A 55,327-nucleotide genomic window follows, 5' to 3' on the forward strand; every position below is an offset into this window, starting at 1 on the left:
GAACATCCGCGCGATCCGCAAGGACGTGCTCGCCAAGTGCTACGGCGGCGACATCACCCGCAAGCGCAAGCTGCTCGAGAAGCAGAAGGAGGGCAAGAAGCGGATGAAGATGGTCGGCCGCGTCGAGGTCCCCCAGGAGGCGTTCGTCGCCGCCCTCTCCAACGACGGCGCCGGATCGTCCGAGAAGGGCAAGAAGTAGCCACCCCGGTGCGGCTCCCCGACGGCTGGCTCGACCCGCACCGGCACTCCGAGGGCTGGCTGGCCTGGGCCGCCGCCCTCCCGCGCCTCGCCGCGACCCTGCTCGACGAGTGGGACCTCGTCGAGGACGGCGAGCAGCGGCACGGCAACGCGGCCGTCGTGCTGATGGTCCGGACCGCCGACGGCACCTCGGCGGCGCTCAAGGTCGGGTGGCCCCACGAGGAGGCCCAGCACGAGCACCTCGCCCTGCAGCACTGGCACGGTCAGGGCGCCGTACGCCTGCTGCGGGCCGACCCCGGCCGTTCGGCCCTGCTCCTCGAGCGCCTGCACCCCACCGATCTCAGCGACGCGTGGGACCTCCAGGCGTGCGAGGTCGTCGCCGGCCTCTACCAGCACCTCCACGTGCCGGCGGTGCCTCAGCTGCGCCGCCTGTCGTCGTACGTCGGACGCGCCACCGAGCGGCTGGCCGAGCTGCCCCGCAGCGCGCCGGTGCCGCGTCGCCTCGTCGAGCAGGCGGTCGCGCTGGGCCGCGCGTTCGCCACCGACGACGCCACCGACGGCACGATGATCCACGGCGACCTGCACTACGAGAACGTGCTGGCGGCCGACCGCGAGCCGTGGCTGGCGATCGACCCCAAGCCGATGAGCGGCGACCCGCACCACGAGGTCGCGCCACTGCTGTGGAACCGGTGGGCCGAGCTCGCGGGCGACGTGCGCGACGGCGTCAGGCGACGCTTCCACACCGTCGTCGACACGGCCGGCCTCGACGAGGACCGGGCCCGCGACTGGGTCGTGGTCCGGATGCTCCACCAGGCGCTCGACGAGCTCGAGGAGACCGAGCCCGACGGCGACTGGATCACCCGCTGCGTGACCGTCGCGAAAGCGGTTCAGGACTGACCGCCCCCGGTGAGAGGATGCGGGCGTGTCGGTGATCCGCTCGGTCAACGTCGGCCGCCCGCGGCCGGCGGCGTGGACGACCATCGGCCGCACCTCGATCGACAAGACGTCGGTGACCGACGCGGTCGCCGTCGGGCCGCTCGGGCTCGAGGGCGACGAGGTCTCCAACCGGCGCCACCACGGCGGGCCCGACAAGGCCGTCTACGCCTTCGCGCGTGAGGACCTCGACCGCTGGGCCGAGACGTTCGGCCTCCCGGTGCCCGACGGGATGTTCGGCGAGAACCTCACCACCGAGGGTCTCGACGTCAACGGCGCCGAGATCGGCGAGCGCTGGCGGATCGGCGACCCCGTGGCCGACCCCGCGATCGTCGAGGTGACGATGTTCCGCACGCCGTGCCAGACGTTCAAGGCGTGGCTGGGCCGTAACGGCTACGACGACCGCGCCTGGGTCCGACGGTTCGCGCAGGACCTCCGCCCGGGCGCCTACCTGCGGGTCGTCGTACCGGGGACGGTGAGGGCGGGGGACCCGGTCGAGGTCGTCCACCGGCCGGGCTCGGGGGTCACCGTGTCGTCGTGGTTCGCCGACGCGGTCGCACCACCTGCCCGCGACTGATGGATCCCCTGTCCGGCGAGGGCCGTCGTGATCTAGGTTACTGACCAGAAACACCACCCGTCTCGGCCGTCACCCAAGGGATCGTCAATGCCTGTCAACCACGATGCGTCGTTCGTCGACAACCTCGCGCAGAACGTCGCGCTCCAGTTCCTCGACCGCGTGCAGGTCTCGCCGGACGCCGAGGCGTTCCGCTTCCCGAGGGGGGAGTCGTGGGAGTCGGTGACCTGGCAGCAGGCCGGCGACCTCGTGTCCCGGCTCGCCGCGGGCCTGCTCGCGCTCGGTCTCGAGTCCGAGCAGCGGGTCGGCATCGCGTCCGGCACCCGCTACGAGTGGATCCTCGCCGACCTCGCCGTGATGTGCGCCGGAGGCGCCACGACCACGGTCTACCCCAGCACCAACGCCGACGACACGGCCTACATCCTGGCCGACTCCGACTCGCGGTTCGTCTTCGCCGAGGACGACAGCCAGCTGGCCAAGCTGCACGAGCAGGAGGCCAAGCTCCCCGACCTGGTCAAGGTGATCACGTTCGACGGCGAGGCCGACGGCGACCGGGTCATCACCCTCGACGGGCTGGCCGAGCTGGGCGACGGCTACCTCGCCGACAACCCGGGCGTCATCGACACCATTGCGGCCAAGATCCCGGCCGACCAGCTCGCGACCCTCATCTACACCTCCGGCACCACCGGCCGCCCCAAGGGCGTGCGGCTGACCCACCGGGCGTGGGTCTACGAGGGCGCGGCCATCAAGGCGCAGAACATCCTCGACGAGACCGACCTGCAGTTCCTGTGGCTGCCCATGGCCCACTCGTTCGGCAAGGTGCTGCTCTCGACCCAGCTCGCGTGCGGCTTCGCCACCGCCATCGACGGCCGGGTCGACAAGATCGTCGACAACCTCGGCATCGTGAAGCCGACCTTCATGGGCGCCGCCCCCCGCATCTTCGAGAAGGCCCACGCCCGCATCGTCACGATGACCGCGAGCGAGGGTGGGCTCAAGGAGAAGATCTTCAAGCAGGCGTTCGCCGTCGGCACCAAGGTCGACGAGCTCACCAAGGACGGCAAGTCCGTACCGCTGCCGCTCAAGGTGCAGCACGCGCTGTTCGACCGGCTGGTGTTCAGCAAGGTCCGCGACCGGTTCGGCGGCCGCGTGCGGTTCTTCATCTCCGGCTCCGCGGCGCTCAACCCCGAGATCGCCCAATGGTTCCACGCCGCGGGCATCCTCATCCTCGAGGGCTACGGGATGACCGAGAACGCCGCCGGCGCCACGGTCAACCACCCCGACGCCTACAAGATGGGCACCGTCGGCCAGGCGATGCCGGGCAGCGAGGTCAAGATCGGCGAGGGCGACGAGGTGCTGCTGCGCGGGCCGCACATCATGGCCGGCTACCACAACAACCCCGACGAGACCGCCAAGGCGCTCGACGGCGACGGCTGGCTCCACACCGGCGACAAGGGCTCCCTCGACTCCGAGGGCTTCCTCACCATCACCGGCCGCATCAAGGACCTGTTCAAGACCTCTGGCGGCAAGTACATCGCCCCGTCGGCGATCGAGGCCAAGTTCAAGGCCACCTGTCCCTACGCCAGCCAGTTCATGGTCTTCGGCAACGACCGCAACTTCGTCGTCGCGCTGGTGACCCTCGACCCCGACGCCATGGCGGGCTGGGCCGACGAGAACGGCATGAGCGGCAAGTCCTACGACGAGGTCGTCAGCTCCGAGCCCGTGAAGGCGATGGTCGCCGACTACGTCGAGCAGCTCAACGCCAAGCTCAACCGCTGGGAGACCATCAAGAAGTGGGAGATCCTCGGCTCCGACCTGACGATCGAGTCCGGTGAGCTGACCCCCTCGCTCAAGGTCAAGCGCAACGTGGTCGAGAAGAACAACAAGGAGCTCATCAACAGCTTCTACGGCGCCTGAGAGCCGTCGCACAGGCGACGCACAGGCAGGCCGCGCATCCTCGGCGCATGACGACGCACCACGGACCTGACCGGCCTGACCGACCTGACCGACGCGACCGGCCCGACCGGCCTGACCGGCCTGACCGGCCTGACCGGCCTGACGAGATCGAGGAGCACGACCTCGGCCTGACCCACGACCTCGGCACGATCGCCGAGCAGCGCCGCTCACTCGGTCGACGCGGCCTCCTCGGCCTCTTCGGCGGTCTCGGTGCCGTCGCGGTCGTCGGGTGCGCGACCGACGGCGACGGGTCGAGCGCTGCGGCGAGCGACACCGCGACCTCGTCGACCGCGCCGAGCACACCGAGCGCGTCGGCCTCGACCGGTGGACCCGGTGGACCCGGCGGGACCCCGCCCGACGGCGCTCCGCCCGGCGGCGGGGGTGGGGCGATGGGCGGCGACTCGAGCGTCGAGGTCGCCGACGGCGAGATCCCCGAGGAGACCGCCGGTCCCTACCCGGGTGACGGGTCCAACGGCCCCAACGTGCTGGGCGAGTCCGGGGTGGTGCGCAGCGACCTCACCGCGAGCTTCGGCGGACCGACCGGCGTCGCGTCCGGCGTACCGGTGACGGTGCGCCTCAAGGTCTACGACCTCGACGGCGAGGACGCCACCGTGCTCGAGGGTGCGGCCATCTATCTCTGGCACTGCGACGCCGAGGGCCGCTACTCGATGTACGACGACGGGGTCGCCGACGAGAACTACCTGCGCGGTGTCCAGGAGGCCGACGCGAAGGGGATGGTCGAGTTCACCACGATCTTCCCGGCCTGCTACGCCGGGCGCTGGCCGCACATGCACTTCGAGGTCTACCCCAGCCTGGCGGAGGCGACGTCGTCGGAGAACAAGCTGCGCACGTCGCAGCTCGCCATCCCGGACGCCACCTGCCAGGAGGTCTACGGCGTCGTCGACGGCTACGAGTCGAGCGTCTCGACCTTCGCCGGCGTCAGCCTCGACACCGACGGGATCTTCTCCGACGGCTACTCGCTGCAGCTCGCCAAGGTCGCCGGCTCGGCGACCGACGGCTACACGTTCAACCTGAGCGTGCCCGTCTGAGGCCTCAGTCGCGCCAGCGCAGGAACGGCCCGAAGCCGAGGGTGCGCCCGTGGACCCCGACCTCGCGGTGGGTGCGCGTCGACGTCAGCATCGAGCGGGTGCTCATCTCGGAGGTGTCGGTGAGCAGGCAGGACAGGGGGACCCACTGGGTCAGCACCCGGCCGTCGACCCGCGAGGCCTGCCGGTGGCACCCGCGCAGCGGCCCGCCGCCGGACGTGTCGAGGAACCGGGTGCGGCCCGTCGCGACGTTGGTGACCAGGACGCGTTCCTCGTCGAACCCGACCGCGACCACCTGGCGGTAGCGCTGCGGGGCGGCCGGCAGCACGCGCTTGAGCGTCGTGCGGACCCGCGCCGACGGCACGCCCGCGTGCCGGACGACGTCGAAGCGCATCGTCACCACCTTGACCGACCGCGCCTGCTTGACGGTGATGCCGCTGCCGGCGCGATCGCCCACGGCCACCGTGCCGCTGCCGCGCATCGCGTCGGTGTAGGGCACGTCCGACGCACCGGGCGCGGCCGCGGCGGTGGCGGCGGTGGCGGTGGTGGCGCCGGTGGTGAGCAGGGCGCCGACGGCGAGCGCCGCGGCGAGGTGACGGGTGGGTGACATGGGTCCTCCGAGATCGGGTGTGTCGTGCCGGTCTTCCCCTGTGATGCCGTCGGCACGCCTCCGGTTGCGACGAGGGGCGGACGACCCGCCGCCGGGCCGGGTCGCCACACTGGGGGGATGCCGTCCGCCCTGCCCGTCGGCGACCCGGCGCCCGGCGACGGGTCGCTGCCCGCCGCCTCGCTCGCGCAGCTCGGCGAGCGGTCGTTCTCGTTCTACGTGCACGTGCCCTACTGCTCGGTGCGCTGCGGCTACTGCGACTTCAACACCTACACCGCCGACGAGCTCGGCCCCGGCGCCTCGCGGGCGACCTACGCAGCGCAGGCGGTCGAGGAGGTCCGGCTCGCCCGTCGGGTGCTGGGCGACCGCGACCTCCCGGTCGAGACCGTGTTCCTCGGCGGCGGCACGCCGACGCTGCTGCCGCCCGCCGACCTGGCGGCGGTGCTGACGGCGATCGACGGCGAGTTCGGGCTCGCGCCGGGCGCGGAGGTCACCACCGAGTCCAACCCCGACTCCGTCACCCGCGCCGACCTCGAGGTGCTGCGCGCGGCCGGCTACACCCGTGTCTCCTTCGGCGTGCAGTCGTCGGTGAGCCACGTGCTGCGGGTGCTCGACCGCACCCACGACCCCGAGCGGGTGCCGCGGGTGGTCGAGGACGCCCGCGCCGCCGGGTTCGAGCAGGTGAGCCTCGACCTCATCTACGGCACGCCGGGGGAGTCGCTGGCCGACTGGGACGCCTCGCTCAGCGCGGCCCTCGCCTGCGCGCCCGACCACGTGTCGGCGTACGCGCTCATCGTCGAGGACGGCACCGCCCTCGCCCGGCAGGTACGCCGCGGGATCATGCCGATGCCCGACGACGACGACCTCGCCGACAAGTACGTCGTCGCCGACGAGCGGCTGACCGCGGCGGGTCTCGGGTGGTACGAGGTGTCCAACTGGGGCGCCCCGTGCCGCCACAACCAGGCCTACTGGCGCGGCGCTGACTGGTGGGGCGTCGGCCCGGGCGCGCACTCCCACGTCGGCGGCACCCGCTGGTGGAACGTCAAGCACCCCACGGCGTACGCCGGCCGCATCGCCGCGGGCCAGAGCCCGGCCCACGCCCGCGAGGTCCTCGACGACGAGACCCGTCGTGTCGAGCGCGTGCTGCTCGAGGTGCGGCTGCGCGACGGCCTGGCGCTCGACGTCCTCGACGACGACGGGCGCGCGGCCGTGGCCGGCGTGGTCGCCGACGGCCGGGCCGTCGTCGAGGGCGACCGGCTGGTGCTGACCCCGCGCGGTCGGCTGCTGGCCGACGCGGTGGTCAGGTCACTCCTGACCTGAGGTCACGAAGTCGATGAGCTCCTCGACGCGACCCAGCAGCGCCGGGTCGCAGTCGGCGAAGGAGTCGACGCGGGAGAGGATCTGCTTCCACGCGCGGGCGATGTCGGCCTGCTCGGCGTGCGGCCAGCCGAGCGCGGCGCAGACGCCCTTCTTCCACTCGATCTCGCGGGGGACGTCGGGCCAGCGGTCGAGGCCGATCCGGTCGGGCTTGACCGCGGCCCAGATGTCGATGAACGGGTGGCCCACGACGAGCACGTGCGGGCCCTCGACCTGGGCGGCGATCCGCTGCTCCTTGGAGCCCTTGACCAGGTGGTCGACCAGGACCCCGACCCGGCGGTCGGGGCCCGGCCCGAACCGCGCGAGCACCTCCTCGAGGTGGTCGACGCCGTCGAGGAGCTCGACGACGACGCCCTCGAGCCGCAGGTCGTCGCCCCACACCTTCTCGACGAGCTCGGCGTCGTGGCGGCCCTCGACGAAGATGCGGCTGGCCCGCGCCACCCGGGCCGTGGCGCCGTGCACGGCGACCGAGCCGGACGCCGTACGGGTGGCCTTGGCTGGCGCGGTCAGCCGGACTGGCGGCACCAGCACGACCGGCTTGCCCTCGAGCAGGAAGCCGGGGCCGAGCGGGAACGTGCGGCGCTTGGAGCGCCGGTCCTCGAGCGTCAGCACGCCGAGGTCGCGGTCGACGGCGACGATCTCGCCGACGAAGTCGGTCATGACCTCCTCGACAACGAGCCCCACGTCGGCGCTCGCCTCGGTGGCCCGGCCTCGCTTGGGGACGCGCCAGTCGCCGGACAGGACGTCGGAGCCGTAGCGATCAACCACCCGTCCACGCTAGGTGCGCGGGCGGACGGCGCCGGTCAGGACGCGCCGTCGTCGTCCTGTGAGGTGTCCCCGTCCTCGTCCTGGTCGGCGTGCTTGCCGCCGGTGAGCAGGTCGTCGACGGTCTCGCCGTCGTCGAGCCCCTTGGCCAGCGGGTTGTCGTCGGGCCGCAGGTCCTCGGGGAGCTGCTCGTCGTCGATGGCCTCGGGCGTGGGGTCGGTCTCGGACTCACTCATGTCCCGAACCTACGTCAGGGCCGCGGCTCAGAGGAGGGGCAGGCGCTTCTGCGCGCGCGGCAGCTGCTCGTAGCCTCGGCGCACGGCGTCGGCGAGGTACTTCTCCGGGAACGGCCAGTCGCCGGTGGCGAGGGCGTCGCGCACCGGTACGCCGCGCCCGGCCAGGTCGCGCAGGGTCTCGGCGAGGATGCCGATGTCGTTGCGCTGGTCCTCGAGGAACTCGCGGCCCACCACCGCGCCGTGACCCGGTACGACGACCGTGGCCGTCGTGACCAGGCCGAGCACGACGTCGAGCGAGAGCGGCCACTCCAGCGGCCAGCAGTCGGGCCCGAACCCGGGCGTCGCGTCGCGCGCGGCCGACTCCTCCAGCAGGTCGCCGGCGAGGAGGACGTCGACGTCGGGGACCCGGACGACCAGGTCGCCGGAGGTGTGGCCACGGCCCGGGTGGACGAGCTCGACGTAGCGGTCGCCGAGGTCGACGACGCGGGCCGAGGAGAAGGTCTGGTCGGCCGCGACGAGGTCGGTCGCCTGCACCTCGGCCCGGCGCGGGTCGTCGGGCTCGTCGTCGTAGAGGCCCTTGACGCGCGCGGCCGACTCGAGCATCGCGGCGGCCGCGGTCTCGTGGGCGTGGATCGGGACCTCGCCGTAGGCCTCGCGCAGCGTGCCGTTGCCGAACCAGTGGTCGAAGTGCTCGTGGGTGTTGACCACCTCGACGACGTCGCCGGCGCCCAGCGCCCTGATGTCGTCGACCACCTCGCGCGCCGCCACCGCCGAGGCGTGCGTGTCGACGACGAGGAGCCCGCGGTCACCGCGCACCACCGTCACGTTGACGTCGAACCACGCGTAACGCGCGACCCAGACCCGGTCGGCGATCTCGGTGAACGGCATGCGTCGACCCTAGGCCGGGGGGTTCTGGGTGGGATCTCCCGGTGGTGGGTCGAAGTTTCGGCCCAGAAGGAGGAGATTCACCGCTCCAGCGGTGAATCTCCACCTGGGCCGACGTTTCTCAGCACAACCCCGCGTGCAGCTCGCTCCGCAGCAGGTCACCGAGCTCGTCGGTGCTGGTGGCGGGGCGGGGGAAGGTGAGCCGGCGCCGGTGGGAGCCCTCGAGGTCGACCCACTGCACCTCGACGCCGTCGGCGGCGAGCTCGGTCAGCGAGACGCCGACGACCTCGGCGAGCCGGGTGCCGGTGGTGCCGGACACGGCGCGGCGCAGCTCGTCCTGGTGGCAGAGGTTGGCGTGCTCGGTCGAGCGCTGGAGGTAGCCGCGGTTGAGCACGTGGTCGGGCGAGCGGAAGTGGTCGACCGAGACGCGCACCTGGTCGAAGCCCTGCGGAAGGGTGAGGACGACCACGTCGACGACCATCACGACGGTCTCGCGCACCTCGTTGCAGCACTCGCAGCTCACCTCGCCGCGGCGCTCGAGGCGACCGCCGAGCGTGAGCACGGCGTCGCGCTCGAGGGAGGCAGCCCGGCCGAGGCCGCTCTCGAGGGTCAGCAACGCCCGGCGCCCGAGCGCGGCCGCACCGACCAGGCGGGTGCCGGTGGGCGCCGAGAAGGTCGGCACGCCCTCGATGTCCTGCATGCCGAGCTCGCCGGCGCCACCGGTGTCGGGGTCGCCGAGGTCGCCGAGCACGTCGTCGACGCCGTCGACCACCAGGTTGACGCCGGCCGGGCAGGCGAGGACCGAGCGGGCGGCGGCCGCGAGCAGGACCGGGTCGCCCGTGGACGTGTGGTGGTCGAGGCTGGTCATGCGGTGCTCCTCATGAGCCGGGGGAGTGACTAAGGCAAGCCTAACCTTCCGGTCGTACGCCGTCGAGGTGGGGTTCCACGGACCGGTACGCTTGGCACTCGGTACAGGGGAGTGCCAGCACGCACCACCAGGCCCCCACAGCAGCCCTCACACCAGCCCCCACACCAGCCCACCGGACGGAGGTCACCATGCAGGAGGAACGGCGGATCGCGGTCCTGCGGGCGATCGTCCAGGACTACGTCGCGACCGAGGAGCCCGTCGGGTCCAAGGCGCTGGTCGAGCGGCACAGCCTCAACGTCTCGCCGGCCACGGTGCGCAACGACATGGCCGCGCTCGAGGACGAGGGCTACCTCACCCAGCCCCACACGAGCGCCGGCCGCATCCCGACCGACAAGGGCTACCGGCTGTTCGTCGACCGGCTGGGCTCGGTCAAGCCGCTCAGCGCCCCCGAGAAGCGCGCGATCGCCAGCTTCCTCGACGGCGCGGTCGACCTCGACGACGTCGTCTCGCGCAGCGTCCGGCTGCTCTCGCAGCTCACCCGCCAGGTCGCCGTCGTGCAGTACCCCACGCTCTCCCGCTCGACCGTCCGCCACGTCGAGCTGGTCGCGCTGGCCCCCGACCGGCTGCTCGTCATCGCCATCCTGAGCACCGGACGCGTCGAGCAGCGCGTCGTCGAGCTCACCGCGCCGGTCTCCGACGACGACCTGGCCCGGCTCCGCAGCCGCCTCAACCTGGCCGCGACCGGCGAGGTCATCGCCGAGGCCGTGACCGCGCTCAAGGCGCTCGAGGACGAGCCGGGCGAGCACACCACGGCCGTCGCCCGGGTCCTCGTCGAGGCCATGAGCGACCACCGCTCCGACGAGCGGGTCGCGGTCGGCGGGGCCGCCAACCTCGCGCGCTACGGCGACAGCTTCGAGTCCGCCGTGCGCCCGGTCCTCGAGGCCCTCGAGGAGCACGTCGTGCTGCTCCAGCTGCTCGGCGAGGCCAGCCCGTCGGGCACGGTCACCGTCCGCATCGGCGCCGAGGGCCCGATCGAGAACTTCGCCTCCACCAGCGTCGTCGCCACCGGCTACGGCCCCCACGACGACGCCCTCGCCACCCTCGGCATCGTCGGACCGACCCGGATGGACTACCCCGGCACCATGGCGGCGGTCCGGGCCGTCGCCCGCTACGTCTCCCGCATCCTCGACGAGTCCTGACCGGCCCGTCACACCGCCACACCCCACCCACGCACGAAGGAACGCTGTTGAGCCAGGACCCGTACGACCTTCTCGGTGTCACCCGCGACGCGGACGCCGACACCATCAAGAAGGCCTACCGCAAGCTCGCGCGCCAGCTGCACCCCGACGTCAACCCCGACCCGGCGACGCAGGAGAAGTTCAAGGAGGTGTCGGCCGCCTACGAGGTGCTGTCCGACCCCCAGAAGCGCGCGGCCTACGACCGCGGCGGCGACCCGTTCGGCGGCGCCGGCTTCGGCCAGGGCGCGGGCTTCTCGTTCACCGACATCATGGACGCCTTCTTCGGCGGCCAGGGCGGCGGCGCCGGCGGTGGCCGCGGGCCGCGCTCGCGCCGGCGTCGCGGTCAGGACGCCCTGATCCGCATCGAGATCGACCTCGCCGAGGCCGCCTTCGGCGTCTCCCGCGAGCTCAAGGTCGACACCGCGGTGCTCTGCACCACCTGCCACGGCGACGGCGCCGCCCCCGGCAGCGAGCCGGTGCCGTGCGACACCTGCCGCGGCCAGGGCGAGGTCGCGGTCGTGCAGCGGTCCTTCCTGGGCGAGGTGCGCACGCTGCGCCCGTGCTCGGCGTGCGGCGGCTTCGGCACGATCATCCCCGACCCGTGCCGCGACTGCTCCGGCGACGGCCGCGTCCGCTCGCGCAGGTCGCTCACGGTCAAGATCCCCGCCGGTGTCGACACCGGCACCCGGGTCCAGCTCGGCGAGCAGGGCGAGGTCGGTCCCGGTGGCGGTCCCGCCGGCGACCTCTACGTCGAGATCCACGTCGCGCCCCACGAGACCTTCATCCGCAACGGCAACGACCTGCACTGCACGGTGACGCTGCCGATGAGCGCGGCCGCCCTCGGTACGACGCTCACCCTGCCCACCCTCGAGGCCGACGTCGAGCAGGGCGCCGGGTCCGGCGTCGAGACATCGTTCGAGCTCGAGATCGTCGCCGGCACCCAGTCCGGCTCCGAGCAGGTGCTCCGCGGACGCGGCGTCCCCGGCCTGCGCGGCGGACGGGGCGACCTCGTCGTCACCACCGTGGTCGAGACCCCGACTCGCCTCGATCCCCGCCAGGAGGAGCTGCTGCGCGAGCTCGCCGCGCTGCGCGGCGAGGAGCAGCCGACCGGGCAGGTCAAGGCCCAGCAGAAGTCGGTCTTCGGTCGCTTCTTCGGCCACTGAGCCCGATGTCGCTGCCCGTCCACCTCGTCCCCACGCTCGCCGGGGTCACCGCCGGCGACACCGTGGTCGTCGAGGGCGACGAGGCCCACCACGCGGTCGTCGTACGACGGCTGCGCGCGGGTGAGCGGGTCGTCCTGACCGACGGTGCCGGGCGCACCGCCGTGGGCGCGGTCGGGGCGACCGGCAAGCAGCGCCTCGAGGTCCGGGTCGACCAGGTCACCGACGCCGCGGCGCCGAGCCCCGACGTCGTCGTGGTGCAGGCGCTGCCCAAGGGCGACCGCGGCGAGCTCGCGGTCGAGGTGCTCACCGAGATCGGGGTCGGGCTGATCGTGCCGTGGGCGGCCTCCCGCTCGGTCGCGGTCTGGAAGGGCGAGCGCGCCGAGAAGTCCCTGGCCCGCTGGCGCTCCACCGCCCGCGAGGCCGCCAAGCAGTCGCGCCGCGCCTGGCACCCGGGCGTGACGGCGCTGACCACCACCGACGACGTGCTCGCCCTCGTCGCGTCGGCCGAGCTCGCGGTCGTGCTGCACGAGGAGGGCTCCGTCGCCCTCGCCACGGTCGACGTGCCCGCGTCCGGTCGGGTCCTCGTGGTCGTCGGGCCCGAGGGCGGCCTCACCGACGACGAGGTCGCGGCCTTCGCGGCCGCCGGGGCCCACGTCGTACGAATGGGCGACGAGGTGCTCCGCACCTCCACCGCCGGCGTCGCCGCCGTCGCCGCCCTCCTCAGCCGCACCCCACGCTGGCGCTGACGATCCCTGGGCCGCCTGCCGCGCCGCTCAGGCCATGCCGCCGTTGGCGCGCAGCACCTGCCCGTTGACCCAGTGGCCGGCGGGGGACACGAGGAAGGCGACCACCTCGGCGATGTCCTCAGGGGTGCCGAGGCGCTGGAGCGGGTTCTGCTGGGCGAGGCGCTCGACGAGCTCGTCGTCCTTGCCGTCGAGGAACATGTCGGTGGCCGTCGGGCCGGGGGCGACACAGTTGACCGTCACGTCGCGACCGCGCATCTCCCGGGCCAGGATCAGGGTCGTGGCCTCCACGGCGCCCTTGCTCGCGGCGTAGGCGCCGTAGGTCGGGAACGCCGTGCCGACCACCGTCGTCGAGAACGTCAGGACCGCGCCGCCGTCGCGGATCCGCCGCGCCGCCTGCTGCGCCACGACGAACGTGCCGCGGATGTTGGTGCGGTGCAGCGCGTCGAGGTCGTCGAGGTCGAGGTCGGCGATGGTGCTGAGCGTCATCCGGCCCGCCGCGTGCACGACGACGTCGATGCCGCCGTAGGTCTCCTCGGCGGCGTCGAAGAGGCGGCTGACGGCGGCCTCGTCGGCGACGTCGGCCTGCACCGCGAGGGCTCGGCCGCCCCCGGCCTCGATGGCGGCGACCGTGGCCTCGGCGTCGGCGTGGTTGCCGGCGTACGCGACGACGACCGCGAGGCCGTCGGCGGCGAGACGGGTGGCGACGGCGCGGCCGATGCCGCGGGAGCCGCCGGTCACTATGGCTGTGCGGGGGTGGGAGGTCTGGGTGGTGGCGGTGGTGTCGGTGGTCATGGCTCCACCGTGCCGTGGTCGCGGCGGCGGTGACAGTCGGCGCCCACCCAGGGGACGCCATCCCCTCCTTGCGCCCTGGGACCGCGGCCGCGGCGCGGGCAGACTGGCGTCGTGGACCTTCCCGAGCTCGGCCGCTTCCTCCGCTCGCGCCGCGACCGGATCCGTCCGGGCGACGTCGGGCTGCCGGTCGGCCCGCGCCGGCGGGTGCCCGGGCTGCGCCGCGACGAGGTGGCGGTGCTGGCCGGGGCGTCGGTGGAGTACTACATCGAGCTCGAGCGCGGCGCCGGCTCGCAGCCGTCGGACCAGATGGTCGCCGCCCTGGCGCGGGCGCTGCGGCTGACCCGCGACGAGCGTGACCACCTGTTCCTGCTGGCCGGGCGGCCGGTACCCGTCGGCGGACCGTCCTCCCACGTGCACCCGAGCCTGGCCGACCTGCTGCTGCGGCTCGACGGGACGCCGGCCCAGGTCATCACCGATCTCCACGTGGCCCTGCTCCAGAACCCGCTGGCCGTGGCGCTCCTGGGCGACCAGACGTCGTACGTCGGGGCGAGCGCGAGCTTCGTGCACCGCTGGTTCACCGACCCGGCGGCGCGGGCGCTCTATCCCGAGGTCGACCACGACCACCACGCGCGGTCGTTCGTCGCCGACCTGCGGGCAGCGAGCTCGCGGCGGGCCGCCGACGACCCCGAGGTGACCGACCTGGTCGGCTCGCTGCAACGGGTGTCGCCGGAGTTCGCTGCCCTGTGGGACGAGCACGACGTCGCCGTACGCCGCAACGAGCGCAAGCGGATCGTCCACCGCGAGCTCGGCGTGCTGGAGGTCAACTGCCTGCAGCTGTTCAGCGACGACGGACGGCAGCGGCTGCTGTGGTTCACCCCGGCCCTCGGCACCGACAGCGCCGACCGCCTCGCGCTGCTCTCGGTGCTCGGCACCCAGGAGCTCACGTCGCGAGCAACGACTCCACCCGGCTGACCTCGACGGCGAGCTCGGACCGCTCCCGCCGGGTCAGGGCGCGGAGCGTCTCGCCGAGCTCGACCCGGCCGTCGACGGCCCGCCAGAGTCCGACCAGCCAGCCGTCGGCGAAGACCGTGGAGGCCGAGGCCCCGTTGGGTCCCGACCACGCCTCGCGGCCGCCCGGACGCGTGACGCGGTCGCGGGCGGCGTGGCTCAGCCACACGTTGTCGTAGGTGCCGAGCAGCCTCACCGGCGCTGGGGCGTCTTCTTCCTCGATCTCGCCGTCGGCGACGTCGACGAGGGGACGGCCCTCGTGGTCCTCGTGCACCACGAGGTCGTCCATGGCCTTGACGACCGGTCCCAGCCGGGTCACGCCGGACCACGTCGTCACGTCGGCGGCACTGGCGGGTCCGTAGGCCCGCAAGTAGCGGCGTACGACGTCAGCCGGGTCGGGCGGGTCAAGAGGGTGGCCGGTCCACCGGTCGGCGAGGTCGTAGACGACGCCGCCGGACCCCTTCCACGTCCCGCGCGGCGGCAGCTGCACCAGCGGGGCGGCCGAGCGGGCCAGCTGGCCGAGCTGCGCGGCGGTATGGCCCGGGAAGTGCTCGGCGAGCGCGAGCCCGATCGTCTTCTGGGGCAGGGGCCCGTCGGCGAGGACCTCGGCGAGCGCGGCGACGTAGGCCACCCGGTCGACCTCGCGGGCGGTGCCGACGTTCTGGCTGACCTTGATCTCGCGCTCGTGGACGGGCGTGGTCCAGGAGCGCAGGCCGACGTCGTCGGCGGCGAGCAGGTGGACGGTCCCGCGCATGGTGAGGAACCGGACCAGCGCCCGGTCCTCGAGCCCGCGGGTCACCTCGTGGGGGTCGAAGGACTCGAGGCGCGCGGCGAGGGAGAGGTACGGCGGCAGGTTCTCCTGGGCCTGCAGGCCCACGAGGTGGCGGCACTCGTCGACGACCGTCGTCGACACCCGCTCGAGGAGGTGCTGACGGCGCAGCAGGGTGCGGTTGAGCCGCTGCGCCGTCAGCCTCACGTCTGCCCCGTCCGGCTCACCCGACGGTGAAGGTCTTGGTGTCCTCGAACGCGCCGGGGCCCTCGCCACCCGAGGGGTCGTCGGTGCGGGCGACGAACGTGTAGGTGCCCGGCGCGAGCGCGCTGATGTCGACCTCGGCGGTGAACGGGTAGAGCTTGTCGACCCAGCCCTCGGCGGTGCTGAAGTCGGAGACGACCTCCTTGCCCGCCTCGTCGAGGACGGCGTAGGGCACGGTCGCCTCGAACGAGCTGGCCACGCCCTCGACGTCGAGCGTGCCGGACGCGGTGGCGCCCTCCTCGGGCGTGGTGAGGTTGACGAGCGCGAGCACGTCGAGCTCGGGCGCGGCCGTGACGCCCTCGGCGGTGGGCTGGCCGAACAGGTCGGTGGGCGTGCCGTCGGCGAGCACGACCCGCACCGGCACCCGGGCCTGGGCGACGCCCTGCAGCGTGTAGACGAGGGACTGGACGGCGAGCGAGGCATCCTCGGCCGACGTGCCCTTGCCCGCCTTGAGGATCGAGTCCTCACCGAGGGTGACCACGATCGCGGCGTCGTCCTGGGTGACGGTGTCGATCGTGACGCCGCCGAGCAGGGTGCCGGAGTCGGGGTCGAGCGCGTCACCCGCGACGAGCAGCGCGGCGGCCTCCTCGAGCGGGTTGTCGGCCTCGACCTGGCGGAACTCGCGGTAGAGCCGCGCGCCCAGCGGGGTGTCGCCGGTGAAGTAGACCGGGGCTGCGCCCGCGTCGGGCGTCGACTCGGACTCGCTCGGCGACGACGTGGGCTCGGTGGGGGTGGTCGTCGGCGCCTCGGTCGTCGTGGCGGCCGCGTCGGAGCCCGTCTCGGAGGAGACCGGCTCGGGTTCGTCGTCGCCGCACGCGGTCAGGCCGGTGGCGAGCACGCCCGAGAGCGCGAGGACGGCGAGGCTGGTCCTGGTGTTCATGGTCCTCATCCTGTCTGGTGGGTCGGATCAGGTGACGGTGATCGAGTGCGTGTCGGGCAAGGGTGGGACGTCGCGGCTGTCCGCACGGTTGCGCGCGGTCTACCGTGGCGGCGTGGACGACTGTCTCTTCTGCAAGATCGTGTCCGGCGACATCCCGGCCGAGGTGGTGCACACCACCGAGCGCACCGTCGCCTTCCGCGACCTCAACCCCCAGGCGCCGACCCACGTGCTCGTGGTCCCGCGCGACCACTACGCCAACGCCGCCGCCCTCGCCGCGGGCGACCCCGAGGCCTCGGCCGAGCTGGTCCGCACGGCCGCGGCCGTCGCCGCCGCCGAGGGGTACGCCGACGACTACCGCCTGGTCTTCAACACCGGCGCCGGCGCCGGCCAGACCGTCTTCCACACCCACCTGCACCTCCTGGCCGGCCGCGACCTCGGCTGGCCACCCGGCTGAGCGAACCCACCCCACCTCACGGTGGTCGAGCCGCGGGGACGAAGTCACCGCGCGTCGAGACCCTCGCAGCCGGTGCGCCGACCGGGCCGCACGTCACGGTGGTCGAGCCGGTCGGCGCGCTAGCGCCGTCCGCGTCGAGACCCCCGCAGCCGGTGTGCCCAGGCTGACCACACGGACGTCGATCACCGTCCTGTGGGGCGGTCGGCCCGAGGTCGGGTCGGGTGGGTCGGCTGTGGGGATCTCGACACGCCGGGCCTTGGCCGGCCCGTCGGCTCGATCACCGTGGGGAGACGCTGACCCGTCGCGTTGGTGCGACGGGTCAGCGAGACCGTGGTGCACCCAGGTTGGACACGGTGAGCGCACCGATGGCCCCGCTGCCTGGTGGATGCGGGGTCGTCGGGGCGTTCAGGGTCGTCGTCGGCGGCGGTCGACGAGGTAGGTAATCCCGGTGGGGCTGGTCCACTCGTACAGTCCGGGCTCCACCACGCGATACCGCCACGTGCCGTGGGTCTTGGCACGGTGGTGCCGCCGGCACAACATCGCGAGGTTCTCGACGCTCGTGGGGCCGCCGGCGTCGAAGGGGATGATGTGGTCGAGGTCGACGTGGCGGCGGTGGCAGCCCGGGAACACACACGTCCCGTCACGTAGGCGGACCTGTTCGCGGATGGCCTCGGTGGGGCGGTATGCCTCGGTCGAGAGGTTCGAGTTGAGGTCGATGACCGGCTTGACCGTCATCTTGGTGCCCGCGGTCTGGCACCACTGGCGGATCTGTTCGAGCAGGACCGGGGACCAGGTGTTGTCCACGAACCCCGGACGGTCGGCAGCTTCGGCGTCGAGGTGGACGTAGAGCGTCACCCCACGACCACTGCCCGGGGTGGAGTTCAGGTCGAGGGCGAGCTGGTGGCGGCCCATTTCACCCAGCGCCTGGGACCGGCGGACGTTGAGGGTCTCGGTGGAGCCGAGGTCGGCCAACTGCTGGGCGCCGGACTTCAACGCGGCTTCGAGGTCGAGGGCGTCGGCGAGGTCGAGGGTCGCGGACACCTCGACGGTCCCCGAGGTGGAGACGCCGTCGAGGTAGACATCGGCATGCCGGCCCTCAGCTGCTGCCTGGCGACGCCGTTCGGCCTCGAGGGGGTCGTGCTCGTCGCGGGCGGCGTCCACGGCCCGGTCGATCTGGGTGAACGCGCAGCCGTGCAGGAACGCGGCCAGGGCCTTGTCGACCGCAGCGGCACCCTCCATCGGCAGTGGCCGGGTCTGCTCAGCGACGCGGAAGGCGAGCCAGACCGGGATCTCCAGCTTGACCACGCGGGCGTAGATCCGCGGCAGCCGGTAGCGGAGCTCGAGGGCCTTGCCGAGGTAGGCCAGCCCGCTGTCGGACGAGCGGCCGATGGACAGCGCGAGGTCGAGGGCGGCGTACTCGGCGACCACGGGTGCTCCGGCGCCGGCGAGCTGCAGGGGTGGTTCGTCGTTCCAGTCGTGGAGCTCAGCGGCCTCGGTGTCGCCAGCGGTGTGCGCGGCGGCCCAGTCGAGGACGGCGTTGAGCTTGTTGACCTCGTCGCGACTGATGTCGAGACAGGCGCCTCGGACCGACTCGAGCAGCGGGTCGCTGCTCGAGGTGCGGGTGGTCCGGTGGGTGCTGGCCATGGTCTGATTCTAGAAGTCGCCACCGACAATTCGCTAGTGTGTTCGAGGTTGTCTGCACGTCGATCTCGACTTTCTGACGGGGTCTCGTGACGGCCGCGGGCGTCCTCCTCAACCACTGTGTGGCCCGGTCCGGCGCACCGGCTGCGGGGGTCTCGACACGCCGGGCCGTAGCCGGCCCGTCGGCTCGACCACCGTGCTGGGGAGTCGGTCGGCTCCGGCGTGCCGATTGTGGGGGTCTCGACACGCCGGGCCGTAGCCGGCCCGTCGGCTCGACCACCGTGCTGGGGAGTCGGTCGGCTCCGGCGTACCGGTTGAGGGGGTCTCGACACGCCGGGCCGTAGCCGGCCCGTCGGCTCGACCACCGTGCTGGAGGTCGGTCAGCTCCGGCGTGCCGGTTGCGGGGGACTCGACACGCCGAGCCGTAGCCGGCCCGTCGGCTCGACCACCGTGAGGTGGTGCGGGTCAGGTGAAGGCGTACCAGACCCGCATCAGCGCGAACACGACCGGCAGGCCGAAGATCACCAGGAGCACCCAGGCGGTGATCCGGTGGAGGGGCTTGGCGCCGTCGAGGTTGCCGGCGAAGTCGAGGAGGGCGCCGTCGGGAACGTTGTGGGTGAGGCCCATCTTGCGGGCGTCGTCGGGGAGGTGGCCGCCGGGGAACCAGTAGGGCGGGGTGTCGTCGTCGGGCGCGTAGTCCTCGTCGAACTCGTCGACGTACTCATCCCGCATGGGCCCACCGTACGTCCATCGGCTGTGGTGGCGCTGAGGGATCGCTGACGCCTCGTCCGACGGGGTGACTATCTCGCGGGCGCCCGCCCGGCCGACCGACGTACGATGGAGCCACGCACGACCGCCCCACCTCCCCGACGAAAGGCCGCCCGTCCCGGGCACCCATGACTGACTCGAACCCCACCGGAGACCTCCAGACACGCCACACCGTCGTGGTCCCCAACAGCATCGACATGGTCAGCCTGCTCGGACCGGGGGACGAGTACCTCGGGATCATCGAGGGCGGCTTCAAGGCCGAGATCCACGTCCGCGGCAACCGGATCACCATGAAGGGCGACCCCGGCGAGGTCGCGCTCGCCGAGCGGCTGCTCGACGAGCTGGTCACGATCATCCGCACCGGCCAGGGCGTCACGTCCGAGACCGTCGAGCGCGCGATCGAGATGCTGCGCACCGAGACCACCGAGCGCCCGGCCGACGTGCTGTCGCTCAACATCTTGAGCAACCGCGGCCGGTCGATCCGGCCCAAGACGCTCAACCAGAAGCGCTACGTCGACTCGATCGACAAGAACACGATCACCTTCGGCATCGGACCCGCCGGCACCGGCAAGACCTACCTCGCGATGGCCAAGGCCGTGCAGGCGCTGCAGGCCAAGCAGGTCAACCGCATCATCCTGACCCGTCCGGCGGTCGAGGCCGGCGAGAGCCTCGGCTACCTCCCCGGCACGCTGAGCGAGAAGATCGACCCCTACCTGCGGCCGCTCTACGACGCCCTGCACGACATGATCGACCCCGAGACGATCCCCAAGCTGCTCGCCGCCGGGACGATCGAGGTCGCCCCGCTGGCCTACATGCGAGGTCGCACCCTCAACGACAGCTTCATCATCCTCGACGAGGCGCAGAACACGACGCCCGAGCAGATGAAGATGTTCCTGACCCGCCTGGGCTTCGGCTCCAAGATCGTCGTCACCGGCGACATCACCCAGGTCGACCTGCCGGGCAACATCAAGTCGGGGCTGCGCATCATCGAGGGCATCCTCGACGACGTCGAGGACATCTCGTTCCAGCGCCTCACCAGCCACGACGTCGTCCGGCACCGCCTGGTCGGCAAGATCGTGGCGGCCTACGACGAGTTCGACACCCGTGGCGGCATCGCCACCGCCAAGGAGAACCAGCGGTGAGTCGGAGATGACCATCGAGATCCTCGACGAGTCGGGGACCGGCATCGACGTCAAGCACTTGGCTCAGCTGAGCCGCTTCGTCATGGACTCCATGCGGGTCCACCCGCTCGCCGAGCTCTGCATCAAGGCCGTCGACGAGGCCACGATCACCGAGCTCAACGAGAAGTGGATGGAGAAGGAGGGCCCGACCGACGTGCTCGCCTTCCCCATGGACGAGCTGCGTCCGGGCCTGGTCGACGAAGAGCCCGAGGAGGGCGTCCTCGGCGACATCATGCTGTGCCCGCAGATCGCCGAGCAGCAGGGCGAGACGGCCGGTCACGGCACCCTCGCCGAGATCGAGCTGCTGACGGTCCACGGCATCCTCCACCTGCTCGGCTACGACCACGCCGAGCCCGAGGAGCACGCGGAGATGTTCGGCCTCCAGGACCGCCTGCTCGGGGAGTGGCGCAGCCGGTGACCGGCACCATCACCCTGCTGGTCGCGGCCCTGCTCGTCGGGCTGGCCGGGGTGTTCAGCGCGGTCGACGCCGCGCTCGGCTCGTTCTCCAAGGCCCGGGCCGCCGAGCTCGCGCACGAGGAGCGCGCCGGCGCCAAGCAGCTCCTGGTGCTGCTCGAGGACGCGCCGCGCCACCTCAACACCGCACTGCTGCTGCGCCTGCTCTGCGAGATCGCCGCCATCGTGCTGGTCACCCTCGAGCTCGACCAGGCCCTCGACGGGCCGTGGTGGGTCAGCGTCCTCACCGCGATCGGCGTGATGCTGGTCGTGTCGTTCGTCGTCATCGGCGTGGGCCCACGCACCATCGGCCGCCAGCACTCCGAGCAGGTCGCCCTCTACTCCGCCGGGGTCCTGGCGGTCTTCACCACGGTGCTCGGCCCGCTGTCCGGCCTCCTGATCCTGCTCGGCAACGCCCTCACCCCCGGCAAGGGCTTCCGCGAGGGCCCGTTCTCGTCCGAGACCGAGCTGCGCGAGATGGTCGACATCGCCGAGGCGTCCGCGCTCATCGAGGCCGACGAGCGCAAGATGATCCACTCCGTCTTCGAGCTCGGCGACACCACCGTCCGCGAGGTCATGGTCCCGCGCGGCGACGTCGTCTACATCGAGCACTACAAGAACCTGCGCCAGACCATGTCGCTGTTCCTCCGCAGCGGGTTCTCCCGCCTGCCCGTCATCGGCGAGAACCTCGACGACATCAGGGGTTTCGCCTACCTCAAGGACCTCGTGCGCCGCGACTTCGAGGCACCCGACGTCGAGCTGACCCAGCAGGTCGAGGAGGTCATGCGGCCCGTCGCGTGGGTGCCCGAGTCCAAGCCGGTCGACGACCAGCTCCGCGAGATGCAGGCCGGTCGCACCCACATCGCCGTCGTGGTCGACGAGTACGGCGGCACCGCCGGCCTCATCACGATCGAGGACCTCCTCGAGGAGATCGTCGGCGAGATCACCGACGAGTACGACCAGGACGAGATCGAGGTCGAGGCGCTGCCCACGACCGCCGACGGGAGCCCAGCGGGCTACCGGGTCTCGTCGCGCTACCCCGTCGACGACCTCGACGAGCTCTTCGGCTTCGACGTCGAGGAGGAGGACGTCGACAGCGTCGGCGGCCTGATGGCCAAGCACCTCGGCCGCGTCCCGATCCCGGGCTCCCACGTCGACGCCCACGGCCTGCGGTTCGAGGCTGAGGACACCGCCGGGCGCCGCAACAAGATCGGCACCGTCCTCATCCGGCGCACCGTGGTCGAGCCGGTCGTCGAGGACGCCGACGCCACGGCTGTCGACGCCGGACACCCCTGATCCGGCCGGTCCGAGATCCGAGGCAACCTCACGACGCTCCGCACCCGTTCATGGGGTGACAGGCACGGGGAGGCCGGGTGAGGACGCAGGACCGCGACGCGGAGTTCAGCGCGTACGTCGCCGCGCACCGCGTCCGGATGGTGCGCGCAGCACTGCTGCTCACCGGCGGGGCGTACGCCGAGGCCGAGGACCTCGTGCAGACCGTGCTCGTCCGGCTCTACCTGAGGTGGGGGCGGGTCAGCCGGGTCGAGGACCCGGTCGGCTACGGCATGCGGGCCCTGACCAACGTGTTCCTCGACGAGCGCCGGCGGGCGCACCGTCGGCGCGAGGTCGTCTCCGACCACGACGCCGACGGGCCGCGGCCCGGCGACCAGATGGCCGAGCACGACGTCCGCGCGACCGTGTTCGCCGCTCTCGCCGCCCTGCCGCCACGGCAGCGGGCCGTCGTCGTGCTGCGGCACTTCCTCGACCACGACGTGGCCGGCACCGCCGACGCGCTCGGGATCACCGAGGGCACCGTCAAGTCCCAGAACGCCAAGGCGCTGACGCGGCTCCGTGAGCTGCTCGGCACCGACATCGACTACGAGGAAGTGGGCCCGTGACCGACATCAAGCAGCTGCTCCACGAGGTCAGCGACATCACCGTCCCCGTCGACGTCGCCGCCGACCTGGCCCGGGGACGCGCCGCGGCCCACCACCGGCGGGCGGTCCTCGCCGCCGTCGGCGCCGCAGCGGCCGTCGTCGCCGTCACCGTCGGTGGCTACGCCGTCGTGACCGGGGACGACGGTGACGCCGGGTCGTCCGGTTTCGCCACGTCGTCGGTGGCGCCGACCTCCGACCCGCCGACGAGCCGGCCGACGGCGCCACCCACCACCCCGCCCGCGACCCCCCACGAGACCGTCACCGCCGCGCCGGTCGACCCGGCCACCCTGGTCCACACGCCGTTCTTCGACGTGCCGCCGCCCCCGAGGGGGTGGTACCTGGTCGGCGGCCAGGAGCCCTACGTCATGTTCGCCCGCGACGGCAGCGACGCCGACCTGACCGGCGGGTTCTCCGGCCGGCTCATGGTGCTGCTCGGTTCGCCCGACGAGGCACTGCCCGGCGACGCCGCGACGCCCCTCGACCTCGATGGCCGCACCTTCTACCTGACACCGGCCGACGCGGGCGCGACCCAGATCCGCGTCGAGCGCGACAACGGGGAGTGGCTCACCGTGCAGTACCCCGTCGCCGCCGGGTTCGACGTCGCCGACATGGTCGCGTTCCTCGCCGGCGTACGCGTCCTGCCGGGAGCGATGGCGGCCAGCTGACCGCGACCTAGGCTCGTGGGATGGACCTCCGCTCACTTCCGATCCCCGGCCTCCGCGCCCTGCCCGGCCTCGGCTCCCGGGGCCCGAGGACCGTGCTCGAGCTCGACCTCAGCCACGGCGTCCAGACCGGGCCGCCCCGGCACCCGCTGGAGGCGCTCCGGCTGCGGCAGGCCCCGACGCTGCGGGCCATCGGCGACGGGCTGCGTCGGGCGGCGGGGGACGACGACGTCCTCGGGCTCCTCGTGCACGTCGGGACCTGCCCGCTGTCGCTCGCGGTGGCCGACGAGGTCGGCGCGATGCTCGCAGACTTCTCGCAGGACAAGCCGTCGATCGCCTGGACCGCGACGTTCGGCGAGCTGACGAGCGGGCTCGCGGCCTACCGCGTCGCGGTCAACGCGCGCGAGGTCTGGGTGCAGCCGTCCGGCGCGCTCGGCCTCACCGGAGTCCACCTCGGCATCACCCTGCTCCGCGGGGGCCTGGAGAAGCTGGGGGTCGACCCGGAGTTCGCCAAGCGGCACGAGTACAAGTCGGCGGCCGACCAGCTCGCCGCCACCGAGGTCAGCGCCGCCAACCGCGAGATGGTGCAACGTCTCGCCGACGCGATCGTGGACGACACCGTCGCCCGGGTGGCGGCACGGCGTTCACTGACCCCCGACGACGTACGGGACGCGATGGCGAGAGCACCGCTCTCGTCGGCCGCGGCGCTCGCGGCCGGGCTGGTGGACCACGTCGGCTACCGCGACGAGGTCTACGCGCATGCCCGGGAGACGTGGACGCCGCAGTGGCAGCCGACCTACGTCCACCGCTGGGCCCACGCCCAGCAGGCCGGCGGCGACCGGCTCGCGGCCCTCACCCACCGCCACCGACCGGTCGTCGCGGTCGTCGACGTCACCGGACCGATCGTGCTCGGCCCGGGCACCGGTGCCCAGGCCGGCGCCGACCGCGTCGGCGCCCGGCTCCGCGAGGCCGGCCGCGACGACGACGTCAAGGCGGTCGTGCTGCGGGTCGACAGCCCCGGTGGCTCCTACGTCGCCAGCGACGCGATCCGCCGCGAGGTCCTCCGGCTCCGCGAGAGCGGGCGCCCCGTCGTCGCGACGATGGGCACGGCCGCGGCGTCCGGTGGCTACTTCGTCGCGATGCCCTGCGACGAGATCGTCGCGCAGCCGACGACGCTCACCGGGTCGATCGGCGTCCTCGCCGGCAAGATGGTCGTCGAGCGGCTCCTCGACCGGGTCGGCATCGTGCACGAGGCCGTCGACGCCGGTCCGCGCGCGGGCTTCCTCGCGCCCGGGCAGCGGTTCACCGACGAGGAGTGGCAGGTGCTCGACGCCTGGCTCGACGAGGTCTACGCCGACTTCACCACCAAGGCCGCCGACGACCGCGGCCTCGACCTCGCCGTCCTCGAGCCGCTCGCCCGCGGCCGCGTCTGGCTCGGCACCGACGCCCACGATCGCGGTCTCGTCGACCACCTCGGCGGCACCCGGCTGGCGCTCGAACGGGCCTGCACCCTGGCCGGCCTCGACCCCGACGACGTCCGGCTGCCGTCGCCCTCGCCGCTCGAGTGGCTGCAACGGCTCAGACCCGCCGAGTCCAGCGAGTCACCGGGCGCGGCCGCGGTCGTCGTACCGACGGGGCCCGAGGCGCTCCTCGAGCGGCTCGCCGCGTCGGTCGGGATCGCCGTGCCGCACGGGGTCCTGTCGATGCCGTCCGGGCTCTCTCTACCCTGACGGACGTGGAACTCTCATCCGAGGACGCCAAGCTCGTCACGCTCGCCCGTGCCACCCGCGCCCGCACCCAGGCCGCCGAGGGGGCCGCCGTGCGCGACCACGACGGCCGCACCTACGCCGCCGCCACCGTCGACCTCGACACGTTGCAGCTGACGGCCGTCCAGGTGTGCGTCGCGATGGCGGTCGCCTCCGGCTCGCGCGGGCTCGCCGCCGCGGTGGTGCTCGGCGACGCGACGGCGCTGACCGAGCCCGACCGCGCCGTCCTCGAGGAGTACGCCGGCCCCGACGTCGTCGTGCACCTCGCCGACGCGCGGGGCAACCTGGTCTCCTAGGAGTCTCCACCGGCCGGTCATCGCGACGTGTCCCACGTCTCTGCGCCCGGCCCCGGCCGTGGCCCGCGATGCGAACGAAGACCGACGGGAGTAAGTTCCCGTGGGTGAGGGTTAGAGGTCACGTGGGGACCTGGAAGCAGCACGAGGAAGCCGTCGCGCGTCTCGCGGCGTCCTACGACGACATCCCGGCGGGCCAGCCGGTACGGCTCGCGAAACGGACGACCAACCTCTTCCGCGTGCGGGCCGCGACCACGGCGCCCGGCCTCGACGTCTCGGGGCTGACCGGCGTGATCGAGGTCGACGCCGAGGCGCGGACGGCCGAGGTGCAGGGCATGTGCACCTACGAGGACCTCGTCGACGCGACGCTCGCGCACGGCCTGATCCCGCTGGTCGTCCCGCAGCTGCGCACGATCACGCTGGGCGGCGCGGTCACCGGCCTCGGCATCGAGTCGACCAGCTTCCGCAACGGGCTGCCGCACGAGTCGGTGCTCGAGATGGACGTCTTCACCGGCTCCGGCGAGGTCGTCACGACCCGCCCGGGCGAGGAGCTGTTCGACGCGTTCCCCAACTCCTACGGGTCCCTGGGCTACGCCACGCGGCTGCGGATCGAGCTCGAGCCCGTGCCGGCCTACGTCGCCCTGCGCCACGTCCGGTTCGACGACGCGGCCCTGCTCACCAAGACCATCGAGGCGATCGTCGCCACCGGTGAGCACGCGGGCGAGCGGGTCGACGGGCTCGACGGCGTCGCCTTCAGCCCCGACGAGCTCTACCTGACGCTGGCCCGCTGGACCGATGCGCCGGGTGGCGAGACGCCGTCCGACTACGCCGGTCAGCAGGTGTTCTTCCGCTCGCTCCAGGAGCGCGAGACCGACCTGCTGACGATGTACGACTACCTGTGGCGCTGGGACACCGACTGGTTCTGGTGCTCCGGCGCGTTCGGCGCCCAGAACCCGCGCGTCCGCCGGTTCTGGCCGCGCAGCCTGCGGCGCTCCGACGTCTACATGAAGCTGCTCGCCCTCGACCGGCGCTTCGACATCGCCGACCGGCTCGACCGTCGGGCCGGCCGCCCGCAGCGCGAGCGCGTCGTGCAGGACATCGAGGTCCCGACGGGCCAGCTGGCCGCGTTCCTCGAGTGGTTCGACGCCGAGGTCGGCATGCGCCCGGTGTGGCTGTGTCCGCTGGTCGCCCGACGCTCGTGGCCGGCGTACCCGCTGGAGCCGGGGGAGCCCTACGTCAACGTCGGCTTCTGGGGCACCGTCCACGTCGGGCCCGAGGCCGTCGACGCGCCGCGCAACCGGGCGATCGAGACCCGCGTGCACGAGCTGGGCGGCCACAAGTCGCTCTACTCCGAGGCGTTCTACGACCGCGAGACCTTCGACCGCCTCTACGACGGGCCGCACCTCGCGACCGTCAAGGCCCGGCACGACCCAGCCGACCGCCTGACCGACCTCTACGACAAGACCGTCCGCAGGAAGTGAGATCGACCGTGAGCAACACCACCCCCGCCTTCAAGATCGCCGATGTCGTCGCCGACCTGACCCGTGGCGGCATGCCGCTGCGCTTCACGGCCTACGACGGCAGCGCCGCCGGGCCCGAGGACGCCGAGATCGGCCTCGAGCTGGTCAACCAGCGCGGCCTGCAGTACCTCGTCACCGCCCCGGGCGACCTGGGCCTGGCCCGGGCCTACGTCGCCGGCGACCTCGTCGTCCACGGCGAGCACCCCGGCAACCCCTACGAGGTCATGCAGAAGCTCAAGGACCACACCAAGTTCCGTGCGCCCACGGCCTCCGAGGTCGTCGCGATCGTCCGCGGGCTCGGCATCTCCAACCTCAAGCCGCCGCCCCCGCCGCCGCAGGAGCACCTGCCGCGCTGGCGCCGGATGATGGAGGGCGTCCGCCACTCGCTGACCCGCGACGCCGAGGCGATCTCGCACCACTACGACGTCTCCAACACGTTCTACCGCCACGTCCTCGGCCCCTCGATGGCCTACACCTGTGCGGTCTACCCGTCGGCCGACGCCACCCTCGAGGAGGCGCAGGCCGAGAAGTTCGACCTCGTCGCGCGCAAGCTCGACCTCCAGCCGGGCCAGCGGCTGCTCGACGTCGGGTGTGGCTGGGGCGGCATGGTCATCCACGCGGCCCGCGAGTACGGCGTCAAGGCGCTCGGCGTGACACTCAGCCGGCAGCAGGCCGAGTGGGCCAAGCAGGCGATCGACGCCGCCGGTCTCGGCGACCTCGCCGAGGTGCGCCACCTCGACTACCGCGAGGTGCTCGAGGAGGACTTCGACGCCGTCTCGTCGATCGGCCTGACCGAGCACATCGGCATCAAGCAGCTGCCCGCCTACTTCGCGTTCCTGCGCGGCAAGCTCAAGCCCGGCGGCCGGCTGCTCAACCACTGCATCACCCGCCACGACAACCTGCCGGCCCGCACCGGTGCGTTCATCGACCGCTACGTCTTCCCCGACGGCGAGCTCACCGGCTCGGGCCGCCTCATCACCGAGGCCCAGGACGCCGGCCTCGAGGTCATGCACTCCGAGAACCTCCGCCTGCACTACGCCCTCACCCTGCGCGACTGGAACCGCAACCTCGTCGAGCACTGGGACGAGTGCGTCGAGGAGGTCGGCCTCGGCACCGCCCGGGTCTGGGGTCTCTACATGGCCGCGTGCCGCGTGGGCTTCGAGCGCAACGAGGTGCAGCTGCACCAGGTGCTCGCGGTCCGCACCCACGACGACGGTGCCGACGGGTTCCCGCTGCGCCCCACCTGGTGACCACTACGGTTGTCCGATGAGCACTCGGGCAGCGACGTACGACGCGGAGGTGCTGTCGCGCACGCCGCTGGCAGCCCACCTCGTGCGGCTCGTGCTCGGCGGGCCCGGTCTGGCCGGGTTCACCAGCACCGGCGTGCCCGACGAGTGGGTCGGGCTGACGGTGCCGGGGCAGTTCCAGAGCCGGTACTACACCGTCCGCGAGTGGACCGGCACCGAGCTCTCGCTCGACGTCGTGGTGCACGACGTCGGGCTCGTGACCGAGTGGGCGGCGGGCGAGTGCGCCGGGCAGACCGTGACGATCACCGAGCCCAAGGGGTCGTTCGCGATGCCCGAGGGCGCCGCGTGGCTGATGCTCGTCGGTGACCTCACCGCGCTGCCGGCGATGGCCCGGATCGCCGAGACGGTCGACGTCCCGACGCGGGCCTGGGCCGAGGTGCCCGACGACATGTCGACCTACCTGCCCGGCCTCGAGGTCGACTGGCTCGGCCAGCCGGGTGACGGCGTGAGCCGGCTCGCCGACGTGGTCACCGACCTCGTCTGGCCGGAGGGCGACGGCTACTTCTGGATGGCGGGGGAGTCCGCGCAGATGCGGGCGATCCGCAAGCACCTCATGCGTGAGCGCAAGCTGGCGAGCACGGCGTACGACGTGATGGGCTACTGGCGGGCGGTCGCCGGGAGGCAGCCGCGCGCCGTCGACCCCGGGCCGATCTGGCGCGAGGGCAAGGCCGCCGGCAGGACCGACGACGAGATCTGGGCGGCCTACGACGACGCCCAGCAGGGAGCACAGCCATGACCACCCCCGACCAGCCCGACCAGCCCGACCAGCCCGACGAGCCCGACGAGCCCGGCGAGCCGGAGCAGTCCGAGCCGCTGCCCGCCCACAAGAGCGGGTTCGCGTCGTTCGTCGGCCGCCCCAACGCCGGCAAGTCGACGCTCACCAACGCGCTCGTCGGCAGCAAGGTGGTCATCACGAGCTCCAAGCCGCAGACCACGCGGACCGTGGTGCGCGGCATCGTGCACCGCCCCGACGCGCAGCTGATCCTCGTCGACACCCCCGGGCTGCACCGCCCGCGCACCCTGCTCGGCGAGCGCCTCAACGACCTGGTCAAGACGACGCTGGCCGAGGTCGACGTCGTCGCGGTCTGCTTCCCGGCCAACGAGAAGATCGGGCCCGGCGACCGGTTCATCGTCAACGAGATGGGCAAGGTCAAGCGCACCATCAAGGTCGCGATCGCCACCAAGACCGACCTCGCGACGCCCGACCAGCTGGGCCAGCACCTGCAGGACATCGCGGCCCTCGGTGCGGCGACCGGCACCGACTGGGCTGAGGTCGTCCCGGTCTCCGCCCACGCAGGACACCAGGTCCAGCTGCTCGCCGACCTCCTCGTCGGGCTGCTGCCCGAGGGACCGCAGCTCTACCCTGACGGCGACCTCAGCGACGCCCCCGAGGAGATCATCGTCGCCGAGCTCATCCGCGAGGCCGCGCTCGAGGGCGTGCGCGACGAGCTGCCGCACTCGATCGCCGTCGTCGTCGACGAGATGAACCTGCGCGAGGACCGCCCCGCCGACAAGCCGCTGCTCGACATCTACGCCAACCTCTACGTCGAGCGCGACTCCCAGAAGGGGATCATGATCGGCCACAAGGGCGCCCGCCTCAAGGACGTCGGCCGCCGCGCCCGCCTGCAGATCGAGGCCCTACTCGGCACGCCGGTCTACCTCGACCTCCAGATCAAGATCGCCAAGGACTGGCAGAAGGACCCACGCCAGCTGCGCAAGCTCGGCTTCTGAGTCGCCCGGTCGTCGAGCGGCGTGAGCGAGCACTTCGACCGGGTCGCCGAGGTCTACGACCGCGGCCGCCCGCCGTACCCGCAGCAGGTCTACGACGCCCTGCCGCTCGCGCCCGGTGACCACGTCCTCGAGCTCGGCGCCGGCTCCGGGCTCGCGACCGCCGAGCTCGTACGACGCGGGGCGCGCGTCACGGCCGTCGAGCCGGGCCCCGACCTCGCCCGGCTGCTGCACGACCGGCTCCCCGAGGTCGAGCTCGTCGCCGGCGTGGCCGAGACGGCGCCGTACCCGCACGGCGTCGACCTCGTGGTCGCCGCCACCGCGCTGCACTGGCTCGATCTCGACGTCGTGCTGCCGCGCGTGCACGCAGCGCTGCGGCCCGGCGGCCACCTCGCCGCCTGGTGGACCGTGCACGGCGACCGCGACGTCCCCACCCCGTTCCGCGACCGGGTCGCCGAGATCAGCCGTGCCGGCGGGATCGGCGACGGCGGGGCGGTGCCGGCGGTGCTGCGGCTCGAGCAGCGACGGGCCGAGCTCGAGGCCGGCGGCCTCTTCACGACCGTCGAGCCACTGGTCGTCCGCTGGACGACCACGCTGACCACGGCCGGCGTACGCGACCTCTTCACGACGTTCCCGCGATGGCCGCCGGCGCTGGTCGACCAGGTCGCCGCAGCGGCCGACGCGTGCGGCGGTGAGCTCGAGGAGCACTACGTGACGGTCCTCTACCTCGCGCGCCGCGTCGACGGGTGACGCGCCCCGGGCGGTCAGGGATAACCGACCCTTGTCTGGGGTTGTAACCCCTGACAACGGTCGGAATCCCCGGCCGGCCGGGGAATCCGACACCCCCGGGGGGTATGCCGACCACACCGACGACTACGCCGGATCAGGCGCCCAGCACCGGATGAACGTCTGGCCGGCGGCCCACTGGTCGGCGTCGGGTCCCTCGTAGGCCCACTCGTAGTCGAGCGGGTCGGCGGCGACGCCGGCGGCGGCGTCCTCGCACCCGGAGCCGGCCTCGTCGACGGCCTGCGCACCGGGGTAGCGGCCGGGGTCGAGGTCGATCACCGAGAACGCCCGCCAGGTGTGGGCGGCGCTGCAGGGGACGCGCTCGAAGCTCCGCGCCCCCGGGCTGGCGGTGCCGCACATGCCGTAGCGGTCACGACCCTCCGTCGTCGCGAGCACGCCGGCGAGCGACCCGCGCACGTCGACGAGGTCCTCGGCGCCGGCGAGCGCGACGACGTCGCAGCGGTACCAGGCGGCGCCCTTGGCCGCCTGGTCCAGGCTCGGCGTGAACCACACCGAGCGCAGCATGCTGAGCCGCTGGTCCTCGAGCGTCCCGCCGACGACCTCGCCGAGGGCGTCAGGGCACGTCGTGGCCACGCCCTCCTGCACCCGGGTCGAGTCGATCGCCAGCAGGTGCCCGCCGACGACGTTGTCGACGCGGCCGACGGCATAGGTCTGCGACGTGTGGGGCTGGCGGCACGAGACGGCCGGCGCGCCGTTGGTCGGCGAGACCGCCTGGCGGTAGGTCAGCCGGTAGCAGGCGGCCGCAGCCGGTACCCGCGCCGGCGTGGCGCGCGGCGGCGGCGTCGGCGGCGTGGCGGTGGCGGTCGGAGTCGACGTCGGCGCTGGGTCGGGGGTGTCGTCGTCGCCCGAGCAGCCGGCCACGGACCCGGCGACGGCCAGCACGACCGCAGCGGCCGCCGTACGAGGCAGGGTGCGGCGGCTAGTCACTGGTGCGCGCCCAGCAGATCGAGCGGCGGTTGCCGGCGTCCCACTCCGCCTCGTGGAACCAGGTGAAGCCGAAGTCGTACTGGGGCGGGTAGTTGAGGTAGGCCAGCACCGACTTCTTGCAGAAGTCGCGCGAGCGGACCTCGGACAGCCGGTCCCCGGGGTAGGGGTCGGCGTCCTCGCCGAGCTTGATCGTGGTGACGGCACGCCAGTCGTGCGGCTGCGTGCACGGGATCTTGACCGAGTCAGCCACGGTCGGGCCGTCGACGCACGCCAGCCACCGGTCGTCCGGCCGGCCCTCGAGCACGCCCTTGGCCGTCGGCGGGAGCGACACCAGCGAGGCACTCTGCTCGCCACCGCCGACGACGTCGCAGCGGTACCACCGCGCGCCCTCGTCCCACGCCTTCTCGGACGGCCGGAACCACGCCCAGCTGAGCACCGTGCGCAGCGCGAGGCTCTCGTCGGCGCCGAGGAACTCCTGCAGCCCGGTGTCGCACGTCTCGTAGGCGAACGCACCGACCTCGGGAGAGTCGTAGGCCGCGTCGTTGAGCTCGGCGGGCAGGTCGCCCACCGCGAACGTCTCGGCCGTGTGCTTGCCGTCGCACGGCACGACCTTGCTCGCGTTGGTCGGGGCGGCGACGTCCTCGAGGGTCAGCTGGCGGCACGCGCCGCGCATCGGGGTCCGCACCGAGTCGACCTGGGCCGGGTCGGCGCCGGGCTCCTTCGGGTCCTCCGGCTCGCCGCAGGCCGTCAGGACGCCGAGGGTCACGAGCAGCACGACCGCCGCTGCGATCCTGGTCCTGCGAGCCCCGGTTGCCACGAGGGGCGATGCTACCTGCGGCTGGTCAGGCCAGGAGGGCGGCGAGCGTCCCGCCCAGCTCGTAGGCTTCCTCGTGCTCCGCGTCGCCGACCTCGCCCAGCACCTCGAGCACGCCTGCCGCCTGCGTCCACGGCAGCGCCTGCACGATCGACTGGACGCTGCGCACCGCCCCGGTCGTGTCGTAGCGGCCGTGCACCCACAGCCCGTAGGGCTTCCTGCCCCCGCCGGCCGCGGCGCCCGAGCCGTCGTCGCTCAGCGCCCCGCCGGCCTCGAGGAAGATCGTGTCGAAGAAGTGCTTGAGCGCCCCGCTCATGTAGCCGAAGTTGGCCGTCGTGCCGAGCAGGTAGCCGTCGGCGGCCAGGACGTCGTCGGCCGTCGCCTCGAGCGCCGGTCGTACGACGACCTCGACGCCCTCGATCGCGTCGTCGTTCGCCCCCGCGACGACCGCGTCGCTCAGCGCGCGCACGAGGGGCGTGGGGGAGTGGTGCACGACGAGCAGGCGAGCCATGCGTCGACGCTAGCGCGCGGACTGGGCGGCAGGGTGGTGGCGGAGGGTGGCAGAGAGTGGCACGCGCGGCGCTGTCTTCCACCTGTGGGGGTGACTGAGGCGCACGTCACCAATCCCCCCGGTCCGTGCCCCCGAACAACCTCCCGTCCACACCCCCTCCGAACGTGAGAGGAGTTCTCATGAACTCCACGCCCCGCAAGCGCTTCACCAAGACCCTGGCCTCGATCGCCGGCCTCGCCCTGCTCGCCGTCCCGCTCGCCGCCTGTGGCAGCGACGACGAGAGCAGCGACGGCGGCAGCAGCAGCAGCGCCCGCCCCGAGCCGATCGCCTCGATCACCGACCTCAGCACTGACAAGGGCACCACCGCCGTCAAGCTCGACGGCGCGACCCTCGAGGCCCTGGGCGGCCTCGGCGTCGAGCCCACGCCCTTCGGCACCGCGACGATCGAGGACGGCTCCATCATCTTCCCGATCACCGGCGGCAACGTCACCGTCTTCGAGAAGGACGCCGTCCCGCGCTACGTCGTCGGTCAGGTCCAGCACGAGGGCTCCGGCCTGTCGCTGACCGCTGGTGGCGTCACCGTCACCGTCGGCAACTTCAACGTCGACCCGACCGTCTCGCTCGTCTACGGCGACGTCGCCGTCGACGGCAAGGTCGCTGCGACCAGCATCCCGATCCTGCGTCTCGACGGTCGCACCCTCAAGACCCCGACCTTCGACAACGGCGAGGCCGTCCTGAGCGGCTCCGGCGTGTTCCTCACCGACGGTGCGGCCACGCTGCTCAACGACACCTTTGGTGTCGACGCGCTCTCCGGCTCCACCAAGATCGGCGTCGCCACCATCACGGCGAACATCCCCGCGTAGTACCCACCCCGCCGCCTAGGGGAGGCGGGGAAGCGTGTGGCCCGTGGCGCAAGCCGCGGGCCACACGTCGTTTCGTCCTCGTCGTTCGCGAAGGTGCCGGTCACGCCTCCTCGCGCCGTACGACGGGCAGCACCAGCCACAGCAGCGTGAAGAAGACCAGCGCGACCCCGAACGCCACCAGCGCCGGCACGGTGCCCACGGTGACGTCGAAGACCAGGTAGAGCACCCCGGAGCTGGTGAGCGCGAGCATCCCGAGCCCGGCCCGGGCGGCCTTGTTGGCCGACTCGACGATCCAGCGCCGCTGGCCGCGCCGGAACAGCATCCGGTGGAACGCGACGGGTGCCACGACGAAGCCGGTCGACAGCACCGACCCGCAGAGCACCGCGAGGTAGACGCGGACCTGGCCGTCGGTGAGGTCGGCGTACCGGCTCGAGAACGGCACCGTCAGCAGGAACCCGGCCAGGATCTGCGACCCGGTCTGGGTCACCCGCAGCTCCTGGAGCAGCTCGTTCCAGTTGCGGGTGACCTTCTCGTCCGGTGTCTCGTGGCTGTCCCCGTCAGCGTGCCCGTCAGCGTGCCCGTCCACCATCCGAGCACCGTACCGATCAGGCGTCCCGGGTGACCGGCTATGGTGAGGCGGTCATGATGCGCCGACTCCTCCTTCGCTGCCGCAGCGAGGTCTGACCCGCCGACCTCCTCGCTGCGGAGAGTGCGTTGCGCCGGCACCCCGTCGTCCAGCAGGAGAAGATCGTGACCAGCACGCAGCCCCACCACACGGGCTCACAGCAGACCAGCGGCATGCCGCACCAGCGCTACGAGCCGTTCATCCCGGTCGACCTCGTCGACCGCACCTGGCCCACCAAGCGGATCGAGCAGGCGCCCCGGTGGTGCGCCGTCGACCTGCGTGACGGCAACCAGGCCCTCATCGACCCGATGTCGCCGACCCGCAAGCTGGCCATGTTCCAGCTGCTGGTGAAGATGGGCTACAAGGAGATCGAGGTCGGTTTCCCGAGCGCGAGCCAGACCGACTTCGACTTCGTGCGCCAGCTCATCGACGACGACCTGATCCCCGACGACGTCGTGATCCAGGTCCTCACCCAGGCCCGCGAGGAGCTCATCGAGCGGACCTACGAGGCCATCAAGGGCGCCAAGCAGGCGATCGTCCACCTCTACAACTCGACCTCGACGCTGCAGCGTCGCGTGGTCTTCGGCCTCGACGAGGACGGCATCGCGGACATCGCGGTCCAGGGCGCGCGGCTGTGCAAGAAGTACGAGGAGGGCGTTCCTGAGACGCAGGTCTACTACGAGTACAGCCCCGAGTCCTACACCGGCACCGAGCTCGAGTTCGCCGTGCGCGTGTGCAACGAGGTGCTCGACGTCTTCGAGCCCACCGCCGAGAAGCCGGTCATCATCAACCTGCCGGCGACCGTCGAGATGGCCACGCCCAACGTCTACGCCGACTCGATCGAGTGGATGAACCGCCACCTCCACCACCGCGAGCACGTCGTCCTGTCGCTGCACCCGCACAACGACCGCGGTACGGCGGTCGCGGCCGCCGAGCTGGGCTACCTGGCCGGCGCCGACCGGATCGAGGGGTGCCTGTTCGGCAACGGCGAGCGCACCGGCAACGTCTGCCTGGTCACGCTGGGCCTCAACCTGTTCACGCAGGGCATCGACCCCGAGATCGACTTCTCCGACATCGACGAGATCCGCCGCACCGTCGAGTACTGCAACCAGCTGCCCGTCCACGAGCGCCACCCCTACGGCGGCGACCTCGTCTACACGGCGTTCTCCGGCAGCCACCAGGACGCGATCAAGAAGGGCTTCGACGCCCTCGACCGCGACGCGGCCGCCGCCGGGGTCAGCGTCGGCGAGCACACCTGGGCCGTGCCCTACCTGCCGATCGACCCCAAGGACGTCGGCCGCTCCTACGAGGCCGTGATCCGGGTCAACAGCCAGTCCGGCAAGGGCGGCGTGGCCTACATCCTCAAGACCGAGCACAAGCTCGACCTGCCGCGCCGCGCGCAGATCGAGTTCAGCCGGGTCATCCAGCAGCGCACCGACGCCGAGGGCGGCGAGGTCACCCCGGGCGAGATCTGGGAGGCGTTCCGCGCCGAGTACCTCGACCGCGAGACCCCGCTCCGTCTCAACTCCGTGCACACCAGCTCCGCGGCCGGCGAGAAGGACGCGCTGACGGTCAACGTCTACGTCGACGGGGCCGTGCAGACCCTCGAGTCGGTCGGCAACGGCCCGATCGCCGCGTTCCTCAACGCGATCAACACGCTGCCGCACGACTTCGACGTACGGCTCCTCGACTACCACGAGCACGCCCTCAGCGCGGGTGGCGACGCGATCGCCGCCGCCTATGTCGAGCTGGCCGTGCGCGACCAGGTCGTGTGGGGCGTCGGCCTCGACGCCAACATCGTGACCGCCTCGCTCAAGGCCGTCGTGAGCGCGGTCAACCGCGTCGGCTGAGGGACCCCCTGGGGGCCGTGGCCCTCAGCTGTAACTCACCGTTCGCACCACTACCCCGGCGCTACAGCACCGGGGTAGTGGTCGTAACAGTGAGTTGCAGCGGACGGGCGGCCGCGGGCCCAGGCGAGCTGCGTCCGATCAGGCCGACGTGGCCGGGCCGTAGCCGCGGTCCAGCGCCCACTGGATGGCGTGCGAGCGCTTCTCGACGCCGATCTTGCGGTAGGCCGACCGGATGAACGACTTGATCGAGTTGATCGACAGCGAGGTGGCCTCGGCGATCTCGTGGTTGCTCAGGCCGCGGGCGATCAGGTCGAGCACCTCGGCCTCGCGGCGGGTGAGCGAGCCCTCGTCGGGCGTGGGTGCGGCGCTGCTGAACACGTGGTCTCCCGAGTCCTCTGGTGTCCTGGTGGGGGTGCCGGTGGGGGTGCCGGGGGTGGCGGCCAGGGGTTCGGGGCGGGACCGGGGAACGGATGGTGCGTGCGTGGTCACACCGGCTGCAGCTGGTCCGTCAGCGGCAGCAGCACCCGGAAGGTCGTGCCCAGGCCCGGCTCGGAGTCCAGCGTGATCTCGCCGTCGTGCGCGCGCACGATGGCGGCGACGATGGGGAGCCCGAGGCCGGTGCCGGGGATGGCCTGCGTCTGGGCCTGCTCGCTGCGGTAGAAGCGCTGGAACACGGCGTCGTGGTCGGCCGACGGGATGCCGATCCCCGTGTCACGCACCGTCAGCACCGCCTGGCCGCCGACGTGGGCCAGGGTCACGTCGACCCGGCCGCCGGGGGGCGTGAACTTCACGGCGTTGCCGAGCAGGTTGGCGACCAGCCGGTCGAGCTGGCTGCGGTCGCCCGCGACGGCCAGGGGCGTCGTACCGGGCTCGACGTGGACCGTGACGCCGTGCCGGGCGGGCGGCACCGAGAGCGAGTCGTAGGCCGACGCCACGCAGCTGCGCAGGTCGACCCGGGTGCGGACGCCGAGCGAGGCGTCGGACTCGAAGCCGCTCAGCAGCAGCAGGTCGTTGCAGATCGCCACCAGCCGCTGGCCGTTGCGGGCGATGGTGTCGAACATCGGGAGCTGCTCGGGGATCGGGTCGACGATGCTCCCGTCGCGCAGCATCTCGGTGTAGCCGAGGATGCTCGTCACCGGCGTCCGCAGCTCGTGGGACACCGTCGAGACGAACTCGTCCTTGGCCCGGTCGAGCGCGCGCAGCCGCTCGACCGCGGTGCGCTCCTTCTCGAGCGCCGCCACGAGCGTCTCCTGGCCCTCGCGCTGCGCGGTCACGTCGCGGCCGACGCAGAGCAGCCCGACCCGGTCCTCGCCGAGGTCCTCGGTGACGCTGAGCGTCATGGACACGATGAGCTCGCGGCCGTGCCGGGTGCGCCAGGTCCAGTCGCGGGGGACCGACTCGTCGCGGTCGCCGATCATGCCGACCAGGCAGAGGAACGCCGCGTGGATGCCGTCCGCGCCGGTGCGGGTGCGCAGCTGCTCGGGGTCGAAGAGCTCGATGAACGACCGGCCCTCCAGGTCCTCCGGCGTCCAGCCGAGCATCTCGCCGGCCCCGGCGTTGACCAGGGTGATCCGGCCCGCGCCGTCGACGCCGACGAGGGCGGTGGCGATCGAGGCCGACAGCAGGTGCGACATCAGCCCGGTCGTGCTGCGCTCGGAGGTGACGTCGATGCCGGTGATGACGGCGTAGGACGCCGCGCCGTGCTCGTCGGCGACGACGTTGGTGTTCCACACGATGCGCAGCGGCTCGCCGTCGGCGGTGAGGCCGAGCCGTTCGGTGACCATGGGGTAGCCCGAGCGGTTGGGCCACAGGTACATGGCCTCGGTCTCGGCCCGGCTCAGCGCCGCGATCGGCAGGTCCCAGACCGGGCGGCCCACGAGGTCGTCGTCGGCGAAGCCGGTGATGGCGCGGGTCGCGGCGTTGACGCGGACGACCGTGCCGAGGGCGTCGGTGACCAGGATGACGCAGGCCGTCGTGTCGAGGGTGGCGTCGTTGAGACGGGTCGCGGCGACCAGCTGGCGCTGGGCGTCGTGCTCCTGGGTGACGTCGAGCAGCTGGGCGGAGTAGATCCGCGAGCCGTCGCGCCAGTCGAGCGCCGCGATCGCCACCTCGAGCCGCGAGCCGGCGCGTCCGAGGGCGACCGCGTGCCCGTGCCACCCGTCGGCGCGCCCGCGGAGCAGCCGCACCAACCCCTGGTCCGCGCGGTCGAAGGTGTCGAGCACGCTGTCGAGCCGGCGGCCGGCGACGTCCTCGCGGGAGGACCCGAGGATCGTGCACGCGGCGTCGTTGAGCTCGTCGATGCGCAGGACGCCGCCCAGGTCGCGGAGCAGCACCATGCCCAGCGGCGACTCGGTGAAGCTGCGGTGGAAGATGTGCTCGTCGGCGGCGACCCGCTCCAGCAGCCGGAGCCGCTGGCGCACGGTGAGCGCGAGCGGCAGCGCGACCAGTGCTGTCGCGAGCACGTAGGTCAGCACGACCAGGCCCGTGGTCGCCCGGTCGATGTCGGCGGCCGCCACCGGTCCGGCGCCCGCGGCGGTCGCCGTCGTCACCGCGACCGCGAACCCGACGAGCTGGGCCGCCACGACGCCGGCGTCGAACCGCAGGGCGGCCCACACGAGCACCGGGATGGGCAGGAACGTCAGCGGGGTGTCCTGGCTGGGTGCGAAGACGGCGGCCGTGACGGCGCAGAGCAGGAGCACCTGGACCAGGAGCTCGCCCGCCGACTCGGCCCGGGCCCGGACCTCGTGGCCGAGCAGCGCAAGCGCGCAGAGGAGCAGTGTCGGTACGGCGTGCTGGGCGCCGAGGAGCAGGAGCTCCTCACCCGACGGGCCGGGCCCGCCGCCCCCCGCCGCGAAGGGCTCGGCGAGCCCGATCACGCCGCACGTGACCGAGGCGGCGACGACCGCGAGGAGGTCGCGCTGGGTGATCAGCCGGGCACCGCGGCGCCCCCCCCGGGTGACCACGAGCGCGCCGGCCACGGCCGCGAGCGCGTGCAGCCCCGCGGTCGTGGCGGCCGGCCGGAGGTCGTCGCCTGCAAGCAAGCCGACCGCGGTGCCCAGCACCGCCAGGGTCACGACCAGCAGGGGCCACCGGCGTACGGGGGTCAGGGCGACGAGCGCGACCCCGAGCCCCACGCTGGTCCACCAGGACGCGAGCGCCGACACCGACTCGAGGTCGAGGGTCAGGGCGACGTCGACCGCCACGACCGCCGTCAGCAGTGCGATCGTAGGGCGGCCCGCGAGTGCGCAGGGGGAGGCCACGCTCCACATTGTCGAACAGGGGCCGCGCCCCCGAGGCACTTTTCGGAGAACCCGTCACCTGGCCGCCCGGACGGCTGCCGCGGGCTACCCTCTCCGGCATGTTGGTCTCCGAGCGCATCGGCCAGTTCTTCCTGCAGAGCGACTCGGGACGCGACCGGCTCGAGTACACCGAGTACGGCACCGGTGACTCCTGGGTCGTGCTGGTCCACGGCCAGCTCATGCCGCGCCGGATGCAGCAGCCGCTCGCCCGGGCCCTCGCCTCCGAGGGCCTGCACGTCGTCACCGTCGACCTGCTCGGCCACGGCCGCTCCGACCGGCCCGCCGACCCGCTCGTCTACTCGATGACGGCGTTCGGCGAGCAGGTCCTGGCCCTGCTCGACCACCTCGGCGCGCCCCAGGCCGTCATCGGCGGGACCTCGCTCGGCGCCAACGTGTCGCTCGAGGTCGCCGCGGCGGCCCCCGAGCGCGTCCGCGGGCTGATCCTCGAGATGCCGGTGCTCGACAACGCCGTCGAGGCCGGGATCGTCGCGTTCGCGCCGCTCATGTTCGCCGCGCGCTTCCTGCCCTTCACCGTCAACGGCCTGCGCCGGGTCACCAAGCCCGTGCCGCGCGGGATCGTGCCGTTCTGGGTCGGCATCGCGCTCGACACCTGCAACCAGCGCGCCGACTCGATGGCCGCCGTGGTCCACGGCATCTTCTTCGGCCGCGTCGCCCCGTCGTCCAAGGTGCGCCGCGCCATGACCATGCCGGCCCTGGTCGTCGGGCACCCCTCCGACCCGATCCACCCCGCCGCCGACGCGGCGATGCTCGCGGCCGAGATGCCCCACGCGACCTTCGTACGCGCCCACAGCATCCTCGAGTGGCGCCTCTGGCCCGACCGCCTCGACCGGGAGGCCGTCGACTTCGCCCTCGGCTGCTGGAAGAAGGAGGCGCGCGCGCGTCGTCCCCGAGGCTCCACCGCCTGAGGGGGATGATGGGCGGGTGCCTCTCTACCGCGACGAGGCGGTCGTGCTGCGCACCCACAAGCTGGGCGAGGCCGACCGCATCATCACCCTGCTGACCCGCCACCACGGGCGGGTCCGCGCCGTCGCCAAGGGCGTCCGTCGTACGACGTCGAAGTTCGGCTCCCGCCTCGAGCCCTTCACCCACGTCGACCTCCAGCTCGCCGAGGGCCGCACCTTCGACATCGTCACCCAGGCCGAGACGCGCTCGCTGTTCCACGCCCAGATGGGCAACGACTACGACCGCTACACCTCGGGCACCGCGATGCTCGAGACCGCCGACCGGCTCGTCCCCGAGGAGAAGGAGCCCGCGGTGCAGCAGTTCCTGCTCCTCGTCGGCGGCCTCCGCGCCCTCTCCGCCCCCGACCGCCGCCCCCTCCAGGTGCTCGACTCCTACGTCCTGCGCTCGCTCTCCGTCGCCGGCTACGCCCCGACGTTCGACCACTGCGCCCACTGCGGCATCGCCGGACCCCACCGGTGGTTCAACCCCTCCATGGGCGGCGCCCTCTGCGCCACCTGCCGCATCCCCGGGTCCGCCTCACCGGCTCCCGAGACCCTCCTCGTCCTCGGCGCCCTGCTCGCCGGCGACTGGGACGCCGTCCACGCCACCGACGACCGACAGCTCCGCGAGGCCAGCACCCTCGTCGCCGCCTTCCTCACCTGGCACCTCGAGCGGCAGCTGCGCTCCTGGGAGCACGTCCAGCGCTAGCGCGCGCCCTCGACGGCGTCGTGCTCGCGAGGCTCGAGTGCTGGTCGTCCGACCCGACCTGTGCGCCGACTCGGCGTACAGGCTGAGTCTCTGCGCCGACTCGGCGCGATCTGGTTCGCACTCTGCGCCGACTCGGCGGTGGGTCGGGGACGTGGATCCCTAGGGTGGTGGGTGTGAAGCGCGCTGTCCGACGACCAACGCCGCACCCGTCCGGGGCGACGCCGCCGAGCATCCCGCCCGAGCTCGTGCCCCGGCACGTGGCGATCGTGATGGACGGCAACGGGCGGTGGGCCAAGGAGCGGGGGCTTCCGCGGACGCGGGGGCACGAGGCGGGGGAGGCCTCGCTGTTCGACGTCGTCGAGGGGGCCATCGAGATCGGGGTCAAGGCGGTCTCGGCCTATGCGTTCTCCACCGAGAACTGGACGCGCTCGCCCGACGAGGTCAAGTTCCTCATGGGGTTCAACCGCGAGGTGATCCGCCGGCGGCGCGACGAGATGCACGAGCTCGGGGTGCGGGTGCGGTGGGCCGGGCGGGCGCCGCGGCTGTGGAAGTCGGTGGTCAAGGAGCTCCAGGTCGCCGAGGAGCTGACCCGCGACAACGACGTGCTGACCCTGACGATGTGCGTCAACTACGGCGGCCGGGCCGAGCTGGCCGACGCCGCCCGGTCGATCGCCCGTGAGGTCGCCGCGGGCCGGCTCAACCCCGACAAGATCGACGAGAAGACCTTCGCCAAGCACCTCTACGTGCCCGAGCAGTCCGAGGCCGACCTCGTCTGGCGGACCTCGGGGGAGCAGCGGCTGTCCAACTTCGTGCTGTGGCAGGCGGCGTACGCCGAGATGGTCTTCACCGACATCCTCTGGCCCGACGTCGACCGGCTCGCCCTGTGGCGGGCGATCGAGATCTACGCCGAGCGCGACCGGCGCTACGGCCGGGCCTGAGCGACGCTGGGCGACCGGATCAGCCGGCGGCGTTCTTGAGCAGCCACTCGTCGACGGCCCGGTCGGTGTCGGCCTCGACCTCGTAGGCGTCCTCGGAGGTGATCGTGTCCTCGAGCCGGATCGGCGCCGGCAGCTCGGAGAATCGGCTCATGCCTCGACGGTACGCCGACGGCGGCACGGCGCACAGGTCCCGAACACCTCGAGCGTGTGGCTGACGTCGATGAAGCCGTGCTCGTCGGCGACGGCCCGCGTCCACCGCTCGACCGCGGGCCCCTCGACCTCCTCGGTCGCCCCGCAGGTACGGCAGACGAGGTGGTGGTGGTGCGTGGCCGAGCACCGGCGGTACGTCGTCTCGCCGCCCTCCGCCCGGAGCAGGTCGACCTCGCCGGCGTCGGCGAGCCGCTGCAGCGTGCGGTAGACGGTCGCCAGCGCGACCGGCTCGCCGCGCCGCTCGAGCAGGGCGTGGATCTCCTGCGCGGAGCGGAACCCGTCGGCGGAGTCCAGGGCCTCGACGACGGCCGTGCGCTGCCGCGTCGGCCTGACCGGCTGACTACTTGTCATGGGTGACCACCAGGATGCAAGCGGGCGCCCGGCGCCCGGGCCACACTCCTACCGGGCCACACGGCGCACGTCGGGAGGAGTCGGCCCCCGTGCCGGTCCTGCCCACCGAACCGGACTGGCGGCAGCGTGGGCAGGTGGTGCGGGCAAGGCGGCACGAGTCGACTCCTCACGACAAATCGATTCAGTGCTCGTCGTAGTGCTCGCCGTGGACGGCGTGGCGGTGGCCGTCGTGCACGTAGTCGACGTGGTCGTCGTGGGGCACGGCGACGTGCCCGCACTCGGGGCCGTGGTCGTGAGTCTCGTGCCCGTGGTCGTCGCTGACGTCGTGGCCGAGCGGCTCATCGGCGAACGGGGTGCGCAGCCGGGCTCGGTGGCGGAGCCAGACGCCCACGGGCCAGGTGACGACGAAGCCGAGGAGCGAGAGCAGCACGATGGTCGGGCCGGGCGCCACCTGCGCCTGGTAGGACGCGAACGCCGCCACCACCAGGCCGCCCACCGACGCGAGCGCGCCAAGGAGCATGGCCGCGCCGAGCGTCGTGCGGAACGAGCGGGAGAGCTGCTGCGAGGTCGCGACCGGCACCACCATCAGCGCCGAGACGAGCAGCAGGCCGACGGTCCGCATCGCGACGGTGACGCTGACCGCGGCGAGCACGGCGACGAGCAGGTTGTAGAACCGGACGCGCAGCCCGGCGACGCGCGCGAACTCCGGGTCCTGCGCGACCGCGAACAGCTGGGCCGCCAGCCCGACGCACACCCCGATGACGATCGCTGCGAGCACCATCGTGACGACCACGTCGCCGGCGGAGATGGTGGTGATCGAGCCAAAGAGGTACTGCTGCAGCCGGGCCGCGCTCTGGTTGCCCAGGCCGGTGATGAGGACGCCGCCCGCGAGGCCGCCGTAGAACAGCAGCGCCAGCGCGACGTCGCCGTTGGTGTGCCCACGCTCGCGGATCAGCTCGATCGCGATCGCGCCGAGCACGGCGACCACGACCGCGGTCCACGTGGGGGACCAGCCGGTCAGCAGGCCGATCGCGACGCCGGTGACGGCCACGTGGCCGATGCCGTCGCCCATCAGCGCGAGGCGCCGCTGCACGAGGTAGGTGCCGACCGCCGGTGCGGCGACGCCGGTGAAGAGCGCGGCCAGCAGCGCGCGCTGCATGAAGGGCAGGCTGAACAGCTCGGCGGGGCTCATCGGTCGCGCTCCAGGGGTGAGGACACGTGCGGGACGTGGTCGTGACGGCGTACGTCGTGGTGGTGGCCGTGGTCATGGTGGCCCGGAGCGTCGGCGGGGGCGCCGTCGTGGGCGATGCGGCCGTCGCTCATCACGACCACCCGCTCGACCAGCGGCGCGAGCGGGCCGAGCTCGTGGGCCACCTGGACCACGGTGGAGCCGCGGTCCTTGAGCGCGCCGAGGGCGTCGGCGAGGACCTGCTGGTGGTGCAGGTCGACACCGGCGGTCGGCTCGTCGAGGAAGAACAGCTCGGGGTCGCCGGCCAGCGCCCGCGCGATGAGCACCCGCTGCTGCTGGCCGCCGGACAGGGTGCCGACCCCGTCACCGGTCCGCTCGGTCAGGCCGACGAGGGCGATGGCGTCGTCGATGGCCCGCCGGTCGACCGCACCGAGCGGCCGGAGCAGGCGGCGCCGGGCCAGCCGGCCGGAGCTGACGACCTCGCGGACGGAGGCGGGCACCCCGGACGCGGCGCCGCTGCGCTGGGGCACGAAGCCGATGCGCTGCCACTGGTCGAAGTCGCCGGACGGTACGCCGAACAGGCGCAGGTCGCCGCGGGTCAGCGGTCGCAGCCCGGTCAGGGCGCGGACCAGCGTGGACTTGCCGGAGCCGTTGGCGCCGAGCAGCGCGACGAACTCGCCGGTGGCCACGGTCAGGTCGATGCCGCGCAGCACCGGCCGGCCGCCGATGGCGACGGCTCCGTCGCGGAGCACGATCGGCGTCACCGAGGTGTCGGGCGTGGTCAGCGGCATCCGTTGGCCTCTCGCAGGGCGGCTAGGTTGCCGCGCATCAGGCTCAGGTAGTCGTCGCCGCTGGTCGTGTCGGCAAGGCCCTCGAGCGGGTCGAGCACGGCCGTCCTCACGCCCATGTCGTCGGCCAGGGCCTGGGTCAGGCGCGGGCTGGCCAGCCGCTCGGAGAACACGGTGGTGATGCCGTCGTCGCGGATGAGGTCCTGGAGGTCGGCCAGCACCGCCGGCGTCGGCTCGGCGTCGGGGGTGAGGCCGGCGACCGGGGCCACCTCGAGGCCGTAGCGGCCGAGGTAGCCAAACGCGTCGTGCGACACCACGATCGTGTGCCGGTCGCAGTCGGCGAGTCCGTCGGTGAAGGCCGCGTCGAGGTCGACGAGGTCGGCCCGCAGTGCGGCCGCGCCGGCCGCGAAGTCGTCGGCGTGGTCGGGGTCGATGTCGGACAGCGACTCCGCAACCGCGTCGCCGAGGTCGGCCATCTTGAGCGGGTCGAGCCAGAAGTGGGGGTCGAGCTCGTCGCCGTGGTCGTGGCCGTCGCCCTCCGTGTGGTCGTCGCCGTGCTCGTCGGCGAACGGCTGCAGCCCGATCACCGCGGCGGCGTCGATGACCTCGCCGGCCGCGTTCTGGGCGACGGCGTCGTCGACGGCCGGCTGGAGCCCGTCCTCGTGGATCACGAGGTCGGCCCGGGCGATCTCGGCGGTCTCGCGAATCGTGAGCTCGAGGTCGTGCGGCTCGGTGCCGGGCGTGGTCAGGTTGCTGACGACCGCCAGGTCGCCGGCGACCCGCTCGGCGACGTACTCCAGCGGGTAGAAGGCCGCGGCGACCTGGGTGCCCTCGGTGTCGTCACCGAACGCCGCGCAGCCGGAGGTCGCGAGGAGCAGCGTGAGGAGGAGCGGGGCGCGTCGCATGAGAATCATTCTCAGTCTTGATGAGAATGATTGTCAAAGGCTCGGACACTCGCCGGTCTCCGGCGAGCTTGCTCGACGGAGGCCAGCGAGTGTCCGATCAGGCCTGCAGGTTGAGGAGCGTCGGCTCCGTGACGCTTGCGGCACGGAGCGACGCGTCTCGAAACCACCGCAGCGTCACGTCAACAGCAGCGGCGTCAGGAGCCCGTTACCAATGAATGCCTTTAAACACCTTCGCCAGCATGATCTGCTCGGTCTCGCGCGTGCCGCCCTCGGCGATCTGACCCTTGGCGGCGGCCGAGTCGGGGAACACGTGGTAGGCCATGTTGAGGATCCGGAAGGCGGCCTTGGGGGCGACGGTGTGGGCGACGGCGCCGACGTTGCCGAGCAGGGTGTTGATCTCGTGGGGCTTGTCGACCATGGCCGCGATGACGGTGTCGGCGGCCTGGGCCGGCGAGATGGTGGGGAACTTGTCGTAGATCTTGGTCGGGGCGATCATCGGCGTCCGCACCAGCGGCATGTGGATGTTGGTGAAGGTGACGCCGTTGCCGACGACCTCGGACGCGACGACGTTGGACCACGAGTCGAGCGCGGCCTTGGAGGCGACGTAGGCCGAGAACCGCGGCGGGTTGGTCTGCACGCCGATCGATGAGATGTTGACGATGTGGCCCGACTTCTGGCGCTCCATCGCCGGGATGAGACCCATGATGAGCCGGATCGCCCCGAAGTAGTTGAGCTGCATGGTGCGCTCGAAGTCGTGGAAGCGGTCGTGGCTCAGGCGCAGCGACCGCCGGATCGAGCGGCCGGCGTTGTTGATGACGAAGTCGATCGACGGGAGCTCGGCGGTCACCTGCTCGCAGAGCCGGTCGATGGCCTCGAGGTCGGAGAGGTCGCAGGGATAGACGTGGGCGGTGCCGCCGCGCATCTCGATGACCGACTTGGTGTCCTCGAGCTTGTCCTTGCCGCGCGCGACGAGCACCGGGATGCCGCCGGCCTGGGCGACCTTGAGCGCGGTGACCGCGCCGATGCCCGAGGAGGCGCCGGTGATGAGGACGTGCTTGCCGGCGAGCGCCGCGCGGACGCGGGAGTCGCGGCCGGTGGAGGTGTCGAGGTTCTCCTCCCAGTAGCCCCACAGGGTGCGGGCATAGCTCTCGAGGTCGGGTACGGCGATCCCGGAGCCGGCCAGGGCGTGCTCGGTGCGCGCGGAGTCGAAGTCCGCGCTGAAGCCGGTGTGGGCGACCACCTCGGCCGGGATGCCGAACCGGCCCAGGGTCTGGTCGAGGAGGAACTGTGCCGGTCGCTGCTTGACGACCGCGTTGAAGAGCCGCCCCGAGCGGATGGCAGCCGGCAGCGGGACACGCGGCCCGGGGGTCGCGAACTGGGGCGAGCCTGCGGCCTTGCAGAACAGGTTGACCATCTCGACGGTCGACTGCGGCTCGGGGTTGACCAGGTGGAAGGCCTCGCCGTCGCGGTCGGGCAGGTGACCGAGGTGGTCCATGGCCTTGGCGACGTAGTCGACCGGCACGACGTTGGTGTCGCCCAGGTCGATGCCGGCGAGCGGCAGCCAGGCCGGCAGCCGGTCGCGCATCGCCTTCATCGCGGGGAAGAAGTAGTAGGGGCCGTCGACCTTGTCCATCACGCCGCTCTCGGAGTGACCGACGACGATCGCGGGGCGGTAGACCCGCCACGGGACGGTGCTCTCCTCGCGCACGATCTTCTCGGACTCGTACTTGGTGCGGTGGTAGGGCGACGGCAGGTGCTGGCCCTCGGCGAACATCGTCTCGTCGAAGCGCCCGCGGTAGTCACCCGCGGCGGCCACCGACGACACCTGGTGGAAGCGCCCGGCGTCGAGCGCCGAGGCCAGCTCGACCGCGTTGCGGGTGCCGCCGACGTTCATCACCTCGTTGGTGGCGTCGTCGGCCGTCATGTCGTAGATCGCGGCGAGGTGGAAGAAGTGGTCGATGCCCCCGGTGTGGTCGGCGACCCACTGCGGGTCGACGCCGAGGGCGTCCTGTGACAGGTCGCCCACGACGGGGACGACCCGGCCGGAGCCCCAGCGGCGCATCAGCGTCTCGAGGCGGCCCATCGACCCGGAGCGGCAGAGCACGAAGATCTCGCCCTTGCGGTGGTCGACGAGCTCCTGGACGAGGTGTCGACCGATGAACCCTGTGGCGCCGGTCACGAAGTAGGCCATGGCCGAACCCTACTGCTGAGTCACCCCACCCACGGGGTCTGAGTCACACGAGATCCAGAGGGTCTCGAGCCGCCGTTGCGGCCTCGCAAGCTCGGCCGCAGGCTCCCTCGACCGCCTCACGATCGGTCAGACCTCGCAAGCTCGGTCAGTCCGAGTTCGGCCCACCGAACATGATCTCGTCCCAGCTCGGGACGGACGCGCGGCCCTTCTTCTTCTGCACCGTACGCCGGGCGGGCGCCTCGTCGGCGACGCTCGGCTCGGTCTCCCGGGCGGCCTCGACCGGCTCGGGCGCGGGATCGGGCACCGGATCGGGCTCGGAGTCCGCAGCCTCGCGGGCCTCCTCGCGCAGCGCCGGGTCGTCGGAGGCGGGGGAGTCGTCGAGGAACGCCTCGACCGGCTCGTCGCCGTCGAAGGGCTCGTCGGAGACCAGCTCGATCGCGTCGTCGCCGAGGGGCAGCTCGTCCTGCGAGACCGACGTCAGCCGGCGCTCGCGCTGCGAGCGCAGGTCGTCGCGGGCCGGGGCCGGCGACGGCACGGCCTCACCGACGAGCCACCGGGCGTCCTCGTCGTCGACGACGACGAAGTTGCCGGGCAGGTCGAAGCTGAAGTGGGCGGTGCCGGTGCGGACGGGGAGCGCGAAGCCGGCGGCGAGGGTCCACCGGCCGTCCTCGCGGCGCCAGGAGTCCCACTCGACGCCCTCGGGGTCGATGTTGAGCGAGCGCAGGTGGCTCTCGACGGCGTCGCCGAGGGTGCGGCCACCGCCGGAGGAGCCGGACTCGCCGGCGGAGCGGCGCACGTTGGACTTCTGGGCGCGCTCGGCGACGTGCTGGCGCTCGGCGAGCACCGGCCCGACGAACGCCATGATCTTGTCGACGCTGGTCTGGGCGGCTTGAGCCACGGCCTCGGCGCTCTCGCCGGACCGGATCCGGGCCTGGATGTCGCGGGGACGGAGGACACTCTCCATGGGGATCTCCAACTGGCCGAGGCGTGAGGCATCGCCGCGCAGCGCGGCTCGCAGGCTGGGCGTGACGGCGAGGGTGAACGTGCCGCCGCGCTCGTCGACGAGCAGGAGCCGGGCACGGTCCTCGCTCACGCCGGCGAGCGTGACGGGCTGCTCGTGGGGGGTGGGCACGGGGGCGCCGGCTGTGTCGGGGACACCGAGGGACTCGACCGCGGCCCGGTCGTGCTCGGGCTGCCTGACCTGCTCGGCCCTCTCCATCTCGTGTCCCATCTCCTGCGCTGCTCCGTTCCGGTCGACCCTACGCCAGCGGGCGTGTCCTCCCGCGTACGCCGCGCCCTGTGTCCGCCCTACGCTCGACCGGTGTCCGGGACCCTCGTCACGCTCGACCTCGTCGGCATCTTCGTCTTCGCCATCTCGGGCGCCCTGGTCGCCGTCCGCAAGGACCTCGACGTCTTCGGGGTGCTCGTGCTCGCCGGGACCACCGGGCTCGGCGGAGGCTTCCTGCGCGACGTCCTCATCGGCGCCACGCCGCCGGCCGCCCTGGCGGACTGGCGCTACCTCCTGGTGCCCGTCGCGGCGGGCCTGGTGACCTTCTCGTTCCACGGCGTGCTCGGCCGGATGGAGCGCCAGGTCTCGGTGTTCGACGCGTTCGGGCTGTCGCTGTTCTGCGTGGCCGGTGCGCTCAAGGCCCTCGACGTCGGCCTCGGCCCCCTGCCCGCTGCGCTGATGGGGATGGTCACCGGGATCGGCGGCGGAATGGTCCGCGACGTCCTCACCGGTCGCGTCCCGGTGGTCTTCCGGGGCGACCTCTACGCCATCCCGGCCCTCGCCGGAGCGGCGGTCGCGGTGGCCGGCGAGCGGGCCGACCTGCCCGTCGTACCGGTGGCGGTGGCGGGGGCACTGGTCTGCCTCGTGTGGCGGCTGCTCGCGTTGTGGCGCGGGTGGCAGGCGCCGATGCCGGCCGGGTCGGCGAGCGTCTGAGCGACGACCCTCAGAGGTGCCCGCCCCCGGGGTAGGTCCGTCCCATCGAGGAGCGGCCGGGCAGGGCCTCGACGTCCGCCACGGCGACCTGGCAGGTCGCGGCGGGCAGGTCGCAGGTGAGGAGCGTCTCGGTGTGGGTGTCGTCCATCGGGATGACGGCGACGGCGACGGTGTCGTCGTCCAGCCAGCCGGTCGGGAGGACCAGGGCGTCCTCGCCCTTCGGGCCGGCGACGGCGACGTCGAGCCGGGCACGGCGACCGGTACCGGTGTCGAGGACCCCGACCGGGTCGAGGCGGCCGCCGTCGAAGAAGAGGTCCTCGGTGGCGAAGTAGTGGCCGTCGGGGGACAGGATGCCGTTGCCGGCCCAGGTGAGGCGGGTCGTGCGGCCCGGGGCCACGACCGTCAGGTCGACCTCGTCGAAGGCCGCCACCACGCCGTTCTCGACGTCCCAGAGGTCCTCGTAGGTCGGCGCGGTCGCCCCGGTCACGAGGTCGAGCGCCAGCGACCCGCGACCGTCCTGGACGTAGGCCGTCGCGCCCTCGAGGTCGACGAGGGTCGGCGCCGTCCCGGGCCCGGTGGTCCCGAGCGGGAAGGTGCGGGTCCCGAGGGTGCGGGTGTCGAGGACGACCAGGTCTCCCGCGGTGAGGTCGTCGGACGTGGCGCGGACCCAGCCCACGAGGTGACCGTCCTCGTCGCCCACCGGGTCGTCGCCCGGTCCGAGGTCGGTGGTCGTGCCACCGACGTCGGCGTAGATCCGGTCGCCGTAGCGGTAGACGTGGCTGTCGAGCGTGCGGACCAGGGAGTCGACCCAGTGGTCGTACCGGACGACCCGGTCGCCCTCGAAGCCCCGCGGCCCGACCGTCACCATCGGCTCGAGGTCGCGGGTGCTGGTGGGAAACAGGTCGTCACGGTCGGCCGGGGTCACGCCCGTGGTCTCGCGACCGGGTCGCAGCTGGGCGACGCCGAGACCGACGGCGAGCACGGCGACGGCGACGACCGCGGTCGCGGCGACGCGGCGTCGCCGGCGCAGGGTCCGGTCGCCGTCGCTCGTGACGGCGGACAGGTCGACGGGGGCGAACCGGACGGTCTCCGCCTGGTCGCGCAGGACGGCGTTCAGCTGATCGGTCATCGGGTCACCACCACGTGGTCGAGGGAGGGGAGCAGGTCGGGGTCGTCACCGAGGAGGGCGCGCAGCTTGGCCATCCCGGAGGAGACCTGGCTCTTGACGGTGCCGACGGCACAGCCCATGGCCTCGGCGGTCTGGGGCTCGGTGAGGTCCTCGTAGTAGCGCAGCACGATCGCGGTCCGCTGGCGGACGGGCAGCTCCAGCAGCGCCTCCCAGACGGCGCCGTGGTCGACCACGGCCGCGGCGTGGTCGGTGACCGGTCGGTCGGGCAACCGATCGACGGTCCGCTCGTGCCAGGACCGGCGACGGAACCAGGAGATCGCGGTCGTCGTGATCGCCTTGCGCGTGTAGGCCTCGGCGTGGCCGAGGTCGGCCAGGCGAGGCCAGGCGACGTAGGTCTTGGTCAGCGCCTCCTGGACCAGGTCCTGGGCGTGCTGCACGTCGCCGACCATCAGGTAGGCCGCCCGCTGCAGGGCGGGGGACCGGGCGGCGACGAACTCCGCGAACTCGGCGCGGTCCCGGGACAGACGACTCATGACCACTCTCACGCTACGGACCCGGGAAGGGTTCGTCGCGTCGTCCGACTTTCTCAGACCTGCTCGATCGAGCACCACCACGTCGTCCGGCCGCCGACGATGCCACGACTCATGTCGGCGCCGCAGCGCGGGCAGTGCTCGCCGTGCCGCCGGTGGGCGATCACCTCACCGGTGTGCACCCCGCCCTTCCTGATCGCGGACCGGGTGGCGGCGCGCAACGCCCGGTGCAGCGCCCCGACCTCGTCGGCGCCGAGGGTGTCGACGCGACGCCGCGGGTCGAGCCGCGCCTGCCACAGGGTCTGGTCGGCCAGCAGGTTGCCGACGCCGGCGAGCACCGACTGGTCGAGCAGCCGGGCCTTGACGGGCGCCGTACCGCGCGTCAGCCGGTCGCGGAACTCCGCCAGGGGTACGTCGGCGGCGTCGGGTCCGAGCCGGTCCAGGTCGGGGTCGAGCACAGCCCGGGACAGTCGTCGCTTGTCGAAGAGCCGCAGCACCGCGCCGCTCTCGAAGGTGATCCGGAAGCGGTCCCACTCGGGCTTGAGCTCGCCCCCGCCGCGGCGGACCGGGTCGCCGCCCTCGACGGTGTCGCCGTCGGCGTCGACCACGATGATGCGACCGGCCATGCCGAGGTGCAGGCCGAGCACCGGCCCCGACCGCGAGGTCTCGACCCACATCGTCTTGCCCCGGCGGTGCGCCGACGTGAGCTGGCGGCCGACCAGCGCCTCGCGGAGCTCACCGGGGGAGTGCGGACGGCAGACGTAGGTGTCGCGGTCGTCGACGTCGGCGATGGTGCGGTGCAGGGCCGCCCGCTCGATCGCGGCGCGGGCGGTCTCGACCTCGGGAAGCTCGGGCACCGGCCCATCATCGGGGGCTGGCGTCGCGCCTCGCTCACCCCGTGGGTCGGGCCGCCACGACCCGCTGGTCCGTGCCGACCGGCAGCGTGAGCTCTCCGGCGACGTTCACGCACGTCCATGACCACCCAGACGCGGTCAGGCCCGCGAAAGGTTGGGAGCCTCGCGGTCGACGACCGCCGGGCGCACTAGGAGCGCGGCCGCGAGCGCGAGCAGCCCACCGCCGACGGACACCAGGTAGGCCGGCGACGCCCCGGCGGCGTCGATGACCACGCCGGCCAGCGCCGCCCCCGGTGCGACGCCGGCGACGATGCCGGTGTGGACGAGGGCCATGCCCTCGGTCAGCCGCGAGGGCGGCACGTTCTGCTCGGCCATCGACATGGTGGCGATCAGCGTCGGGGCGATCGAGAAGCCGGCGACGAAGAGCACCGCGCCCATCAGCCACAGCGTGTCGATCAGCGCGAGCGGCACCATGGTCAGGGTCATCGCGGCGGCGCCCAGGCGCAGCCGCGACAGGACCGGACGACGCCAGCGGACCGCACCGGTGAGACCGCCGGCGATGAGGCTCCCGGCGGCCCACAGGGCGAGCAGGAAGCCCGCGATCGCCTTGTTGCCGCGCTCCTCGGTGAAGGCCACCGTCGTCACCTCGGCGGCGCCGAAGAGCGTGCCGAGGGCGAGCGAGGCGACCGTCAGCGGCAGCACCGTCGCCCACGGCATCCGGGCGCGGTCGCTGCGGTGGGCGAGCGGCGGGTGCGGCGGCGGCTCGGTGGTGCGCTGGGCGCTGAAGGCGAGGGTGCCGGCCACACCGACGGTGAGGGCGGTCGTGAGACCGGCCACGGGGTGCACGGCGGTCGCGAGCACGGTCACGAGGATCGGGCCGGTGATGAACACGGCCTCGTCGGCCACCGCCTCCAGCGCGAACGCGGTCTGCCGGTCGGCGTCGCCGGGCAGCACGTGCGCCCACCGCGACCGCACGCACGCGCCGACGCCGGGCAGGGCCGCGCCGGTCACCGCGGCCAAGGCGTACGTCGCCGCGAGCGGCCACCCGGACTCCACCGACCACATCAGCGCGGCCAGCGCGACGCCCCACACGACGATGGCCACCGGCAGCACGCGGGACTGGCCGAACCGGTCGATCCACCGCGCCTGGAGCACCGCGAACGCCGCGTTGGCCAGCAGGCTCACGCCGGAGACCGAGCCCGCCAGGCCGTAGGACCCGGACTCGGCCTCGACGAGCAGCACGATCCCGAGGCCGACCATCGCGATCGGCAGCCGCGCGACGAGCCCCGTGGCGGAGAACAGCGCGGTGCCGGGTCGGGCCAGGATCTGGCGGTACGTGTTCAGCATCTCCCGCGGAGCATATCCACGTAGTCTTCGGGCACGAACGGACGCGCGTGCCGCCCCTCTCGGGGTGCGGCCGGCAGCCACGAACCCGCTGGAACACCCGGCGGCCACCGAGTGACGAGACACGATGACGTCGTACGACATGGGGTCGGCGCGCCGGGCACGCCGGGCCCGTCGTGGGGTCGTCGTGCTCGTGACGCTGCTCCTGGTGGCGACGGCGCTCGGGTGCGTGCTGAGCTCGCGGGCCGTGCACGCCGAGCAGCAGACCCGCTTCGACAACCAGGCCGACCGGCTCGACGCCGCCCTGACCGAGCGGATGACGGCCTACGAGCAGGTCCTGCGCGGCGGGCTCGGACTGTTCGAGGCCTCGGGCGACGTGACCCGGGCCGACTGGGTCCGCTACGTCGAGACCCTGCGGCTCGACGAGCGCTACCCCGGCTTCAAGTCGCTGACCTACGCCAAGGCCGTCGCCCCCCGCAACCTCGTACGCTTCGAGGCCGAGGTCCGGCGCACCACGCCCGTCACCGCCGACGGCGGCCGGCCCTACACGGTGCGCAGCCCGGTCGGGGCGAGCGGCACCCCCGGTGTCCACGCGCCGATCCTCTTCGTCGCGCCCGACGTCCCGGCCAACCGCTCGGTCCTCGGCGTCGACATGATGATGGAGCCGGAGCGGCGCGCCGCCATGACCAAGGCGGTGTCCACCGGTCAGGCGGTCGCCAGCCCGCGGCTCCGGCTCTCGGGCAGCACCAGCGACGAGGCCGGGTTCATCGTCTTCGTCCCCGTCGTCGTCAGGGACAAGCTGCGCGGCTGGGTGACCGCCGCGTTCCTCATGGAGAACTTCACGAAGGGAGTCGAGGTCGCCCGCGCCACCGACCTGCACTTCGAGATCCGGGACCGCCCCGGGCCCGACGCGCTGCTGCTCCACTCGACGGCCGGCGTCGACGCCACCGACGCGCCCCTGCCGCTGCCCGACGAGGACGCGGCGTTCACCGCGGTCCGCACGGTCCAGGTGCCGGGCCGGACCTGGAAGGTCCGCTACGTCGCGCCCGACGGCTTCGTGCCGACCGGGTCGTCACTGGTGCCGTGGCTGGTCGGGCTGCTCGGGATGCTGCTGATCGGCGCCGTCGTGCTCCTCGCGCACGGGACCGAGCGCTGGCGACGCCTGGCCGTCCTCCTCGACCAGCAGGCGACGGTGCTGCAGGAGGCCCGCGAGGAGGCGGAGGCGGCGACGCTCGCGAAGTCGACCTTCCTGGCGACGATGTCCCACGAGATCCGCACGCCGCTCAACGCCGTGCTCGGCGCCAACAGCGTGCTCCTGGACACCCGGCTCGACCCGCTGCAGGCGTCGTACGCCGGCATGATCCGCGACAGCGGCCAGCACCTGCTCCACGTCGTCAACGAGATCCTCGACCTGTCCAAGGCCGAGGCCGGGCGGGTGGTGCTCGAGCACGCGCCGTTCGACCTCGACCAGTGCGTCACCACGGTGCTCGACCTGGTCGGCACCGAGGCGCAGCGTCGCGACGTCGCCCTCACGGCCGAGCAGGACGCCCCCCACCTCGTCGTCGGCGACGTGGCCC

The 55,327-nt window shown here is 72.8% G+C and carries 56 protein-coding genes and 1 pseudogene (1 of these 57 cut by a window edge); 30 read left to right on the forward strand and 27 right to left on the reverse strand.

Features of this window, described 5'->3' with window-relative positions:
• The 5 genes and pseudogenes from Q7T52_RS18480 to Q7T52_RS18500 all read left to right on the forward strand — a co-directional run.
• Positions 1 to 199 (forward strand): annotated as a pseudogene (locus Q7T52_RS18480) (elongation factor 4); the annotation flags it as partial.
• Positions 200 to 207: 8 nt separating this feature from the next.
• Complete coding sequence (locus Q7T52_RS18485) at positions 208 to 1,095, forward strand: aminoglycoside phosphotransferase family protein (RefSeq protein ID WP_304805019.1); 888 nt, start codon at positions 208 to 210, stop codon at positions 1,093 to 1,095.
• Between the two features lie 25 nt (positions 1,096 to 1,120).
• Positions 1,121 to 1,708, forward strand: a complete 588-nt coding sequence (locus tag Q7T52_RS18490) for an MOSC domain-containing protein (RefSeq protein WP_304805020.1) — start codon at positions 1,121 to 1,123, stop codon at positions 1,706 to 1,708.
• A gap of 87 nt (positions 1,709 to 1,795) precedes the next feature.
• Positions 1,796 to 3,619 (forward strand): long-chain fatty acid--CoA ligase, encoded by a 1,824-nt coding sequence (locus Q7T52_RS18495; RefSeq protein ID WP_304805021.1) that lies wholly within the window; start codon positions 1,796 to 1,798, stop codon positions 3,617 to 3,619.
• 47 nt (positions 3,620 to 3,666) lie between these two features.
• A complete protein-coding gene (locus Q7T52_RS18500) occupies positions 3,667 to 4,707 on the forward strand; it encodes a 3,4-dioxygenase subunit beta (RefSeq protein ID WP_304805022.1) in 1,041 nt (346 codons plus the stop codon).
• A gap of 4 nt (positions 4,708 to 4,711) precedes the next feature.
• Here Q7T52_RS18500 and Q7T52_RS18505 read toward each other — a convergent pair whose 3' ends face one another.
• Positions 4,712 to 5,314 carry a hypothetical protein gene (locus Q7T52_RS18505; RefSeq protein ID WP_304805023.1) on the reverse strand — a complete coding sequence of 201 codons (603 nt, stop codon included), beginning with the start codon at positions 5,312 to 5,314 and terminating at the stop codon, positions 4,712 to 4,714.
• Positions 5,315 to 5,431: 117 nt separating this feature from the next.
• On the opposite strand from Q7T52_RS18505, the gene hemW reads away from it, so the two are divergent.
• Positions 5,432 to 6,631 (forward strand): radical SAM family heme chaperone HemW, encoded by a 1,200-nt coding sequence (gene hemW / locus Q7T52_RS18510; protein WP_304805024.1) that lies wholly within the window; start codon positions 5,432 to 5,434, stop codon positions 6,629 to 6,631.
• On the opposite strand, the gene Q7T52_RS18515 is transcribed toward hemW, so the two are convergent.
• The 4 genes from Q7T52_RS18515 to Q7T52_RS18530 form a co-directional block, all read right to left on the reverse strand.
• Positions 6,617 to 7,456: a DUF3097 domain-containing protein gene (locus Q7T52_RS18515; RefSeq protein WP_304805025.1), complete on the reverse strand. Its 840-nt coding sequence runs from the start codon at positions 7,454 to 7,456 to the stop codon at positions 6,617 to 6,619. The two genes, hemW and Q7T52_RS18515, sit on opposite strands and share 15 nt — an antisense overlap.
• Positions 7,457 to 7,491: 35 nt before the next feature.
• Positions 7,492 to 7,689, reverse strand: a complete 198-nt coding sequence (locus Q7T52_RS18520) for a hypothetical protein (protein ID WP_304805026.1) — start codon at positions 7,687 to 7,689, stop codon at positions 7,492 to 7,494.
• Between the two features lie 27 nt (positions 7,690 to 7,716).
• Positions 7,717 to 8,577 carry an MBL fold metallo-hydrolase gene (locus Q7T52_RS18525; protein ID WP_304805027.1) on the reverse strand — a complete coding sequence of 287 codons (861 nt, stop codon included), beginning with the start codon at positions 8,575 to 8,577 and terminating at the stop codon, positions 7,717 to 7,719.
• Between the two features lie 118 nt (positions 8,578 to 8,695).
• Positions 8,696 to 9,442, reverse strand: a complete 747-nt coding sequence (locus Q7T52_RS18530; protein WP_304805028.1) for a hypothetical protein — start codon at positions 9,440 to 9,442, stop codon at positions 8,696 to 8,698.
• A 188-nt stretch (positions 9,443 to 9,630) separates the two neighbouring features.
• Between Q7T52_RS18530 and hrcA the strand changes: the two genes are divergently transcribed.
• The 3 genes from hrcA to Q7T52_RS18545 are packed head-to-tail and all read left to right on the forward strand — an operon-like array spanning position 9,631 to position 12,589.
• Positions 9,631 to 10,641 (forward strand): heat-inducible transcriptional repressor HrcA, encoded by a 1,011-nt coding sequence (gene hrcA / locus Q7T52_RS18535; protein ID WP_304805029.1) that lies wholly within the window; start codon positions 9,631 to 9,633, stop codon positions 10,639 to 10,641.
• A gap of 47 nt (positions 10,642 to 10,688) precedes the next feature.
• Complete coding sequence (dnaJ, locus tag Q7T52_RS18540; RefSeq protein WP_304805030.1) at positions 10,689 to 11,843, forward strand: molecular chaperone DnaJ; 1,155 nt, start codon at positions 10,689 to 10,691, stop codon at positions 11,841 to 11,843.
• A gap of 5 nt (positions 11,844 to 11,848) precedes the next feature.
• A complete protein-coding gene (locus tag Q7T52_RS18545; protein ID WP_304805031.1) occupies positions 11,849 to 12,589 on the forward strand; it encodes a 16S rRNA (uracil(1498)-N(3))-methyltransferase in 741 nt (246 codons plus the stop codon).
• A 27-nt stretch (positions 12,590 to 12,616) separates the two neighbouring features.
• On the opposite strand, the gene Q7T52_RS18550 is transcribed toward Q7T52_RS18545, so the two are convergent.
• Complete coding sequence (locus Q7T52_RS18550) at positions 12,617 to 13,381, reverse strand: SDR family oxidoreductase (protein ID WP_304805032.1); 765 nt, start codon at positions 13,379 to 13,381, stop codon at positions 12,617 to 12,619.
• 111 nt (positions 13,382 to 13,492) lie between these two features.
• On the opposite strand from Q7T52_RS18550, the gene Q7T52_RS18555 reads away from it, so the two are divergent.
• A complete protein-coding gene (locus tag Q7T52_RS18555; RefSeq protein WP_304805033.1) occupies positions 13,493 to 14,353 on the forward strand; it encodes a helix-turn-helix transcriptional regulator in 861 nt (286 codons plus the stop codon).
• Here the strand turns inward: Q7T52_RS18555 and Q7T52_RS18560 are convergent.
• Complete coding sequence (locus Q7T52_RS18560; RefSeq protein ID WP_304805034.1) at positions 14,322 to 15,365, reverse strand: winged helix DNA-binding domain-containing protein; 1,044 nt, start codon at positions 15,363 to 15,365, stop codon at positions 14,322 to 14,324. The two genes, Q7T52_RS18555 and Q7T52_RS18560, sit on opposite strands and share 32 nt — an antisense overlap.
• 16 nt (positions 15,366 to 15,381) lie before the next feature.
• Positions 15,382 to 16,302 (reverse strand): Gmad2 immunoglobulin-like domain-containing protein, encoded by a 921-nt coding sequence (locus Q7T52_RS18565; RefSeq protein WP_304805035.1) that lies wholly within the window; start codon positions 16,300 to 16,302, stop codon positions 15,382 to 15,384.
• Positions 16,303 to 16,414: 112 nt separating this feature from the next.
• On the opposite strand from Q7T52_RS18565, the gene Q7T52_RS18570 reads away from it, so the two are divergent.
• Positions 16,415 to 16,756: an HIT domain-containing protein gene (locus Q7T52_RS18570; RefSeq protein WP_304805036.1), complete on the forward strand. Its 342-nt coding sequence runs from the start codon at positions 16,415 to 16,417 to the stop codon at positions 16,754 to 16,756.
• Between the two features lie 405 nt (positions 16,757 to 17,161).
• Here Q7T52_RS18570 and Q7T52_RS18575 read toward each other — a convergent pair whose 3' ends face one another.
• Together Q7T52_RS18575 and Q7T52_RS18580 are read right to left on the reverse strand one after the other, a co-directional pair.
• The gene (locus Q7T52_RS18575) at positions 17,162 to 18,400 is read right to left on the reverse strand and encodes an HNH endonuclease signature motif containing protein (RefSeq protein WP_304805037.1); all 1,239 of its coding nucleotides are present in this window, start codon (positions 18,398 to 18,400) and stop codon (positions 17,162 to 17,164) included.
• 462 nt (positions 18,401 to 18,862) lie between these two features.
• Complete coding sequence (locus tag Q7T52_RS18580) at positions 18,863 to 19,129, reverse strand: hypothetical protein (protein ID WP_304805038.1); 267 nt, start codon at positions 19,127 to 19,129, stop codon at positions 18,863 to 18,865.
• 164 nt (positions 19,130 to 19,293) lie between these two features.
• Between Q7T52_RS18580 and Q7T52_RS18585 the strand changes: the two genes are divergently transcribed.
• The 12 genes from Q7T52_RS18585 (at position 19,294) to Q7T52_RS18640 (ending at position 30,762) form a co-directional block, all read left to right on the forward strand.
• A complete protein-coding gene (locus Q7T52_RS18585) occupies positions 19,294 to 20,307 on the forward strand; it encodes a PhoH family protein (protein ID WP_304805039.1) in 1,014 nt (337 codons plus the stop codon).
• 7 nt (positions 20,308 to 20,314) lie between these two features.
• Positions 20,315 to 20,764 carry an rRNA maturation RNase YbeY gene (gene ybeY / locus Q7T52_RS18590; RefSeq protein WP_304805040.1) on the forward strand — a complete coding sequence of 150 codons (450 nt, stop codon included), beginning with the start codon at positions 20,315 to 20,317 and terminating at the stop codon, positions 20,762 to 20,764.
• Entirely contained in the window at positions 20,761 to 22,095 is a 1,335-nt protein-coding gene (locus Q7T52_RS18595) for a hemolysin family protein (RefSeq protein ID WP_304805041.1), read from the forward strand. The genes ybeY and Q7T52_RS18595 overlap by 4 nt, the downstream gene beginning before the upstream one ends.
• Positions 22,096 to 22,172: 77 nt before the next feature.
• Complete coding sequence (locus Q7T52_RS18600) at positions 22,173 to 22,697, forward strand: SigE family RNA polymerase sigma factor (protein ID WP_304805042.1); 525 nt, start codon at positions 22,173 to 22,175, stop codon at positions 22,695 to 22,697.
• On the forward strand, positions 22,694 to 23,401 hold the full coding sequence (locus tag Q7T52_RS18605) for a hypothetical protein (protein WP_304805043.1): 708 nt from the start codon (positions 22,694 to 22,696) through the stop codon (positions 23,399 to 23,401). Before Q7T52_RS18600 ends, Q7T52_RS18605 begins: the two co-directional genes overlap by 4 nt.
• A gap of 20 nt (positions 23,402 to 23,421) precedes the next feature.
• Positions 23,422 to 25,128, forward strand: coding sequence for a signal peptide peptidase SppA (gene sppA / locus Q7T52_RS18610; protein ID WP_304805044.1), 1,707 nt, complete (start codon positions 23,422 to 23,424; stop codon positions 25,126 to 25,128).
• Positions 25,125 to 25,460 carry a cytidine deaminase gene (locus Q7T52_RS18615; RefSeq protein ID WP_304805096.1) on the forward strand — a complete coding sequence of 112 codons (336 nt, stop codon included), beginning with the start codon at positions 25,125 to 25,127 and terminating at the stop codon, positions 25,458 to 25,460. The genes sppA and Q7T52_RS18615 overlap by 4 nt, the downstream gene beginning before the upstream one ends.
• Before the next feature lie 122 nt (positions 25,461 to 25,582).
• On the forward strand, positions 25,583 to 26,938 hold the full coding sequence (locus tag Q7T52_RS18620) for an FAD-binding oxidoreductase (protein ID WP_304805045.1): 1,356 nt from the start codon (positions 25,583 to 25,585) through the stop codon (positions 26,936 to 26,938).
• An 8-nt stretch (positions 26,939 to 26,946) separates the two neighbouring features.
• Positions 26,947 to 28,227 (forward strand): class I SAM-dependent methyltransferase, encoded by a 1,281-nt coding sequence (locus tag Q7T52_RS18625; RefSeq protein ID WP_370692340.1) that lies wholly within the window; start codon positions 26,947 to 26,949, stop codon positions 28,225 to 28,227.
• A gap of 16 nt (positions 28,228 to 28,243) precedes the next feature.
• Positions 28,244 to 29,020: a siderophore-interacting protein gene (locus Q7T52_RS18630; RefSeq protein ID WP_304805046.1), complete on the forward strand. Its 777-nt coding sequence runs from the start codon at positions 28,244 to 28,246 to the stop codon at positions 29,018 to 29,020.
• Positions 29,017 to 30,015: a GTPase Era gene (era, locus tag Q7T52_RS18635; protein ID WP_370692341.1), complete on the forward strand. Its 999-nt coding sequence runs from the start codon at positions 29,017 to 29,019 to the stop codon at positions 30,013 to 30,015. Before Q7T52_RS18630 ends, era begins: the two co-directional genes overlap by 4 nt.
• A 21-nt stretch (positions 30,016 to 30,036) precedes the next feature.
• Complete coding sequence (locus tag Q7T52_RS18640; protein WP_304805047.1) at positions 30,037 to 30,762, forward strand: class I SAM-dependent methyltransferase; 726 nt, start codon at positions 30,037 to 30,039, stop codon at positions 30,760 to 30,762.
• A gap of 123 nt (positions 30,763 to 30,885) precedes the next feature.
• On the opposite strand, the gene Q7T52_RS18645 is transcribed toward Q7T52_RS18640, so the two are convergent.
• Genes Q7T52_RS18645 through Q7T52_RS18655 form a run of 3 tightly spaced genes read right to left on the reverse strand, consistent with a single transcriptional unit; the run spans position 30,886 to position 33,071 of the window.
• The gene (locus Q7T52_RS18645) at positions 30,886 to 31,746 is read right to left on the reverse strand and encodes a septum formation family protein (RefSeq protein WP_304805048.1); all 861 of its coding nucleotides are present in this window, start codon (positions 31,744 to 31,746) and stop codon (positions 30,886 to 30,888) included.
• Positions 31,739 to 32,563, reverse strand: coding sequence for a septum formation family protein (locus Q7T52_RS18650; protein ID WP_304805049.1), 825 nt, complete (start codon positions 32,561 to 32,563; stop codon positions 31,739 to 31,741). Before Q7T52_RS18650 ends, Q7T52_RS18645 begins: the two co-directional genes overlap by 8 nt.
• Positions 32,564 to 32,588: 25 nt before the next feature.
• Complete coding sequence (locus tag Q7T52_RS18655) at positions 32,589 to 33,071, reverse strand: flavodoxin family protein (RefSeq protein WP_304805050.1); 483 nt, start codon at positions 33,069 to 33,071, stop codon at positions 32,589 to 32,591.
• A 179-nt stretch (positions 33,072 to 33,250) separates the two neighbouring features.
• Between Q7T52_RS18655 and Q7T52_RS18660 the strand changes: the two genes are divergently transcribed.
• A complete protein-coding gene (locus Q7T52_RS18660) occupies positions 33,251 to 33,934 on the forward strand; it encodes a hypothetical protein (protein ID WP_304805051.1) in 684 nt (227 codons plus the stop codon).
• Between the two features lie 100 nt (positions 33,935 to 34,034).
• Here Q7T52_RS18660 and Q7T52_RS18665 read toward each other — a convergent pair whose 3' ends face one another.
• Positions 34,035 to 34,523 carry a DUF6328 family protein gene (locus tag Q7T52_RS18665; RefSeq protein ID WP_304805052.1) on the reverse strand — a complete coding sequence of 163 codons (489 nt, stop codon included), beginning with the start codon at positions 34,521 to 34,523 and terminating at the stop codon, positions 34,035 to 34,037.
• 209 nt (positions 34,524 to 34,732) lie between these two features.
• Here Q7T52_RS18665 and leuA point away from each other — a divergent pair, with 209 nt between their 5' ends.
• Positions 34,733 to 36,409, forward strand: coding sequence for a 2-isopropylmalate synthase (leuA, locus tag Q7T52_RS18670; RefSeq protein WP_304805099.1), 1,677 nt, complete (start codon positions 34,733 to 34,735; stop codon positions 36,407 to 36,409).
• Between the two features lie 138 nt (positions 36,410 to 36,547).
• Here leuA and Q7T52_RS18675 read toward each other — a convergent pair whose 3' ends face one another.
• On the reverse strand, positions 36,548 to 36,787 hold the full coding sequence (locus Q7T52_RS18675; RefSeq protein ID WP_304805053.1) for a response regulator transcription factor: 240 nt from the start codon (positions 36,785 to 36,787) through the stop codon (positions 36,548 to 36,550).
• A 107-nt stretch (positions 36,788 to 36,894) separates the two neighbouring features.
• A complete protein-coding gene (locus tag Q7T52_RS18680) occupies positions 36,895 to 39,669 on the reverse strand; it encodes a PAS domain S-box protein (protein WP_304805054.1) in 2,775 nt (924 codons plus the stop codon).
• 98 nt (positions 39,670 to 39,767) lie between these two features.
• On the opposite strand from Q7T52_RS18680, the gene Q7T52_RS18685 reads away from it, so the two are divergent.
• From Q7T52_RS18685 to Q7T52_RS18695, 3 genes are all read left to right on the forward strand, one after another.
• A complete protein-coding gene (locus Q7T52_RS18685; protein ID WP_304805055.1) occupies positions 39,768 to 40,634 on the forward strand; it encodes an alpha/beta fold hydrolase in 867 nt (288 codons plus the stop codon).
• Between the two features lie 16 nt (positions 40,635 to 40,650).
• Positions 40,651 to 41,379: a DNA repair protein RecO gene (gene recO, locus Q7T52_RS18690; protein ID WP_304805056.1), complete on the forward strand. Its 729-nt coding sequence runs from the start codon at positions 40,651 to 40,653 to the stop codon at positions 41,377 to 41,379.
• A gap of 173 nt (positions 41,380 to 41,552) precedes the next feature.
• The gene (locus tag Q7T52_RS18695) at positions 41,553 to 42,317 is read left to right on the forward strand and encodes an isoprenyl transferase (RefSeq protein ID WP_304805057.1); all 765 of its coding nucleotides are present in this window, start codon (positions 41,553 to 41,555) and stop codon (positions 42,315 to 42,317) included.
• 19 nt (positions 42,318 to 42,336) lie between these two features.
• Here Q7T52_RS18695 and Q7T52_RS18700 read toward each other — a convergent pair whose 3' ends face one another.
• The 7 genes from Q7T52_RS18700 to sepH all read right to left on the reverse strand — a co-directional run bounded on the left by Q7T52_RS18700 (position 42,337) and on the right by sepH (position 49,182).
• The gene (locus Q7T52_RS18700; protein WP_304805058.1) at positions 42,337 to 42,468 is read right to left on the reverse strand and encodes a hypothetical protein; all 132 of its coding nucleotides are present in this window, start codon (positions 42,466 to 42,468) and stop codon (positions 42,337 to 42,339) included.
• Positions 42,465 to 42,878, reverse strand: coding sequence for a Fur family transcriptional regulator (locus tag Q7T52_RS18705; protein ID WP_304805059.1), 414 nt, complete (start codon positions 42,876 to 42,878; stop codon positions 42,465 to 42,467). Before Q7T52_RS18705 ends, Q7T52_RS18700 begins: the two co-directional genes overlap by 4 nt.
• 181 nt (positions 42,879 to 43,059) lie before the next feature.
• The gene (locus tag Q7T52_RS18710) at positions 43,060 to 44,070 is read right to left on the reverse strand and encodes a metal ABC transporter permease (protein ID WP_304805060.1); all 1,011 of its coding nucleotides are present in this window, start codon (positions 44,068 to 44,070) and stop codon (positions 43,060 to 43,062) included.
• Entirely contained in the window at positions 44,067 to 44,858 is a 792-nt protein-coding gene (locus Q7T52_RS18715; protein ID WP_304805061.1) for a metal ABC transporter ATP-binding protein, read from the reverse strand. The genes Q7T52_RS18710 and Q7T52_RS18715 overlap by 4 nt, the downstream gene beginning before the upstream one ends.
• Positions 44,849 to 45,760 carry a metal ABC transporter substrate-binding protein gene (locus tag Q7T52_RS18720; RefSeq protein ID WP_304805062.1) on the reverse strand — a complete coding sequence of 304 codons (912 nt, stop codon included), beginning with the start codon at positions 45,758 to 45,760 and terminating at the stop codon, positions 44,849 to 44,851. Before Q7T52_RS18720 ends, Q7T52_RS18715 begins: the two co-directional genes overlap by 10 nt.
• A 205-nt stretch (positions 45,761 to 45,965) precedes the next feature.
• Positions 45,966 to 47,951, reverse strand: a complete 1,986-nt coding sequence (locus Q7T52_RS18725) for an SDR family oxidoreductase (RefSeq protein WP_304805063.1) — start codon at positions 47,949 to 47,951, stop codon at positions 45,966 to 45,968.
• 145 nt (positions 47,952 to 48,096) lie between these two features.
• Entirely contained in the window at positions 48,097 to 49,182 is a 1,086-nt protein-coding gene (gene sepH, locus Q7T52_RS18730) for a septation protein SepH (RefSeq protein WP_304805064.1), read from the reverse strand.
• Positions 49,183 to 49,272: 90 nt separating this feature from the next.
• Between sepH and Q7T52_RS18735 the strand changes: the two genes are divergently transcribed.
• Positions 49,273 to 49,893, forward strand: a complete 621-nt coding sequence (locus Q7T52_RS18735) for a trimeric intracellular cation channel family protein (RefSeq protein WP_304805065.1) — start codon at positions 49,273 to 49,275, stop codon at positions 49,891 to 49,893.
• A 10-nt stretch (positions 49,894 to 49,903) separates the two neighbouring features.
• Here Q7T52_RS18735 and Q7T52_RS18740 read toward each other — a convergent pair whose 3' ends face one another.
• The 4 genes from Q7T52_RS18740 to Q7T52_RS18755 form a co-directional block, all read right to left on the reverse strand.
• Positions 49,904 to 51,022: a hypothetical protein gene (locus Q7T52_RS18740; protein WP_304805066.1), complete on the reverse strand. Its 1,119-nt coding sequence runs from the start codon at positions 51,020 to 51,022 to the stop codon at positions 49,904 to 49,906.
• Positions 51,019 to 51,555: a SigE family RNA polymerase sigma factor gene (locus tag Q7T52_RS18745; RefSeq protein WP_304805067.1), complete on the reverse strand. Its 537-nt coding sequence runs from the start codon at positions 51,553 to 51,555 to the stop codon at positions 51,019 to 51,021. Before Q7T52_RS18745 ends, Q7T52_RS18740 begins: the two co-directional genes overlap by 4 nt.
• 53 nt (positions 51,556 to 51,608) lie before the next feature.
• Positions 51,609 to 52,409, reverse strand: coding sequence for an Fpg/Nei family DNA glycosylase (locus Q7T52_RS18750; RefSeq protein WP_304805068.1), 801 nt, complete (start codon positions 52,407 to 52,409; stop codon positions 51,609 to 51,611).
• 135 nt (positions 52,410 to 52,544) lie between these two features.
• Entirely contained in the window at positions 52,545 to 53,753 is a 1,209-nt protein-coding gene (locus Q7T52_RS18755) for an MFS transporter (protein WP_304805069.1), read from the reverse strand.
• 124 nt (positions 53,754 to 53,877) lie between these two features.
• Here Q7T52_RS18755 and Q7T52_RS18760 point away from each other — a divergent pair, with 124 nt between their 5' ends.
• Positions 53,878 to 55,327: the 5' portion of a CHASE domain-containing protein gene (locus tag Q7T52_RS18760; RefSeq protein ID WP_304805070.1), read on the forward strand. The gene runs 800 nt beyond the window's last position; the window shows 1,450 of its 2,250 coding nt (coding positions 1-1,450); it begins with the start codon at positions 53,878 to 53,880; its stop codon lies beyond the right edge, outside the window.

Source organism: Nocardioides sp. (assembly GCF_030655615.1).
Classification (GTDB): domain Bacteria; phylum Actinomycetota; class Actinomycetes; order Propionibacteriales; family Nocardioidaceae; genus Nocardioides.

What these genes read in the sequence shown, in the direction of transcription:
- Q7T52_RS18550 (WP_304805032.1), bottom strand. Translation starts at nt 13,381, where the DNA reads ATGACCACCGACACCACCGCCACCACCCAGACCTCCCACCCCCGCACA.
- Q7T52_RS18740 (WP_304805066.1), bottom strand. Translation starts at nt 51,022, where the DNA reads ATGACCGATCAGCTGAACGCCGTCCTGCGCGACCAGGCGGAGACCGTC.
- hrcA (WP_304805029.1), top strand. Translation starts at nt 9,631, where the DNA reads ATGCAGGAGGAACGGCGGATCGCGGTCCTGCGGGCGATCGTCCAGGAC.
- Q7T52_RS18705 (WP_304805059.1), bottom strand. Translation starts at nt 42,878, where the DNA reads ATGACAAGTAGTCAGCCGGTCAGGCCGACGCGGCAGCGCACGGCCGTC.
- Q7T52_RS18755 (WP_304805069.1), bottom strand. Translation starts at nt 53,753, where the DNA reads ATGCTGAACACGTACCGCCAGATCCTGGCCCGACCCGGCACCGCGCTG.
- Q7T52_RS18715 (WP_304805061.1), bottom strand. Translation starts at nt 44,858, where the DNA reads ATGCCGCTGACCACGCCCGACACCTCGGTGACGCCGATCGTGCTCCGC.
- Q7T52_RS18580 (WP_304805038.1), bottom strand. Translation starts at nt 19,129, where the DNA reads ATGCGGGATGAGTACGTCGACGAGTTCGACGAGGACTACGCGCCCGAC.
- Q7T52_RS18530 (WP_304805028.1), bottom strand. Translation starts at nt 9,442, where the DNA reads ATGACCAGCCTCGACCACCACACGTCCACGGGCGACCCGGTCCTGCTC.
- era (WP_370692341.1), top strand. Translation starts at nt 29,017, where the DNA reads ATGACCACCCCCGACCAGCCCGACCAGCCCGACCAGCCCGACGAGCCC.
- Q7T52_RS18685 (WP_304805055.1), top strand. Translation starts at nt 39,768, where the DNA reads ATGTTGGTCTCCGAGCGCATCGGCCAGTTCTTCCTGCAGAGCGACTCG.
- Q7T52_RS18660 (WP_304805051.1), top strand. Translation starts at nt 33,251, where the DNA reads ATGAACTCCACGCCCCGCAAGCGCTTCACCAAGACCCTGGCCTCGATC.
- Q7T52_RS18525 (WP_304805027.1), bottom strand. Translation starts at nt 8,577, where the DNA reads ATGCCGTTCACCGAGATCGCCGACCGGGTCTGGGTCGCGCGTTACGCG.
- Q7T52_RS18585 (WP_304805039.1), top strand. Translation starts at nt 19,294, where the DNA reads ATGACTGACTCGAACCCCACCGGAGACCTCCAGACACGCCACACCGTC.
- Q7T52_RS18520 (WP_304805026.1), bottom strand. Translation starts at nt 7,689, where the DNA reads ATGAGTGAGTCCGAGACCGACCCCACGCCCGAGGCCATCGACGACGAG.
- sepH (WP_304805064.1), bottom strand. Translation starts at nt 49,182, where the DNA reads ATGGGACACGAGATGGAGAGGGCCGAGCAGGTCAGGCAGCCCGAGCAC.
- Q7T52_RS18710 (WP_304805060.1), bottom strand. Translation starts at nt 44,070, where the DNA reads ATGAGCCCCGCCGAGCTGTTCAGCCTGCCCTTCATGCAGCGCGCGCTG.
- Q7T52_RS18700 (WP_304805058.1), bottom strand. Translation starts at nt 42,468, where the DNA reads ATGAGCCGATTCTCCGAGCTGCCGGCGCCGATCCGGCTCGAGGACACG.
- Q7T52_RS18725 (WP_304805063.1), bottom strand. Translation starts at nt 47,951, where the DNA reads ATGGCCTACTTCGTGACCGGCGCCACAGGGTTCATCGGTCGACACCTC.
- Q7T52_RS18745 (WP_304805067.1), bottom strand. Translation starts at nt 51,555, where the DNA reads ATGAGTCGTCTGTCCCGGGACCGCGCCGAGTTCGCGGAGTTCGTCGCC.
- Q7T52_RS18545 (WP_304805031.1), top strand. Translation starts at nt 11,849, where the DNA reads ATGTCGCTGCCCGTCCACCTCGTCCCCACGCTCGCCGGGGTCACCGCC.
- Q7T52_RS18495 (WP_304805021.1), top strand. Translation starts at nt 1,796, where the DNA reads ATGCCTGTCAACCACGATGCGTCGTTCGTCGACAACCTCGCGCAGAAC.
- Q7T52_RS18665 (WP_304805052.1), bottom strand. Translation starts at nt 34,523, where the DNA reads ATGGTGGACGGGCACGCTGACGGGCACGCTGACGGGGACAGCCACGAG.
- leuA (WP_304805099.1), top strand. Translation starts at nt 34,733, where the DNA reads ATGCCGCACCAGCGCTACGAGCCGTTCATCCCGGTCGACCTCGTCGAC.
- Q7T52_RS18565 (WP_304805035.1), bottom strand. Translation starts at nt 16,302, where the DNA reads ATGAACACCAGGACCAGCCTCGCCGTCCTCGCGCTCTCGGGCGTGCTC.
- Q7T52_RS18655 (WP_304805050.1), bottom strand. Translation starts at nt 33,071, where the DNA reads ATGGCTCGCCTGCTCGTCGTGCACCACTCCCCCACGCCCCTCGTGCGC.
- Q7T52_RS18575 (WP_304805037.1), bottom strand. Translation starts at nt 18,400, where the DNA reads ATGGCCAGCACCCACCGGACCACCCGCACCTCGAGCAGCGACCCGCTG.
- sppA (WP_304805044.1), top strand. Translation starts at nt 23,422, where the DNA reads ATGGACCTCCGCTCACTTCCGATCCCCGGCCTCCGCGCCCTGCCCGGC.
- hemW (WP_304805024.1), top strand. Translation starts at nt 5,432, where the DNA reads ATGCCGTCCGCCCTGCCCGTCGGCGACCCGGCGCCCGGCGACGGGTCG.
- Q7T52_RS18505 (WP_304805023.1), bottom strand. Translation starts at nt 5,314, where the DNA reads ATGTCACCCACCCGTCACCTCGCCGCGGCGCTCGCCGTCGGCGCCCTG.
- Q7T52_RS18500 (WP_304805022.1), top strand. Translation starts at nt 3,667, where the DNA reads ATGACGACGCACCACGGACCTGACCGGCCTGACCGACCTGACCGACGC.
- Q7T52_RS18720 (WP_304805062.1), bottom strand. Translation starts at nt 45,760, where the DNA reads ATGCGACGCGCCCCGCTCCTCCTCACGCTGCTCCTCGCGACCTCCGGC.
- Q7T52_RS18630 (WP_304805046.1), top strand. Translation starts at nt 28,244, where the DNA reads ATGAGCACTCGGGCAGCGACGTACGACGCGGAGGTGCTGTCGCGCACG.
- ybeY (WP_304805040.1), top strand. Translation starts at nt 20,315, where the DNA reads ATGACCATCGAGATCCTCGACGAGTCGGGGACCGGCATCGACGTCAAG.